56 protein-coding genes and 2 tRNA genes (2 of these 58 running past the window's edge) are annotated in these 57,671 nt (G+C 42.1%); 24 read left to right on the plus strand and 34 right to left on the minus strand.

Features of this window, described 5'->3' with window-relative positions:
- A tRNA-Ala gene (locus C8D97_RS10490) sits at positions 1-59 on the minus strand (it extends 17 nt beyond the left edge of the window).
- 370 nt (positions 60-429) lie between these two features.
- Here C8D97_RS10490 and pyk point away from each other — a divergent pair.
- Positions 430-1,875 (plus strand): pyruvate kinase, encoded by a 1,446-nt coding sequence (gene pyk, locus C8D97_RS10495; RefSeq protein ID WP_109763729.1) that lies wholly within the window; start codon positions 430-432, stop codon positions 1,873-1,875.
- Positions 1,876-1,990: 115 nt separating this feature from the next.
- Here pyk and C8D97_RS10500 read toward each other — a convergent pair whose 3' ends face one another.
- From C8D97_RS10500 to C8D97_RS10515, 4 genes are all read right to left on the minus strand, one after another.
- A complete protein-coding gene (locus C8D97_RS10500; protein WP_109763730.1) occupies positions 1,991-3,436 on the minus strand; it encodes a bifunctional 2-methylcitrate dehydratase/aconitate hydratase in 1,446 nt (481 codons plus the stop codon).
- A 157-nt stretch (positions 3,437-3,593) separates the two neighbouring features.
- Positions 3,594-4,739 carry a bifunctional 2-methylcitrate synthase/citrate synthase gene (gene prpC / locus C8D97_RS10505; protein WP_109763731.1) on the minus strand — a complete coding sequence of 382 codons (1,146 nt, stop codon included), beginning with the start codon at positions 4,737-4,739 and terminating at the stop codon, positions 3,594-3,596.
- Position 4,740: 1 nt separating this feature from the next.
- A complete protein-coding gene (gene prpB / locus C8D97_RS10510) occupies positions 4,741-5,631 on the minus strand; it encodes a methylisocitrate lyase (protein WP_109763732.1) in 891 nt (296 codons plus the stop codon).
- Between the two features lie 102 nt (positions 5,632-5,733).
- Entirely contained in the window at positions 5,734-7,251 is a 1,518-nt protein-coding gene (locus C8D97_RS10515; protein ID WP_109763733.1) for a fumarate hydratase, read from the minus strand.
- Positions 7,252-7,434: 183 nt separating this feature from the next.
- Between C8D97_RS10515 and pabB the strand changes: the two genes are divergently transcribed.
- The 3 genes from pabB (at position 7,435) to C8D97_RS10530 (ending at position 11,019) form a co-directional block, all read left to right on the plus strand.
- A complete protein-coding gene (gene pabB, locus C8D97_RS10520; RefSeq protein WP_109763734.1) occupies positions 7,435-8,868 on the plus strand; it encodes an aminodeoxychorismate synthase component I in 1,434 nt (477 codons plus the stop codon).
- Complete coding sequence (locus C8D97_RS10525) at positions 8,865-9,491, plus strand: NUDIX hydrolase (protein WP_109763735.1); 627 nt, start codon at positions 8,865-8,867, stop codon at positions 9,489-9,491. Before pabB ends, C8D97_RS10525 begins: the two co-directional genes overlap by 4 nt.
- Positions 9,492-9,639: 148 nt before the next feature.
- A complete protein-coding gene (locus C8D97_RS10530; protein WP_109763894.1) occupies positions 9,640-11,019 on the plus strand; it encodes an L-serine ammonia-lyase in 1,380 nt (459 codons plus the stop codon).
- Positions 11,020-11,127: 108 nt separating this feature from the next.
- Here the strand turns inward: C8D97_RS10530 and C8D97_RS10535 are convergent, their stop codons facing one another.
- Both C8D97_RS10535 and C8D97_RS10540 read right to left on the minus strand, forming a co-directional pair.
- Positions 11,128-12,102 carry a LysR substrate-binding domain-containing protein gene (locus C8D97_RS10535; RefSeq protein ID WP_109763736.1) on the minus strand — a complete coding sequence of 325 codons (975 nt, stop codon included), beginning with the start codon at positions 12,100-12,102 and terminating at the stop codon, positions 11,128-11,130.
- A 250-nt stretch (positions 12,103-12,352) separates the two neighbouring features.
- Positions 12,353-13,270 carry a 5'-nucleotidase gene (locus tag C8D97_RS10540; protein WP_109763737.1) on the minus strand — a complete coding sequence of 306 codons (918 nt, stop codon included), beginning with the start codon at positions 13,268-13,270 and terminating at the stop codon, positions 12,353-12,355.
- Between the two features lie 129 nt (positions 13,271-13,399).
- Here C8D97_RS10540 and C8D97_RS10545 point away from each other — a divergent pair, with 129 nt between their 5' ends.
- The 3 genes from C8D97_RS10545 (at position 13,400) to C8D97_RS10555 (ending at position 16,557) form a co-directional block, all read left to right on the plus strand.
- Positions 13,400-15,028 carry a tetratricopeptide repeat-containing response regulator gene (locus C8D97_RS10545; protein ID WP_109763738.1) on the plus strand — a complete coding sequence of 543 codons (1,629 nt, stop codon included), beginning with the start codon at positions 13,400-13,402 and terminating at the stop codon, positions 15,026-15,028.
- A 2-nt stretch (positions 15,029-15,030) separates the two neighbouring features.
- Positions 15,031-15,720 carry a sensor histidine kinase gene (locus C8D97_RS10550; RefSeq protein WP_109763739.1) on the plus strand — a complete coding sequence of 230 codons (690 nt, stop codon included), beginning with the start codon at positions 15,031-15,033 and terminating at the stop codon, positions 15,718-15,720.
- A gap of 63 nt (positions 15,721-15,783) precedes the next feature.
- On the plus strand, positions 15,784-16,557 hold the full coding sequence (locus tag C8D97_RS10555) for a hypothetical protein (RefSeq protein ID WP_109763740.1): 774 nt from the start codon (positions 15,784-15,786) through the stop codon (positions 16,555-16,557).
- 39 nt (positions 16,558-16,596) lie between these two features.
- Here C8D97_RS10555 and C8D97_RS10560 read toward each other — a convergent pair whose 3' ends face one another.
- A complete protein-coding gene (locus tag C8D97_RS10560; protein ID WP_109763741.1) occupies positions 16,597-17,820 on the minus strand; it encodes a response regulator in 1,224 nt (407 codons plus the stop codon).
- 205 nt (positions 17,821-18,025) lie between these two features.
- On the opposite strand from C8D97_RS10560, the gene C8D97_RS10565 reads away from it, so the two are divergent.
- Positions 18,026-18,328, plus strand: coding sequence for a PilZ domain-containing protein (locus tag C8D97_RS10565; protein ID WP_109763742.1), 303 nt, complete (start codon positions 18,026-18,028; stop codon positions 18,326-18,328).
- Between the two features lie 227 nt (positions 18,329-18,555).
- Here C8D97_RS10565 and C8D97_RS10570 read toward each other — a convergent pair whose 3' ends face one another.
- The 13 genes from C8D97_RS10570 to ccmA all read right to left on the minus strand — a co-directional run bounded on the left by C8D97_RS10570 (position 18,556) and on the right by ccmA (position 28,746).
- Positions 18,556-19,266 carry an MlaA family lipoprotein gene (locus C8D97_RS10570; RefSeq protein ID WP_170115212.1) on the minus strand — a complete coding sequence of 237 codons (711 nt, stop codon included), beginning with the start codon at positions 19,264-19,266 and terminating at the stop codon, positions 18,556-18,558.
- Positions 19,267-19,344: 78 nt separating this feature from the next.
- Complete coding sequence (locus C8D97_RS10575; protein WP_109763744.1) at positions 19,345-20,112, minus strand: HvfC family RiPP maturation protein; 768 nt, start codon at positions 20,110-20,112, stop codon at positions 19,345-19,347.
- Positions 20,105-20,950 (minus strand): HvfB family MNIO-type RiPP peptide maturase, encoded by an 846-nt coding sequence (locus tag C8D97_RS10580; RefSeq protein ID WP_109763745.1) that lies wholly within the window; start codon positions 20,948-20,950, stop codon positions 20,105-20,107. Before C8D97_RS10580 ends, C8D97_RS10575 begins: the two co-directional genes overlap by 8 nt.
- A gap of 9 nt (positions 20,951-20,959) precedes the next feature.
- Positions 20,960-21,337, minus strand: coding sequence for an HvfA family oxazolone/thioamide-modified RiPP metallophore (locus C8D97_RS10585; RefSeq protein WP_109763746.1), 378 nt, complete (start codon positions 21,335-21,337; stop codon positions 20,960-20,962).
- Between the two features lie 272 nt (positions 21,338-21,609).
- Positions 21,610-22,932 (minus strand): c-type cytochrome biogenesis protein CcmI, encoded by a 1,323-nt coding sequence (gene ccmI, locus C8D97_RS10590; protein WP_109763747.1) that lies wholly within the window; start codon positions 22,930-22,932, stop codon positions 21,610-21,612.
- Positions 22,929-23,435, minus strand: coding sequence for a cytochrome c-type biogenesis protein (locus C8D97_RS10595; protein WP_109763748.1), 507 nt, complete (start codon positions 23,433-23,435; stop codon positions 22,929-22,931). Before C8D97_RS10595 ends, ccmI begins: the two co-directional genes overlap by 4 nt.
- Complete coding sequence (locus C8D97_RS10600; RefSeq protein WP_109763749.1) at positions 23,435-23,968, minus strand: DsbE family thiol:disulfide interchange protein; 534 nt, start codon at positions 23,966-23,968, stop codon at positions 23,435-23,437. Before C8D97_RS10600 ends, C8D97_RS10595 begins: the two co-directional genes overlap by 1 nt.
- Positions 23,958-25,913 carry a heme lyase CcmF/NrfE family subunit gene (locus C8D97_RS10605; RefSeq protein WP_109763750.1) on the minus strand — a complete coding sequence of 652 codons (1,956 nt, stop codon included), beginning with the start codon at positions 25,911-25,913 and terminating at the stop codon, positions 23,958-23,960. Before C8D97_RS10605 ends, C8D97_RS10600 begins: the two co-directional genes overlap by 11 nt.
- A 31-nt stretch (positions 25,914-25,944) precedes the next feature.
- Entirely contained in the window at positions 25,945-26,391 is a 447-nt protein-coding gene (gene ccmE, locus C8D97_RS10610) for a cytochrome c maturation protein CcmE (protein ID WP_109763751.1), read from the minus strand.
- A gap of 96 nt (positions 26,392-26,487) precedes the next feature.
- On the minus strand, positions 26,488-26,685 hold the full coding sequence (ccmD, locus tag C8D97_RS10615) for a heme exporter protein CcmD (protein ID WP_109763752.1): 198 nt from the start codon (positions 26,683-26,685) through the stop codon (positions 26,488-26,490).
- On the minus strand, positions 26,682-27,419 hold the full coding sequence (locus C8D97_RS10620) for a heme ABC transporter permease (protein WP_109763753.1): 738 nt from the start codon (positions 27,417-27,419) through the stop codon (positions 26,682-26,684). Before C8D97_RS10620 ends, ccmD begins: the two co-directional genes overlap by 4 nt.
- A gap of 9 nt (positions 27,420-27,428) precedes the next feature.
- Positions 27,429-28,091, minus strand: coding sequence for a heme exporter protein CcmB (ccmB, locus tag C8D97_RS10625; RefSeq protein ID WP_109763754.1), 663 nt, complete (start codon positions 28,089-28,091; stop codon positions 27,429-27,431).
- Positions 28,084-28,746, minus strand: coding sequence for a cytochrome c biogenesis heme-transporting ATPase CcmA (ccmA, locus tag C8D97_RS10630; RefSeq protein ID WP_109763755.1), 663 nt, complete (start codon positions 28,744-28,746; stop codon positions 28,084-28,086). The genes ccmB and ccmA overlap by 8 nt, the downstream gene beginning before the upstream one ends.
- 88 nt (positions 28,747-28,834) lie before the next feature.
- On the opposite strand from ccmA, the gene fliK reads away from it, so the two are divergent.
- From fliK to bfr (C8D97_RS10650), 4 genes are all read left to right on the plus strand, one after another.
- On the plus strand, positions 28,835-30,691 hold the full coding sequence (gene fliK / locus C8D97_RS10635; RefSeq protein WP_109763756.1) for a flagellar hook-length control protein FliK: 1,857 nt from the start codon (positions 28,835-28,837) through the stop codon (positions 30,689-30,691).
- 1 nt (position 30,692) lies between these two features.
- The gene (locus C8D97_RS10640) at positions 30,693-31,055 is read left to right on the plus strand and encodes an EscU/YscU/HrcU family type III secretion system export apparatus switch protein (protein WP_245411435.1); all 363 of its coding nucleotides are present in this window, start codon (positions 30,693-30,695) and stop codon (positions 31,053-31,055) included.
- Positions 31,056-31,293: 238 nt separating this feature from the next.
- Entirely contained in the window at positions 31,294-31,758 is a 465-nt protein-coding gene (bfr, locus tag C8D97_RS10645; RefSeq protein WP_109763757.1) for a bacterioferritin, read from the plus strand.
- A gap of 12 nt (positions 31,759-31,770) precedes the next feature.
- On the plus strand, positions 31,771-32,238 hold the full coding sequence (bfr, locus tag C8D97_RS10650) for a bacterioferritin (RefSeq protein ID WP_109763758.1): 468 nt from the start codon (positions 31,771-31,773) through the stop codon (positions 32,236-32,238).
- Between the two features lie 103 nt (positions 32,239-32,341).
- Here bfr (C8D97_RS10650) and C8D97_RS10655 read toward each other — a convergent pair whose 3' ends face one another.
- The 6 genes from C8D97_RS10655 to C8D97_RS10680 form a co-directional block, all read right to left on the minus strand.
- Complete coding sequence (locus C8D97_RS10655) at positions 32,342-32,959, minus strand: Slp family lipoprotein (RefSeq protein ID WP_109763759.1); 618 nt, start codon at positions 32,957-32,959, stop codon at positions 32,342-32,344.
- 320 nt (positions 32,960-33,279) lie between these two features.
- A complete protein-coding gene (locus C8D97_RS10660; RefSeq protein ID WP_109763760.1) occupies positions 33,280-33,618 on the minus strand; it encodes a hypothetical protein in 339 nt (112 codons plus the stop codon).
- A gap of 165 nt (positions 33,619-33,783) precedes the next feature.
- The gene (gene tsaB, locus C8D97_RS10665) at positions 33,784-34,575 is read right to left on the minus strand and encodes a tRNA (adenosine(37)-N6)-threonylcarbamoyltransferase complex dimerization subunit type 1 TsaB (RefSeq protein ID WP_109763761.1); all 792 of its coding nucleotides are present in this window, start codon (positions 34,573-34,575) and stop codon (positions 33,784-33,786) included.
- Positions 34,572-36,488 (minus strand): DNA repair helicase YoaA, encoded by a 1,917-nt coding sequence (gene yoaA, locus C8D97_RS10670; protein WP_109763762.1) that lies wholly within the window; start codon positions 36,486-36,488, stop codon positions 34,572-34,574. Before yoaA ends, tsaB begins: the two co-directional genes overlap by 4 nt.
- Positions 36,489-36,490: 2 nt before the next feature.
- On the minus strand, positions 36,491-36,961 hold the full coding sequence (locus C8D97_RS10675; RefSeq protein WP_109763763.1) for a hypothetical protein: 471 nt from the start codon (positions 36,959-36,961) through the stop codon (positions 36,491-36,493).
- A 53-nt stretch (positions 36,962-37,014) separates the two neighbouring features.
- Positions 37,015-37,335 (minus strand): hypothetical protein, encoded by a 321-nt coding sequence (locus C8D97_RS10680; RefSeq protein ID WP_109763764.1) that lies wholly within the window; start codon positions 37,333-37,335, stop codon positions 37,015-37,017.
- A 129-nt stretch (positions 37,336-37,464) separates the two neighbouring features.
- Here C8D97_RS10680 and C8D97_RS10685 point away from each other — a divergent pair, with 129 nt between their 5' ends.
- The 6 genes from C8D97_RS10685 to ltaE all read left to right on the plus strand — a co-directional run bounded on the left by C8D97_RS10685 (position 37,465) and on the right by ltaE (position 43,515).
- Positions 37,465-38,151: an RNA polymerase sigma factor gene (locus C8D97_RS10685; protein WP_210204918.1), complete on the plus strand. Its 687-nt coding sequence runs from the start codon at positions 37,465-37,467 to the stop codon at positions 38,149-38,151.
- Positions 38,151-38,519 (plus strand): hypothetical protein, encoded by a 369-nt coding sequence (locus C8D97_RS10690; RefSeq protein WP_109763765.1) that lies wholly within the window; start codon positions 38,151-38,153, stop codon positions 38,517-38,519. The genes C8D97_RS10685 and C8D97_RS10690 overlap by 1 nt, the downstream gene beginning before the upstream one ends.
- Positions 38,509-39,213 carry a hypothetical protein gene (locus C8D97_RS10695; protein WP_146196133.1) on the plus strand — a complete coding sequence of 235 codons (705 nt, stop codon included), beginning with the start codon at positions 38,509-38,511 and terminating at the stop codon, positions 39,211-39,213. The genes C8D97_RS10690 and C8D97_RS10695 overlap by 11 nt, the downstream gene beginning before the upstream one ends.
- 34 nt (positions 39,214-39,247) lie before the next feature.
- Positions 39,248-39,700 carry a DUF3106 domain-containing protein gene (locus C8D97_RS10700; protein ID WP_210204919.1) on the plus strand — a complete coding sequence of 151 codons (453 nt, stop codon included), beginning with the start codon at positions 39,248-39,250 and terminating at the stop codon, positions 39,698-39,700.
- Between the two features lie 283 nt (positions 39,701-39,983).
- Entirely contained in the window at positions 39,984-42,383 is a 2,400-nt protein-coding gene (gene lon, locus C8D97_RS10705; RefSeq protein ID WP_109763768.1) for an endopeptidase La, read from the plus strand.
- 118 nt (positions 42,384-42,501) lie between these two features.
- Positions 42,502-43,515, plus strand: coding sequence for a low-specificity L-threonine aldolase (gene ltaE / locus C8D97_RS10710; RefSeq protein WP_109763769.1), 1,014 nt, complete (start codon positions 42,502-42,504; stop codon positions 43,513-43,515).
- Positions 43,516-43,704: 189 nt separating this feature from the next.
- On the opposite strand, the gene C8D97_RS10715 is transcribed toward ltaE, so the two are convergent.
- From C8D97_RS10715 to C8D97_RS10730, 4 genes are all read right to left on the minus strand, one after another.
- Positions 43,705-44,076, minus strand: a complete 372-nt coding sequence (locus C8D97_RS10715; protein WP_109763770.1) for a VOC family protein — start codon at positions 44,074-44,076, stop codon at positions 43,705-43,707.
- 206 nt (positions 44,077-44,282) lie between these two features.
- Complete coding sequence (locus C8D97_RS10720) at positions 44,283-45,017, minus strand: phosphoadenylyl-sulfate reductase (RefSeq protein WP_109763771.1); 735 nt, start codon at positions 45,015-45,017, stop codon at positions 44,283-44,285.
- An 84-nt stretch (positions 45,018-45,101) separates the two neighbouring features.
- A complete protein-coding gene (gene cysI / locus C8D97_RS10725) occupies positions 45,102-46,952 on the minus strand; it encodes an assimilatory sulfite reductase (NADPH) hemoprotein subunit (protein WP_109763772.1) in 1,851 nt (616 codons plus the stop codon).
- On the minus strand, positions 46,952-48,970 hold the full coding sequence (locus C8D97_RS10730) for a diflavin oxidoreductase (RefSeq protein ID WP_170115214.1): 2,019 nt from the start codon (positions 48,968-48,970) through the stop codon (positions 46,952-46,954). The genes cysI and C8D97_RS10730 overlap by 1 nt, the downstream gene beginning before the upstream one ends.
- Positions 48,971-49,266: 296 nt before the next feature.
- On the opposite strand from C8D97_RS10730, the gene C8D97_RS10735 reads away from it, so the two are divergent.
- Entirely contained in the window at positions 49,267-50,373 is a 1,107-nt protein-coding gene (locus C8D97_RS10735; RefSeq protein ID WP_109763774.1) for a ketoacyl-ACP synthase III, read from the plus strand.
- A 40-nt stretch (positions 50,374-50,413) separates the two neighbouring features.
- Here the strand turns inward: C8D97_RS10735 and C8D97_RS10740 are convergent, their stop codons facing one another.
- Positions 50,414-51,202, minus strand: a complete 789-nt coding sequence (locus C8D97_RS10740) for a M48 family metallopeptidase (RefSeq protein WP_109763775.1) — start codon at positions 51,200-51,202, stop codon at positions 50,414-50,416.
- A 506-nt stretch (positions 51,203-51,708) separates the two neighbouring features.
- Here C8D97_RS10740 and C8D97_RS10745 point away from each other — a divergent pair.
- The 5 genes from C8D97_RS10745 (at position 51,709) to C8D97_RS10765 (ending at position 56,273) form a co-directional block, all read left to right on the plus strand.
- Positions 51,709-52,479, plus strand: a complete 771-nt coding sequence (locus tag C8D97_RS10745) for a hypothetical protein (RefSeq protein ID WP_210204920.1) — start codon at positions 51,709-51,711, stop codon at positions 52,477-52,479.
- Positions 52,480-52,556: 77 nt separating this feature from the next.
- Positions 52,557-53,312, plus strand: a complete 756-nt coding sequence (locus C8D97_RS10750; protein ID WP_109763777.1) for an SDR family oxidoreductase — start codon at positions 52,557-52,559, stop codon at positions 53,310-53,312.
- A gap of 175 nt (positions 53,313-53,487) precedes the next feature.
- Positions 53,488-54,342: a DUF2306 domain-containing protein gene (locus tag C8D97_RS10755; protein WP_109763778.1), complete on the plus strand. Its 855-nt coding sequence runs from the start codon at positions 53,488-53,490 to the stop codon at positions 54,340-54,342.
- A gap of 90 nt (positions 54,343-54,432) precedes the next feature.
- Positions 54,433-55,494, plus strand: a complete 1,062-nt coding sequence (locus C8D97_RS10760; protein ID WP_210204921.1) for a sensor histidine kinase — start codon at positions 54,433-54,435, stop codon at positions 55,492-55,494.
- A complete protein-coding gene (locus tag C8D97_RS10765; protein ID WP_109763780.1) occupies positions 55,491-56,273 on the plus strand; it encodes a LytR/AlgR family response regulator transcription factor in 783 nt (260 codons plus the stop codon). The genes C8D97_RS10760 and C8D97_RS10765 overlap by 4 nt, the downstream gene beginning before the upstream one ends.
- 163 nt (positions 56,274-56,436) lie before the next feature.
- On the opposite strand, the gene C8D97_RS10770 is transcribed toward C8D97_RS10765, so the two are convergent.
- Together C8D97_RS10770 and C8D97_RS10775 are read right to left on the minus strand one after the other, a co-directional pair.
- Positions 56,437-56,512: transfer RNA gene (locus tag C8D97_RS10770), tRNA-Lys, on the minus strand.
- Between the two features lie 193 nt (positions 56,513-56,705).
- Positions 56,706-57,671: the 3' portion of an IscS subfamily cysteine desulfurase gene (locus C8D97_RS10775; protein WP_109763781.1), read on the minus strand. It continues 186 nt past the right edge of the window; 966 of the gene's 1,152 nt are visible here — the last part of the coding sequence; the start codon falls outside the window, past its right edge — the gene reads right to left on this strand; the stop codon is at positions 56,706-56,708.

The following is a 57,671-nucleotide window of genomic DNA, read 5'->3' on the forward strand; positions in this document are numbered from 1 at the left end:
ATCGAACCGCTGACCTCAACACTGCCAGTGTTGCGCTCTCCCAGCTGAGCTATAGCCCCAAATTGGAGGCGCATTTTAATTAGGCTAGCTGATCCTGTCAATATAAAATACAAATTAAATTTTGTTTAAGCCCTTGATTGCGTAGAAAATATCAACAGTGAATCATCATTGAGCAATTAACCATCACCAAGTATCACCGTTATTTCGCATATGATAAATCAGAATACTATTCAGAATAGCTTCATTGAAGCGCGGCATAATTTAACGTTCACAGAATTTTAAAACAATGTTATCTTAACTACATAATAAGCCTAAATAATAATGTCAGGTATCAAACCTGTTACACAAAGCTCTGCCCTCCAACTCAAGACCTAAAACTTTAAAAGCCTATGCTTTACGTAAGAATTAACTTTAAAGGAAACTAGCTACGTGTTTAAACGAACTAAAATAGTGACAACTTTAGGTCCTGCAACCGATAACAAAGAAGCGCTAAAAAAACTGTTTTTGGCAGGTGCCAATGTGGTGCGCATGAACTTTTCTCATGGCTCTCCGGACGATCATATAAGACGAACCCAGTTGGTTCGCGATGTATCGAAAGAAATGGGGATAGAAATCGCGATCCTGGGTGATCTTCAAGGACCTAAAATTCGAATCGCTCGTTTTAAAGAGCAAAAAATCCAACTTCAACAGGGTCAAACCTTCACTCTTGACGCAACGCTGGATACAAACGCAGGGGATGAGAGTCAGGTAGGTATTGATTACAAAGAATTGCCTAACGACTGCAAACCCGGCGATGAGCTACTGCTAGATGATGGCCGGGTACAATTAAAAGTCACCAGCATCGATGGCAACAAAGTTAAAACCGAAGTAACACTGGCTGGCCCACTGAGTAACAATAAGGGGATCAACTTAAAAGGCGGAGGATTATCTGCGCCCGCATTAACCGATAAAGATCGTGAAGATATCTTACTCGCAGCGAAAATGAATGTGGATTATTTAGCCGTCTCTTTTCCACGCAGTGCTGATGATATGCGACAAGCTGAAACGCTGATTCGAAAAGCAGAATGCCAGGCCGGTCTGGTAGCTAAAATTGAACGTGCCGAAGTAGTCCACTCGGATCAAATTCTGGATGAAATTATCAAAGCCTCTGACGCCGTTATGGTGGCACGCGGTGATCTGGGTGTTGAAATTGGTGATGCTGAATTAATCGGTGTTCAAAAGAAAATCATTGCCCGAGCTCGTACATTGGATCGCGTTGTTATTACCGCGACACAAATGATGGAATCCATGATCACCAATGCAATCCCTACTCGTGCAGAAGTTTTTGATGTTGCCAATGCCGTGCTCGATGGTACCGATGCCGTTATGCTTTCAGCGGAAACAGCCACCGGTGATCACCCTATCCTTGTGGTCGAAGCCATGGCTCGTGCTTGCCGCGGGGCTGAAAAACAAAAAGTTTCGCAAATTTCAAAACACCGCATGGAAGATCAATTTGAACGCATTGATGAAGCCATTGCCATGGCTACCATGTACACCGCCAATCATCTTAAAGGTGTTAAAGCCATTTGCTGCCTGACCGAATCTGGCGCTACTGCCCTATGGATGTCACGAATACGCTCCGGCATGCCTATTTACGCACTCACCAAACGGGTAGACACCATGCGACGATTAGCGCTTTATCGTGGTGTAGAATCCATTGCGTTTGATCCCACCAAGCTCGCCCGTCACGATGTTAATCGACTTGCCGTCGACGAACTTAAAAAGCGCGACATAGTTCAAGTTGATGATCTGGTGTTATTAACAAAAGGCGACCATATGGGTTTACTTGGCGGTACTAATGCAATGAAGATTGTTCGCGTTGGAGATGTTATTTAATCGTTGGTTTTTTGAGTGATTCGATTAACTTGCCAATAGGTTTACCCCATTGTTGCAAGTTAATCGAATTAAAGAACTTATTTTACGTTTAAGCCACAATTAATGGTTAGGATCGCTAAATAACCATTAAATCCATAAACTCATTAACCGGCGTGTTCCCGAGTTCTTCTTCATCCAGACAAAGATCAATAATCTGTTGACCGTGCTTTTTAGGAAATCGTGTGGCTACATTATTTTTAAACTTTTCAATTAATAATGGGATACCTTCTTCACGACGTTGCCGATGGCCTATCGGGAATTCAACTTCAACTTTTTCACTGGACTCACCATCATTAAAGAAAACCTGCAATGCATTAGCAATACTGCGTTTATCTTGTTGATGATAATCCTTTGAATATTGTTCATTTTCTTGCACATTCATTTTATTGCGTAACTCATCGATACGAGGATCATCAGCGACATTATCTTCGTAATGATCAGCATTTAACTCACCAAACAATAATCCTATAGCGACCATATATTGCAAGCAATGATCGCGATCAGCAGGGTTGTTTAACTCGCCTGTTTTGCTGATTATTCTAATGGCAGATTCATGAGTGGTAATTTCAATTTTTTCGATATCGTCCAAGCGGTGCTTTATTGTTTCATGCAGTTTAATAGCGCACTCTACAGCGGTTTGCGCATGGAACTCGGCCGGGTAGGAAATTTTAAATAGAATATTTTCCATTGTGTAACTGCCGTATGATCTTTGGAACGAAAACTCTTTGCCATTGAACAGAACGTCATAAAACCCCCACTGCTTTGCTGTTAACGCACTTGGGTAGCCCATTTCTCCCGTCATGGTAATTAAAGCCAGTCTAACGGCACGGCTTGTTGCATCACCGGCAGCCCAGGATTTACGAGAGCCAGTATTTGGCGCATGACGGTAGGTCCGTAACGACTGCCCATCAACAAAAGCTTGTGAAACAGCATCAATAATATCTTCTTTGGTGCCGCCTAACATTTGAGTAATCACTGCCGTTGAGGCTACTTTAACCAGAATCACATGATCCAGACCAACACGGTTAAAACTGTTTTCCAGTGCCAACACACCTTGTATTTCATGGGCTTTAATCATCGCAATTAATACATCTTGCATGGTTAACGCAGAGTAACCACTGGCGATGTTCTGTCGTGAAATAAAATCAGCAACAGCCAGAATTGCGCCAAGGTTATCCGATGGATGCCCCCATTCGGCAGCCAGCCAGGTGTCGTTGTAGTCTAACCAGCGTACCGTGCAACCAATATCGAAAGCCGCTTTTATCGGATCCATTTCAAATTGTGTACCGGGTACCCGGGCACCATTGGGCACTATTGTGCCAGGAACCACAGGGCCAAGGTGTTTGGTACATTCAGGATAACGCAAAGCTAAAAGTCCGCAGCCTAAAGTATCCATTAAACAATAACGCGCGGTTTCAATGGCCTCTTCACTGTCAATGACATAATCGGCAACGTATTCGGCCATATCAACCAGTACGCGATCGGGTTGAGGACGGTTACTTACATCTGCATTTGCGCTCATAGTTTCTCCTGGAAATTAGGACAGTGAAATGATGTGAATCAAGGCTTCATTTAAAATATGAAGCCTTGTATAGCATAGACGACAAGTCGGTATTTTGGCGAACTCGAATGAGTTTAAGACGTGCCGCAATACCTACGTTTGTTATGGAAGAGTTTATTTATCGCTTATCAATATCAACCCATTTTAAATCTTCTGGGCCGGTATAATTGGCTGACGGACGAATGATTTTTCCATCCACACGTTGCTCCATAATATGGGCAGCCCAACCGGTAATGCGGGACATGACAAATATTGGGGTGAACATGGATGTTGGAATACCCATTTGATGATAAGAAACGGCAGAGAACCAATCCAGATTAGGGAACATTTTTTTCTCATCCCACATTACTTTTTCAAGTCGCTCGGCAACATTGTATAAGTTGGTATCGCCCTGTTCTTCAGAAAGTTTTTTCGCCACTTTTTTGATCACTTCATTACGTGGATCAGAAACGGTATACACCGGATGACCAAAACCGATGACAATTTCTTTGCGCGCCATTCGCTCTTTAATGTCTGTTTCCGCTTCATCGGGCGAACTGTATCGCTTTTGGATCTCTAAAGCGACTTCGTTTGCACCGCCGTGTTTTGGACCACGTAAAGCGCCTATGGCACCACAAACCGATGAGTACATATCCGAGTTTGTACCAGCAATTACACGGCTGGTAAACGTTGAAGCATTAAACTCATGCTCGGCATAAAGTATCAAAGAAATGTGCATGGCTTTTTCCCAGGACTCGCTGGGCTTTTCACCGTGTAGCATATGCAGAAAGTGCGCACCGATAGAATCATCGTCTGTTTCTACATCAATACGACGACCATTGTGACTAAAGTGATACCAGTACAGCAGCATGGAACCAAATGACGCCATTAATCGATCGGCAATATCTTTTGCATCGGATTCATTGTGATCGTCTTTCTCTGGCAATACGGTTCCCAATACAGAACAACCGGTTCGCAATACATCCATTGGATGTGCAGCAGCAGGAATGCACTCAAGTGCTTCTTGTACTGCTAATGGTAAACCGCGTAATGCTTTCAATTTACTTTTGTAGTTTTTTAATTCAGCTTTGGTGGGCAATTTACCGTGAATTAATAAGTAGGCGATTTCTTCAAACTCTGCTTTTTCTGCAAAGTCTAAAATATCAAACCCCCGATAGGCCAAATCGTTGCCTGTACGACCTACGGTACACAAAGCTGTATTACCGGCAGTAACACCTGACAGAGCGACCGATTTTTTCTTTTTTGGTAATGTTTGTTCTGTCATATTATTTCTCCTTATTTTCTGCAAACAGTGAATCAAGTTTTTGTTCATAACTGTGATAGTTCAAATAATCGTAAAGTTCTTCACGCGTTTGCATAATGTCAATTACATTGCGTTGATGCCCTTCATTTTTAAGTGCTTCATAAACCGATAAAGCACCTTTATTCATCGCTCGATAAGCACCACAGCAATAGAGAACTATATCGACACCGACCTCACCCAACTCTGGTGTTGAGAATAAGGGTGTTTTACCAAACTCAGTGATATTTGCCAGAATAGGAACCTTAACGGCTTGTTTAAATTGCTTATACTGCTCAAGAGTGTTCATGGCTTCTGGAAAGATCATATCGGCGCCTGCTTCAACGCATGCTAAAGCACGTTCGATGGCAGAGTCCATCCCTTCAACAACAAGCGAGTCAGTACGGGCCATAATCACAAACTGATCGTCGGTTTTAGCATCCACAGCGGCTTTAACACGATCAACCATTTCCTGTTTTGATACTATCTCTTTACCGGGTCGATGGCCGCAGCGTTTTTGAGCCACCTGATCTTCAATGTGACAACCTGCAGCGCCCGCTTTCGTTAAAGACTTTACAGTGCGAGCAATATTAAAGGCTCCACCCCAACCGGTATCGGCATCCACTAACAAGGGTAAATCGCACACATCAGTAATACGGCGAACATCAATTAAAACATCTTCTAATGAGCTGATCCCAAGATCGGGCATTCCCAGTGAGTTTGCAGCAACACCTCCACCAGATAAGTAAATGGCTTGGTGACCTACTCGTTTGGCCATATGTGCAGTATAGGCATTGATTGTGCCCACCACTTGAAGCGGTTTTTGATCAGCAACCGCTGCGCGAAATTTTGCGCCAGGACTTTGTGCTTGTGTCATATCACTCTCTTATTTTGGTTTTCAATAATTGATTGAAGGCATCGGTTACGTTAAATCTTGCAGTAACTTGCCGTAATAAATTAATGGTAAAAAAATGGCAACTTATTGCGTTGCCATTTCTTCCATTTTAACTTTCCAGATTGCAGGGCCCGTTTTATGCACTGACTCGCCTTGCGAGTCAACGGCAACAGTTACCGGCATATCTTCTACTTCAAATTCATAGATGGCTTCCATCCCAAGCTCTTCAAAGGCCACCACACGTGACTTTTTAATCGCTTTAGAAACCAGATAAGCAGCTCCACCAACCGCCATAAGATAAACAGCTTTGTGTTTTTTGATGGAGTCGATGGCGGTATCACCGCGTTCTGCTTTTCCGATCATTCCCATTAGGCCTGTTTTATCCAGCATCATTTCAACGTATTTATCCATACGCGTTGATGTTGTAGGGCCAGCAGGGCCAACCACTTCATCTCTGACGGCGTCCACCGGACCCACGTAATAGATAAACCGACCATTAAAATCGACACCCTCGGGTAGCGACTCACCCTTTTCAAAAATTTCCTGGATGCGTTTGTGTGCGGCGTCTCGGCCAGTCAGTATTTTGCCCGATAACAACAGGGTTTCACCTGGCTGCCAGCTGGCTACATCCTCTTTGGTGACAGTATTTAAATCAACTTTGCGCACCGATTCGCCAACTTCCCAGGTCACTTCAGGCCAGTCAGCCAGTGAGGGCTGTTGCAATTCGGCGGCGCCCGAACCATCAAGAGTAAAGTGAGCATGGCGTGTTGCCGCACAGTTAGGGATCATAGCTACCGGCAAAGATGCCGCGTGCGTTGGGCAGTCTTTAATTTTAATGTCCAAAACGGTGGTTAATCCGCCAAGGCCTTGCGCACCAATACCCAACTTGTTTACTTTTTCAAAAATCTCCAAGCGCAATTTATCGACTGGCGATTTGTCTTGTTTTGCTTTTAGTTCATGAATATCGATGGGATCCATCAGGGATTCTTTCGCCATTACCATGGCTTTCTCAGCGGTGCCACCAATACCAATGCCCAACATACCAGGTGGGCACCAGCCAGCGCCCATTTTTGGCACGGTTTCTAAAATCCAGTCCACAATAGAGTCATTTGGATTTAGCATTACAAACTTAGATTTATTTTCAGAGCCACCGCCTTTAGCAGCGACATCGACGTGAACTTTGTCGCCCGGGATCATATCGATATGAACCACTGCAGGTGTGTTATCTTTGGTATTTTTTCGAGGGCCTATAGGATTTTCTACCACTGATGCGCGAAGTGGATTGTCTGGATTCGCATAAGCGCGACGAACGCCCTCATCAACCATTTGCTGAACGGTTAAATCAGAGTCCCATTGTACCTGCATTCCTATTTTGACAAAGACGGTAACAATGCCAGTATCCTGACAAACAGGACGTTTGCCTTCTGCAGACATTCTGGAGTTGATCAATATTTGGGCAATGGCATCTTTTGCGCCCGAATTTTGTTCTTTTTCGTAGGCTTCGTGCATCGCATCCACAAAATCTTTGGGATGATAATAAGAAATAAACTGTAAGGCACTTTCTACGCTTTCGATAAAGTCGGCTTTTTTAATGACCGCCATGAATTTCCTCCGGAAATAAAGGGACAATGCGGCTTATATTGCACCGCACAACCATACAATAAAAGTATAATGGGTTCAACGATTTGACTCAAAACTTTGGTATTATAACCGATTCGTCTGATAAGTATCAGCCACTGTCAGACAACATTTAATCATTAAACTTGAGTATTAGAGATAGCATTGATGAGGTTTTGTTCGTTTGATTATTTTGGCGCAAACTCAGCTGAAGTTTATTTTTCTCCTTTTGCAGAGTCTCCTTTTGCACTGTTACTGGATAGTGCAGGTTCATCGCAAGCTAATCCAAACAAACTAAATGACAACAGTCGTTACGATATTATTCTTATTTCTCCGGTAAAAGTTTTAATCAGTGAAGATGACAAGCACTGGGTAAAAGATTTTCAATCAAATGAAACCATATCGGTGGATGACTGTTTTGCGCAATTGACAGCCTGGCTCGATGAATATCGAACAGAATCAGATTCGACAACCGAAGATGACATTAAAGCATTACCCTTCACAGGCGGAATAGCCGGTGCATTTGCCTATGACCTGGGCAGGCAAATAGAAAACATACCCGATAAAGCCAAAAATGAACTCCATGTGCCGGATCTGGTTGCTGGTATTTATTTGTCCCCGTTAATCATCGATCACTTAAATAAAACCGTCACACTGTATAACTATGACAACACAGAAACCATCGCAAATTCATTAAAGCAAACCATTACTAATTCCATACAAAAAAGACGGCAAGAAGAATCTGATTCTTCTGTGTGTCATTCCAAATTTAAAATTACACAACAATGGCAATCTAACCTTTCCGAAAAACACTACTATGAAAAATTTAATCAGGTTAAAAACTACATAAAATCTGGTGACTGTTATCAAATAAACTTGGCGCAGCGATTTTCCGCGCCCTATGAAGGCAGCGAGTGGTCGGCCTATGTGGCATTAAGACGATTAAATAGCGCGCCCTTTTCCGGATTTATGAACTTTAAATCCGGTTGCCTTATGTCGCTTTCACCTGAACGTTTTATCGCCATTCATCAAAGTGATGTGATCACCCAACCGATTAAAGGAACGCGGCCAAGAAGCCAAGACAAAACAACCGATAAACAGTTGCAAGATGAACTCATTAACAGCGACAAAGATCGTGCCGAAAACTTGATGATTGTCGATTTATTAAGAAATGATCTGGGCCGGACAGCGGTTGCTGGAAGTGTAGAAGTCTCTGAACTGTTTGGTCTTTATAGCTTTCCCTCAGTGCACCATTTAATTTCCACCGTCACGTCCAAAATTTCTGATAACACCAGCCATATTAATGTGATCCAACAAGCATTTCCCGGCGGCTCCATTACCGGTGCGCCTAAAATAAGAGCAATGGAAATTATCGAAGAACTTGAACCTCATCGACGTCATTTTTATTGCGGCTCATTGGCTTACTTTAGTTTTAATGGCAACAGTGACAGCAACATTTTAATCCGATCGCTAACCACCACCAATCAAAACATATACGCCTGGGCTGGTGGTGGATTAGTGTATGATTCTGAAAGTGAGCTTGAGTATCAGGAAACCTTTGCTAAATTAAGTAAAATTTTATCTCCATTAAGTGACTTATGAATTTTTCACCTCAACAAATAGCGCACATTTTAGCGGAATCATCCATTCATGATGACACTACCGCGGATAATAATAACTTAACCGATGTGAAACTACTGACACCGGCAGCGGTACTCGTTCCATTAATCGTCAGAGAAGTGGGACAATCTTACGGTTATCATGTACTGCTAACGCGTCGTGCCAAACACTTAAAGCATCACGCAGGACAAATCAGCTTTCCGGGTGGTCGTCAGGAAAACCGGGATATCGATTTAAAAGACACCGCGCTTCGCGAAACCTACGAAGAAATTGGTATTACCCCCAATAACGTCAAGGTTATTGGCGAGCTACCACAACATCAGACCATTACTCGCTATTTAATGACGCCCTACGTTGGCATCATCAATGACTCATACCAGCTGACCATCGATCCATCAGAAGTGGATGAAGCCTTTGAAGTGCCCTTAAGCTTTATATGCAATCCTGATAATCAAAAACTGCAAAGCGCTATTTTTCAAGGTGAAAAGCGTTATTACTATTCCATTCAATACCACAATTACAACATCTGGGGAGCAACCGCCCGTGTACTGGTGGAGTTTTCCAAACAGCTGAACCGATTTTCAAACACATTCGACCACTCATAATTCAAGTTGTAACAACTAGAGTGTTATAACTGAAAACTTTACACTTAACATTCGTCAAACACCGACCTTCTCCCGTACAATAGAGATATAAAAGCCATTTAATTTGAGCCAGCATTGAAGCTGGCAATAAACAGTTTAGGTGAACGCATTGTCTATTAGCACATTTGAATTATTTACCATTGGTATTGGCCCATCGAGCTCGCATACTGTTGGCCCTATGCGTGCCGCAAGAAGATTTATTGGCGAACTGAAAAAAAAGGAATCACTGTCAAAAGTCACCCGAATAAAAAGTGAACTTTACGGGTCTTTAGGTCAAACAGGAAAAGGACACGGCAGTGATGTTGCTGTTCTGATGGGTCTTGCAGGTCACCGTGCGGATACCATCGACCCTGATACTGTGCCCGACAGGATGAATAAAATTCGTACTGATAAATCAATTCGTCTGCTGGATGAACATGACGTTCCGTTTAATGAAAAGAAAGATCTGGTTTTTCACCGACGAGATGTATTACCAAAACACGCCAACGGCATGAAGTTTACCGCCTACGATAAAGACAACAATGAGTTACGATCTGGCATATATTACTCGGTGGGTGGCGGTTTTGTGGTAAACGATGATGTCTCTGCCGACGATCCATTTGTAGAAGATCCAACCCCTATTGCCTACCCTTTTAAATCGGCCGAAGAATTACTCAGCTTGTGTAAAGAGCACGGATTAAGTATTTCAAGTTTAATGCTTAAAAATGAATTGTCCTGGAATACAGAGCAAGAGGTTCGCGATAAATTACTGACCATTTGGCAGGCGATGAGTGACTGTGTCAAAAAAGGTTGTGAGCGAGAAGGTATATTGCCGGGCGGGTTAAAAGTAAAACGTCGTGCTCCTTCTCTGTGCCGAAAACTTAAAGCCAGTAAAAATCAAACTGACGAATTATCGGTTATGGACTGGGTAAATTTATACGCCTTGGCGGTTAATGAAGAAAACGCTGCAGGTGGTCGTGTGGTTACTGCACCAACCAATGGTGCCGCTGGTATTATTCCTGCGGTTTTATTTTACTTTGTTCAACATCACTGCAAAGGCGAACCGGATAATGATGCCATAGTACGCTTTCTGCTGACAGCCGCCGCCATTGGCATTCTATACAAAGAAAATGCTTCTATTTCTGGTGCCGAAGTAGGCTGTCAGGGTGAAGTTGGTGTCGCCTGCTCTATGGCTGCCGCAGCATTAACTGAAGCGCTGGGGGGAACCATTGAGCAAGTGGAAAATGCAGCAGAGATCGGCATGGAACATAATTTAGGCTTAACCTGCGACCCTGTTGGTGGCTTGGTGCAAGTGCCCTGTATCGAACGTAATGCGATGGGCTCCATCAAAGCAATTAATGCAGCCCGGCTAGCTCTAAGAGGCGACGGCAGCCATAAAGTATCGCTCGATAAAGTGATTAAAACCATGCGCGAAACCGGTGCCGATATGAAAACAAAATACAAAGAAACGGCACGTGGTGGCCTGGCAGTCAATATTATTGAGTGCTAAAACCACAAAAAGACTTTTCTCATTGTGAATGAGTTACCCTGTAAGATTAATTCTGTAAAGGTAACTCATTTTAGTTTTACTGTTCTTTAACCTCTAGCACATCACCATTTAGCGCTCAGGCAAAGTATTGTCACTCACAAGATTATTTAACTCATTGGATGAACGACAGCGCACAACTTTTTTCAGCATTTCTTCATTTATATGTGGCGCCAGCATGGATACAAAATCGGTGACATACTTTCGGAAGAAAAAGTTTTTATGAAACACAATTTTTGCTTTAAACGGTGAAAATAGATGATCCGCATTAATTAATTTTAAGTCAGAATCTTTTTCGGGGTTGTAGGCCATTCTGGCAATAAGCCCAACTCCCATCCCCATTCTCACATAAGACTTTAAAATTTCGGAATCGGTCGCGGTGATCACAAAGTCAGGCTCGTGCCCGGCATCTTTAAAAACTTTTTCCACCTCACCAACTTTACCGTCAGGGTTAAGCTTGGCTAATAAAGGGTAATTCGCGAGCTTTTCCAACGAAATACTCATGTCATGACAGAGTGGATGCTCACGAGGCACCACGATGCACTGATGCCATAAAAAGCATGGCACTTGTATTTTATCGGCAAACCACTCGTCTCGCTCACCAAAAATCACCAAATCGATGTCGCCATGATCCAGCATATGATCCACATGAGCGTTTATGCCCTGATGCAAATGCAAACGCACTTCTGGGTATTTTTTGGTGAAAGACTCTATGATGCCCGGCAATAGATAACGCGAGAAGGTATGAGTGGTGGCAATACGAAAAATGCCTTTGTCTTCACAGACAAAATCAGCTGCAATATCTTGTATTTTCTTGGTTAGTTGTAAAATTTCGGTGGTGACTTCCAAAATCCTAACGCCAGCCGGAGTGATATTGGTAAGGTGTTTACCACTTCGTGTAAACACCTGAACACCTAGCTCATCTTCCAACAACCTTATTTGCTTACTTATCCCCGGTTGGGATGTGTATAAACTTTCAGCGGTTGCCGAAACGTTAAGATCATGACGCGCAACTTCATAGATATACTTCAATTGCTGGAGCTTCATGCCTTTTAACTCCTTATTAACGGTCAAGCATTGTTCTTATTCCTGATATTTATTAAGAATAGACTGAATCTCAAATTTCACCAATGTGGATATCTCTGTGGAAATTCTGTGATTAGTAGGTGTGCAAGCTGTAAACTACTAGATATGCTGTTTTGATTATAAATCAATCAGATTATATTTTTTTTATTTCCATTTAGAATAAGTTTCACGAGGAACATATTTTTAGCTATTAAAACAGTTTAACAATTGATCATTCCGGATTGGCTATTCCGTGTGGAACGTGCCCTGTTGCAACCAAGTCTTTGGCTGAAAAACAATGATCCTGCTGATCATCAAAAAATACATCGGCATCATAAGCTTTTAAAAATTCAGCCTTGCTAAGACCGCCTAAAAATAGAGCTTCATCAATACGGATATTCCAGGTTCTCAATGTTCGTACGACACGCTCATGGGCAGGTGCTGATCGGGCCGTTACCAGAGCCGTTCTGATTGGGCATTCCTCAAGAGTAAATTCCTTCTGTATTTTGTGCAGCGCAGCAAGAAAGTTTTTAAAAGGCCCACCTTTCAGTGGATTTTTGGCCGCTTCACGCTCACTTTGTGTAAAAGCATTTAACCCCTGCTTTTTAAAGATTTGTTCCGCTTCATCGGAAAAAATGACGGCATCTCCGTCGAATGCAAACTTAAGTTCAAAGCTCTCGGGCTGGGCACCTGCGGTTAATCCTGTTTTTGAAACGATGGTAGCGGCTGCATACCCGCTATTAAGTGCTTTACGAACGTCATCGGGATTGGTTGAAAGGAATAGATGCGCATTAAAGGCCGAAACATACTGATAAGGCGTGCGTCCCCCGGTAAAGGCAGCACGCGTGATATTGAGTTGATGCGCTTCGACCGAATTAAAGATACGTAAACCTGTATCGGCACTATTACGAGAAATGAGCACAACTTCTACCTTGGGGTGTGATTTAGAACCTGTGTCATTAAGCGCCAATAATTTTTTTACCAATCCAAATGCAGCACCCGGCTCTAACGGCTGATCTTCATGTTCTATTTGATATTCAGAATAGGCCTTTACCCCCTGCTCCATAAAAATTTTATGGCTTTCCTGTAAATCAAATAATGCCGTTGACGAAATGGCCACAACCAGCTTATCACCCAGAGACACCGCCATTGCTTAATCCTTCACTTAATTCATTGAAAATTATTACAAAATTCAAATTAGCATCTATACTTTTGTCATTGCAACTATGTTCTTAATATATACCTTAATTCAGCCATAAAGGAGCTTTTTAAGCGCTCTATGATCCATTATGAAAATAAATCTGCCCTGATTATTGAAGACTTTGCCGAGTTTGCCCGTTCATTAAAAGCCATGCTGGGTGACATAGGCATTGAGAATGTCGATATGGTAAATACCGGTGAATCCGCCATACGCGCCTGTAATGAAAAGTATTACGATATTATTTTGTCCGATTATAATTTAGGCCATGGTAAAAATGGTATGCAAATACTTGAAGAGCTCAATTTCAATAAACGCATACGTTCTGATGCCGTATTTATAATGACCACCGCAGAAAATACGACAGCCATGGTAATGGGGGCTATTGAAAACCAGCCCGACTCTTATTTAACCAAGCCGTTTAATAATGCCCAATTAAAATCTCGATTAAGTAAACTGTTAGCCAAAAAAGAAGCGCTTAAACCCATTTTTAATGCAATGGACAAAGGCCAGATAAAACTGGCTCTAGAACAGTGTGATGAAATACTCGACGCTTTTCCCAAATACAAAGCATCCATTGAAAAGTTAAAAGCAGAATGCCTGATGAAAAAACGTCAATACAGTGACGCCATGGCAGTCTATGAAGAAGTTTTAAGCAAACGACCCATCCCCTGGGCAATGGTTGGTCTGGCTCAGGCTCAAATTGCACAGCGCCAGTACGAAAATGCAGCAACGGTGTTAAGAGAAACCATCAGCAAATTCCCCATGGTGTTGGAAGCTTACGATTTACTGGCAGACTGTCAGATGCAACAACAGGAACTTGATGATGCGCAACAAACTCTGCAAGATGCGATTAAAAAATCACCTCGGGTGATTAAACGACAGTCAAAACTTGGTGAGGTTGCCGTTGAAAATGGCGACTACGACACCAGCATCAATGCGTTTAAGCAAACCATACGACTGGGTGAAAATTCCATTTTCAAATCACCAGACAGTTATATTCATTACACCAATAGTGTCTCTAAAAAAGTTACTGCTGATGAAGGAAAAGTTGCTAAAAATCTGGCGACAGAAGCCGAAAATTACCTAAAAGATTTTTACAAAGAATACAAACACGACAAAGTATGCAAATTACGAGGCTCAGTTGCCGAAGGAAACTTCTTTATGAGCCAGGGCAAACAAGACGAAGCAAAAAAATGCACCGAACAGGCCAAAGAATTGTATTCAACCATTGATACCATGTTACCTGCCGATGCTGGTCTGGAACTTGCTCAGGGTTTACAAAATTTAGGCGAAGAAGACATCGCAGAAGAAATAATAAAAGATGCTGTGCAACACAACTTTGAAAATTCCAAGTTTTTAGAAAAGGCTTTGCCTCATTTAAAAGACAAAAGCATTCTCGAAAAAGGTAAAGAAGCGCACAAACTCAACTCGCAAGGGATTAGGCTGTTTGAGCAAAAACAATATGACGAAGCCGTCAATCACTTTATAAAAGCGGTTGAAGCCTCACCTAAAAACATATCCATAATTTTAAATACCGTGCAGGTTTTACTCAAAGTGCATCAGTCGGGAAATGCCGATGACTCTATCATTGAACGATGTGAAAACTATTTAAATTCGATCAATACTATTTCACCCGATGATCATCGATTCCAACGCTTCAGTGAATTACTAAGACTTACTCGAGTCATTCAACAGGAGCAATTTTAATTATGAATGACAAACATGAACATCTGGACTTTTCCATGGTACTGGCATCTGCCGTTCATGATATGAAAAATTCATTAAGTATTTTAATCAGTGCTATATCTGCCCTTGAGCGCAAATATCCAGCGATTGATGATGAAGATAAAAAACAGCACTCCGTACTTCAATACGAATCGAGCCGGTTAAATTCTGACTTGGTACAGCTTCTAGGCTTGTATAAATTAGAAAATAAACAACTGCCACTAAACGTCAATTACCATGATGTTGAAGACTTTTTGTCCGATCAGGTCGCGCAGTACGAGCCCCTGCTAAAATCGCGTGATATTGAGTTAGAACTGGATATAGAAGAAGAACTTGATGGCTGTTTCGACGTCGATCTTATCGCTAGTATTTTAAATAATGTACTGGGTAATGCCATTCGCTACACTAAAAATACCATAAGAATTTCCGCCTATTACGATAATGGCTTAGTGATTGATATTGCCGACGATGGTATCGGTTACCCTGAATTTATGTTAAAAGAACAAGAGAACTTTATAAAGTCTATTGATCACAGTACAGGCAGTACCGGATTGGGTTTATATTTTGCGGGTCAAATAGCCCGGCTACACAAACAAGGTGAGAATAAAGGTACCATTAAGCTACTAAATGGAGGTGAGCTTAAAGGCGGAATTTTCAGGCTGACTCTTCCTTAAAAGGGCTTTAGCCAATCATAATAATAACCAATAAATAGTTAAGTAAAACAAGTAGAGCACTGAATGAGTACAACAGCAATAATAATTCTAATCATCATTTTACTGGTACTTGCTGTCGGTGCCAGCGGTTACCTGCAATACAAAGAACAGGTCAAAGCTCAAAAAAGACAAAAAATAGCCAAGTTTCAATACCGGGCTCGTTATGGACAGGAATTATATGATCGTTTTTCAGACTTACCTGTCTCTGGCCACACAAGAACCGTTATTCTTCAATATATTGTAGAAAACTTACGTAAAGTGCTTCTGGTTGATCCTAATAATCTGTCTGCAAATCGTAATTTAGAAGAATACAGTCAAAAACTAACTAATCCAGAACTGCCAGCTGATAAACAAGCGCTTCAGACGCCCAGTGATCCACAGGAAATGGTTGTTCTAATGGGACGGGTTAAAAACCTGATGCGCTTTATTCACAAAATTGGTCGGTTACCCGGTATCGACATTAACTCAGCCAGGCAGTCGCTGGCAAAATTAAAAGAACTCTACCAGAATCTGCAAACACACACTTATATTGCCGTTGCAAAAAAGCGGTTGTCAGAAAAAAGCTATGCTCAAGCACTGCATTATCTTGACAGCGCCAAACGTTTGTTACTGCTTAAAAATATTGCCGATCCTAAAACACAGGCGATGCTGGAAAAGCTGGATGCCCTGACTCAAGAAGTCCAGGCGCAGCAACAAGCCCCAGAAGAAGACGATGAAGTAGAGACTAATGAACAGGAACAAGAATCATCGGATCTGGGCGACAGTGATGACCTGTTTCAACCTAAAAAGAAATGGTAAAGAATTATTATTTTGCCGAAGTTAATCGTTTTAATTGCTTCACGTTTGTCTTGTTAAATGGCGAACAATAAACACACTGACGTCATCACTGGGTTTACTGTTTTGTCGCAAATTGATTTGTTTAACTAAATCGCTTACCTGAGTGTGCTCATCCATTTTCAACGTCAATATTTGGCTTTCATCAGCAGTGTCATCTGGTGTAATGCAAGATAATATACCATCAGAAAACATCGCTAATGTGTGAGATGGCTTAAACTCAACAGTAAAGCTTTCAAATGTCGCCCAGTCGAACATTCCCAGAGGAAATCCTCTCTCTGGTAACACCCGTTTCACCGAAGGGGTTATCAGCACTGGTCGAGGAAACTGTCCTGCAATTGCATAACTCAATGATTGCTTTTCGGCATCAATCACCCCATAGAACAGTGTGATCTGTTTGCCCAGATTAGCGGCTAAAATCTCTTTATTAAGATAGCTCATAATGGTTGCTGGGTTAAGAATATCAGGCTGTTGACTCACACGATAATTGCGAATAGGTTGATTAAATAGACTTTTAATCATCATGGTAACAAATGCTGATGAAGTACCATGATCAGATACATCAGCGATATAAAAGCCTGTAAATCGATCATCTATTTCAAAATAATCGAGAAAGTCACCGCTGATATCAGAAGACGGGATAACCGTATGCAAAAATTGATAGCCATTAATTTCACTTTCAGGGGGTGGAAGTAATTGCACCTGAGCTCTGCGCCCTGCATGTTTATCTTCTTTTAAATCATTGAGATTACTTTGCAGTTCTTTATTGGCTTTATCCAGCTCGCTGTTTAACAGTTGATTCTCTTGCTCCAGTTGCTGTTTTGTTAAGGCTTGTTTAACCGCGTGCCCTAACACTTCAAGATCAGAAATTGGTTTTACCAGATAATCGAGTGCGCCAAGCCTAAGCGATTCAACCACATCATTTATCATACCAGCGCCAGAAATCATAATCACTGGAGTATCAGGTGACTCCTTAGTCACAATCTCCAGAAGTTCCATGCCATTGATTTCAGGCATCCGCAAATCACAGAGTATAAGATTGGGCTTTTGATCCCGATAAACTGCCAGCCCTTCCCTGCCATTTTCAGCTTCCAGAACCTGATAACCACAGTCTTCCAGATACATTAAAATGCTCTGTCTGACCAAAGGGTCATCATCAATGGTTAAAATAGTCGGTGTTTCACTGAAAAAGTTGTTTTGATCGATTTGCAACGGCAAAGTATCCAATTTTATTGTCTCTGAAGTAAGCCTCACTATGAATATAGTGGTAATCCTTGAAAAATAACAATTTACAATAAAGGTTTGTATTGCAAATGACAATAATCATTCAAGCCAGCCTTCTACCGGCACTATCCAGATTGACCTAAGGTGATTTATTTTCTACTATGGATTACAGATCATAATAACTAAATCAAACAGTCCGAGGCTCTGTATGTCAACTGATAGAGAATATGAAGAAAAGCGTGATTTTATTCGTATGTTTGTCGACGCTAAAGTCGAAATCACTGACCCGGAGTCTGGAAAACGTTACGAAGGTGATAGCATTAACTTAAGCGCTGGCGGTGTTGCATTTGTCAGCAGCCAACCTTTCGATATCGATAAAACCCTCGATGTAAAAGTCAGCTCCGTACAATCAAAGTTACCTCCACTTTCTGCTGAGTTGGTTGTTATACGCTGTGAAAAGCAAAGTGATGACCATTATGAGATCGCTGGTTCTATTCAAAATGTGAGCTAGGTATCAGTTTATAGCCCTGTTTTGAGACGCTCCTCGCAAATCATTATGTCAATAAAGACTAATATTAACTCCTGTAGTCAGGAGTTAATTGATGTTAAAACCGTCCCAATCCCCAAATATTGCCAAGTTTAAGCTGGATCCAATGATGGCACTTCCACTGTTATTAACTCTGGGTGTTGTTTTCAGTAGCTTATAACTTGTACCTTATTTGCCATTAAAACTTTTTATTAACACTCTTCATATTCAGGATCGCATCCAAAGTCATCTTCAAATGGCAGGTCGCCGTCATAGACTTTGTATTTTCTATTTTGTAAGTAAGCATCTCTAATGAATGAATATTCATCCAGTGCGTTTTCAATTTGCTGTTCAAGTTCTAATAACTCAGCGCGCTTTACCAGCAAACGAATGCCTTTCAGACTATATTGAGCAGAATCGTCTTCTAAATAGCTTACCGGATCAAAATAATTATCGGCCGGCATAGAGGCTGTATCTCTTAAAGTAGAAGGTCCTAAAAATGGCAGCATTAAATAAGGACCCGGTTCTACGCCCCAGGTTGCCAGAGTTTGACCAAAATCTTCATCGTGTTTTTCCAGCCCCATAGCCGAAGCAGGATCGAACAGTCCACCTAATCCCAATGTGGAGTTGATTAAAAATCGACCTAAATCACTGGTGGCACCGGTTACTTTGAATTGAAGCAAATTGTTTACGAAGTTACCTATATCGCCCAGATTCGAGAAAAAATTATCAACTCCAGCTTCCACCGGATCCGGAGTAACCGCTTTATAGCCTTCGGCCACTGGCTTTATAACGGCTTTATCAATGGCTCTGTTAAAACTGTACACTTTACGATTAAATGATTCATAAGGATCAACCGTATTACCTTTAGAAGCACAAGCCGTTAATAAAGTGCCGATCAACATCACAAATATTAGACGCATGTTATAAATATCCTGAATGTGTTGGGTTCTATGCGAAAGTGGGCCGTATTATAATTAGGAATGCTGGCGGGATCTAACTTATCTATCAATTACTCCGAGAATAATATCTCTTTTCATCAGCTTCATTAATATATCCAGTCCATTTGCTTTAATCGTTTCTGCTGGAAACTGAGGCAGTTGCTCGGCCAATAAGTTCAATACCTCACCACCGGTTTTATCGGAATTCTGTTTAATCAGTTCCAGTAAAGCAAAGGTCACCGCATTAATTTCGGTAAACTCAACATCATCAGCACGATTTCGATAAACCACAATAAACGTGGGCTTTGCTGGCTTTTCATCAGGTAAATAATCCGATGATATATGTTGAACATCGTATTCATAGGCCAGTGGCCAGGCAACTGGTGAAATTAACAGCGGTTCATTTAAAAGATCAACGGAATCTTTTGTTATTACATCGCTCGCTTCAAAAGGGTCAATCATTAATGCCAGCTCTACCCACTCATAGTGAGCAAGCTCAATGATAAAAGGATATTTTTGAATGATGTCAGGCTGCTTTTGCTCCAGAAAGAGCAAAAATTCTTTAGCGACTTCTGAAAAGTAGGGGGACGTCGCTTTATGCTCATCAATAAATTGGCGAATTAAACTGTGCCATTCCTGCTCATTAAGCAAGCTATAAATGACCGGAAAACCAGACTCAATAAAGCCGTTGATATTATTGTAGATAAGCTCCCGATAGACAGCCATTCGCCTGTCTTCAATTTCAGAAGGAGCATTATGTTTGTCAGGATTTCTAAGGTGTGCTGCGAACGCTTGCTGCACTCGCTGAAACTTTTGTTGCTCAGGCATTCGCTAAATGTTCACTGTGCTGATAGGACGATTGAACCTGTCTAATTTGAGCCACTTCACCAAGCAATTCATCCAGAGGTGGAAAATTAAAATCTCTCTCAAGTAGCGTAGGGAATACGCCAAATCGTTGATAAGCCTGCTCCAGCAAATGCCAGACATCCGGTTTAACATCGGCGCCATGAGTATCAACTTTTAAGTCATCCGCTTCATCATAGTGGCCGGCAATATGGCCATAGGCAATTCTATCGCCCGGCAGTGCGTGTAAAAACTCCACAGGATCATACTGATGATTAATCGAATTGACGTAAATATTATTCACATCCAACAAGAGCTTACAGTCAGACTCTTCTAATACAGCATTAATAAATTCAATTTCGCTCATTTCTTGTGCAGGAGCAGCGTAATAAGAAGCGTTTTCCATCGCGATGGGCTGCTCTAAAATATCTTGAACTTGCCGAATACGTTGCGAAACGTACTTAACGGCCTCTTCTGTAAACGGGATGGGCATTAAGTCATAGAGGTGACCATCGTCACTGCAATAAGTCAGATGTTCGCTATATATAGAAACCTGATGCTGTTGCATTAGGGTTTTAATATTTTTCACCAGAGAAACATCTATTGGACTCGGACTGCCGATGGACAGTGACAAGCCATGAAAGACAAATGGATAACGCTCAGTAAAAGATCGAAATTGTTTACCTAGCGAACCACCAATATTGATCCAGTTCTCAGGCGCAACCTCCATAAAATCTATGAGGGGTTGGCGGCTCTGGGCCAGGGCCGGCATTAAATCACGCCGTAACCCTAAACCAGAACCTTGTACTTCAGGCATTAACATGATAATTAACTATGCGCCGCATTTTCCTTCGCCGCATTTGCCTTCTTTACCTTTCTTACCTTTTTTGCCTTCGCCGCATTTACCTTCGCCGCACTTGCCTTCTTTACCTTTTTTGCCTTCGCCGCATTTACCTTCGCCGCACTTGCCTTCTTTACCTTTTTTGCCTTCGCCGCATTTACCTTCGCCGCACTTGCCTTCTTTACCTTTTTTACCTTCGCCACACTTACCTTCTTTGCCTTTATCGCCTAAGAAGCTAACCACTTGGTAACCTTCAGACATATCGTTCAACTCGAAAGGATTTTCATTGGCATTAGCGGTCGTTACTGAAACCGATGCTGCAAGAGAGGCACCTACTAATGTTGCTAACTTTTTCATATCTTTATTCATATCAATAGTCTCCTAAATTTACATTAAACAACCCAACAGTTTTTTTATTGTGGATTACCTGTTCAGACTGGCTTAATCGAGCATTGTTACAACTTAAATTACTAAATTTTTCAACCAATTAGCCAACAAGCGCTCTTTCTTGTTTAAGAAGAATACAGCAGCCATTTAAATGTGCCGCATAAAGACTAGGTTAGCAAGTCAAAAGTGTCGAAATGATCACAAAAACGCCAAGCGGTTAACAAAAACTGGCTTATTGTAAAACTTTGCAACACTTATTTAACTTGTTGATCTATTTGGATTTCCAATGGAGATGCCTGTTCCAGTTCACTCACTGCTAAAACAATGGCCGAGGATGTCCAATCCCCTGCACTGGCAGATGGTTTACCCGACAATGAAACTCGAGCAACAATCTCAACCTTATCCATACTGCTAATGGTTCTGCCGGGAAGCATCGCATCGGTATCAGAAAGAGAGAGATTAACGGGCAACTGAGCGACACTGAGACGCTTTACCGCCACAGGCGCCGGGTTTCCATCGTCACCTCTTACCACAATAAAGACCACTGCATTATTGGGTAGATTGCTATTAGCCTGATCGCTTAAAGACAGCGTAAGTTGTAATGCCGCCTGGTTAGAAGCCTTAATATCCGTAGCTTTATCTTTGCCTGAATTGCTCTGGTTATTATTGGCAAGCGATTTATTTGAAGCCGAACTGGTAGCTGACGACAAACGTGCTTTCGCTGCAGATACCTGCTTTCTTAGCATGTCTATGCCCTTTCCTTCCCCTTGCCCCCGAGCTTCACGGCTAGAAATCAAACCTTCCCATATTTTTATGGCCGATGCGTATTGCTTGTTATGGAAATGCATAAACCCGGAAATCGCTAAGGCGCCTTCATGTTGTGGTTGCACGTTAAGCACCCAGCTAATTTGTTCAGCAGCCAACTCCATGGCTTGCTGATTACCCGTACCAATCAGTAACTGAGCAGCACTAAGCCGAGTTTTAATATTTTCCGAGTCAGTAGCAATGGCTTTTTCAACACTTTCTATCGCTGGAACAACCGCACCAAACCGAGCCAGTGTTTGGGCTAATACCATCCAGCCGCCGGTATTTTGAGGGTCATTATGTAATCGTGTTCTTAATAATAAAATCAACTCTTCATTGGTTAATTGCTCCAGCCAGTCACTATTCTTTTCATCAGCAAGTTCTGACTCGGCCATTTTGTCGCTTAACGTTTGCCAACGCTCAACCGACTGCCAATCAGCCATCATGTAATACATAACACCAGAAAGGATAGGAATAAGTACAAGGGACAATAAATAGAGGCGTCGATGAGAAGGAATTTCATCGTTGTGGACACTCTGTATATGAACGTCCTCTAGCAAAGACTGCTTTAACTCAACTTCAAGCTGCTCAAACTCATCGTTTGTAATAAGGCCACGATCGCACTCAGAAGCAAGTTCATTAATTCGGTCACGGTAAACGCCTTTATTTAGGGTCAAACGATCGTGATCGGGTTTTCGACTTCGACGGATTAAAGGCAATGCCATCAAAACAGCAACAAAGATTGCAATAATCGTGAATATTAGCCACATCATAACGGGCTTCCTTTATCTTCGTTTTTATCAGTTGTTACGGAAGGATGACGACCTGACTGTTTTAGCAATTGCTCAACCTGCTTTTGTTGCTCATCGGTTAACTCTCCTTTACCGGCGCCAGATGCTTTTTTACGCAAACGCATCACTACCACTGTAGCCACGATTAACATAACAATCACTGGACCGAACCAAAGGATCAAGTTTGCCCCACCGACTTCTGGCTGATATAAAATAAAATCACCATAACGCTGTTTTAAAAACTGTTTAATCGCCTCGTTGGAGTGCCCCTGATTAATTTTTTCATAAACAATGTTTCGCAAGTCTTCTGAAATACCTGCGTTTGAGTCGGCGATAGACTGGTTTAAACACTTCGGGCAACGCAGTTGTTCGATTAACTGGTAGTATCTCGCTTCATCCTTAGAACTTTTAAACGTTAAAACATCTTTTGAAGCAATACTAAGTGCACTGAACAATAATAGTGAAGTATAGATAATCGCTCGCATCAGTTACTCCCGTTGATTAACGGTAAGATGGCAGAGTTATAAACTCTTTCATTCATCTCACCGATGCGGTGAAAGATAACTTTACCCTCAGGCGAAATAAGAAAGGTTTCCGGTGCAGCGGTTATGCCCATATCAATGGCAATGTAACCTTTAGGGTCAAAAAATGAAAACTTGTAAGGGTTGCCTTGAGTTTCTAAAAAACGTTTAGCGTCTTGTTCTGTGTCTTTATAATTAACGCCAATAATAGTAACACCCTGCTGCTTAAGCTTCATTAGAAACGGATGTTCTACATAACAGGTAGGACACCAGGAGCCCCAAAAATTCAGTAGCCAATAATCGCCTCTAATATCCTTAGAGTTAACTTGTTTTGTACCCAGTAAAACTTTAGCTGAAAACTCGGGGAGCGGCTTATCGCTTCGCATTGAAGGCACCAGCTGTTTTTCTTTATTAAGCGCTGAATAAAAAAGACCACCTAACAGCGCCACAACAATCAATAACGGCAATATAAGCTTTTTAGAAGCATTAGACTGCATTGTTAACCTCTTTACTCTTCAGTTTAAGGCGGTAGCGCTTATCTGTAACGGATAACAACCCACCTATGGCCATTAAAATTGCGCCCAGCCAAATCCAGCGTACAAAGGATTTTATATAAATCCTCACCGACCAGGAACGATCATTCAGTGGTTCACCAAGTGATATATAGACATCTCGAGTAAAGCCAGCATCGATTCCCGCTTCAGTCATTATTTGCCCAGATGCTGTGTACTTTCTTTTTTCAGAGAGTAAGGTAAATGCGTTATCGTTTTCCAACACCAAAAAGACACCACGAGTGGCTGTGTAGTTAGGGCCTTCAACTTGCTTTAAACCGTTAAACTTTATGCTGTACTCATCAAACTGATAGGTTTCGCCAGGGGCAAATTGAATTAACTTTTCTGAACTGTTTGAAGAAACTAACAGAATACCCACCAACATAACCGCGATGCCGGAGTGCGCAAACTGCATTCCCCAAAAAGACGCTTTGAGTTTTTTTAATGCGGCAATTCTTGATGTGCCGTGTTTGGTTTTTTCTGCAATATCGTAAAGTAATGACGAGATAATCCAGGCGGATATAAACATACCAATCCAGGTGATGGTATCGGCAAATGAATACAACCAGTAAGAAACAATAATCAATACCGATAATGCGATGAGTAATATATTTCGGGCGGTCTTTAACAGTTTGTCGACAGGATGTTTTTTCCAGTGCAACCAATGGCCAATACCCAGAAGTAGCAGCAATGGAAACACAAATATTGGGAATACTTTATTGAAGTAAGGAGAACCCACACTGATAGAACGATCAAAAGCCTCCATTATCAATGGATACAGTGTGCCAAATAAGACAACCAGTAACGCAAAAACCAACAACAAATTATTAAACAATAAAAATGTTTCTTTTGATATTAACTGATAACGACCTGTTGACTTTACCGCGCTGCCACGAAACACAAATAATGTTAATGCTGAAACTACGACGATGCCTAAAAAGATTAAAATATACAATCCACGAACTGGATCCTGTGCAAATGAATGCACAGAAGTTATAACGCCAGAACGAACAATAAATGTACCGAGCAAACTTAAACTAAAAGTTAATAAGGCTAAAAATACCGTCCAAGATTTAAACACACCGCGCTTTTCACTGGCCGCCAAAGTATGAATTAAAGCCGTACCTGTAAGCCAGGGCATAAAGGATGCGTTTTCAACAGGATCCCAAAACCACCAGCCGCCCCAGCCAAGCTCGTAATAAGCCCACCAACTTCCAAGTGCGATTCCAATGGTTAAGAAAACCCAGGCTGCCAACGTCCAGGGACGTGACCAACGGGCCCATGCGGAGTCAAGCTCACCGCCTATCAGGGCAGCAATCGCAAACGCAAATGCAACGGAGAATCCAACATAGCCCATGTATAAAAATGGCGGGTGAATAATGAATCCAAAGTCCTGGAGCAATGGATTTAAATCGCGACCATCTACCGGAAAATACGGCAATAACCGCTCAAATGGATTTGAAGTAAATAACGAAAAGGATAAGAAGCCAACGGAAATAATGGCCATTACAGCCAGTACACGGGCAACGGCTTTTTCGGGTAATTGTCGACTGAATAATGCAACCGCTGCGGACCAACCGGTTAAAATGACAATCCATAGCAACATGGATCCTTCGTGTGCTCCCCAAACCGCTGACATTTTAAAGCCAAGTGGTAATTTCGAATAAGAATGATTAGCCACATAAGCAACAGTAAAATCGTCAACAACGAAAGCATGAACCAAACCAATAAATGAAATAAACACCAGACCAAACTGGATCAGAGCCGCTGGTCTTGCCATACGGATCAAAGCGTTATTTTTATAAAAACTGCCCCAAAGTGGTAAAACTGAAGCAAATACAGCAACAAAAAAAGCGAGTATCAGGCAAAAGTGCGCTATTTCAATAATCATAATTTCTCAGTCAACAATCGATAATCGTTTTTTAGTTGATATCTTTAACCGGGTGCCCGGATTCTTTTAATGCTCGTGCTACTTCTGGAGGCATATAATTTTCATCGTGCTTCGCCAACACAGAAGAGGCTTGAAAATGCCCTTGTTCAGTTAGCTTTCCAGTCGCAACAATACCCTGACCTTCCTTAAATAGATCTGGCAAAACATCATCAAATCTGACTTCAAGATCACTTTGGTTATCACGAATGGTGAAACTGACCTGAAGCAGGTTTTCTCCACGCTTTACCGTGCCGGGTACAACTAAACCACCCACTTTTATAGTTTTATTCTGTGGAGCTTTGCCCGCTTCTACATCGGATGGTTTATAAAATAAATTAATATTTTCTGACAAGGCAACCAGTACCAATGCAACAGCAATAGATACGCCAGCCAAGGTTGCCAATATGGCGAATAAACGTTTCTTTCTTTGTGGTTTCATTTAACTTTTAAATTCTCTTATGTGCCAATAAATAACTTTGTTTGTGAATATATTATTTATGAAAATAATAATTTTTTGACGATAAAAACTCTACAATTAATCAAGTTGATTTTCGTTACCTGTATTTTTTAATAAGGCTTTACGCTTGTAATAATGTTTAAGTCGTTGTTTTACACTTTTTTGTCCGGCAATAGCCAGAACAATCAGCATTATAAATACCAACAAAAAAACACCGTAGGAGCCCCAGATAAATGTCCAGCGATCCGGCGAAATAGTTGCGGTCAGTAAAATCATTGCTCAATAATCTCCTTAACCCACTTGGCATCTTTTTCACGCCACAATATATGATTTCTTACCCAGGGAAATAAAACAGAGACAAAAAATAATTTAAACGACACTATCATGACCAGTAGAGGCCATAACATGGCTTCATCAATTTTCGGTTTCTGTAACTTGCTGAGTGATGCATCCTGATGCAGGCTGTTCCACCATTCTACTGAAAAATGAATGATGGGTATGTTAACTACGCCAACAATGGCCAAGATAGCCGCGGCTTTGTCAGCCTTTTTAACATCATCAATGGCGTAAAATAATGCCATATGTCCGAAATATAAAAACAATAAGATAAGCTCAGAAGTCAGGCGAGCATCAAATACCCAGTAGGTTCCCCAGGTAGGTTTGCCCCAAAGAGAGCCTGTGACCAAGGCTAAAAATGTAAAAGCAGCACCAATGGGCGAGCAACTGATGGAGACCATGTACGCCATCTTCATGCGCCAAATCAATCCAATAGCCCCAGCAACAGCCATGATTACGTACACCATCATGGATAGATACGCGGCAGGCACATGTATATACATAATGCGTTGCAAATCACCCTGATAATAATCGGGTGGTGCAATAAACAGCCCCCAATAACAACCCGAGACAATACCAATAAAAGTAATCAACCAAATCCAGGGCTGCCACCGCCCCGCCATTTGATAAAACCACTTGGGCGAACCTAATCGAAAAAACCAGTTCCACGTCATAACTTATGCTTACTCACTGATGGAAATTTTTAGCGCCGCACCGGCTGCCCAGGGCGCTAATGATACCGTTAAAACAAGACCCGACGCTAAATATAAAAGCTGTCCGGTGTAGTCATGCCCCATGGCTGCAGCATTAACCGCCATGGCACCAAATATCAAAATGGGTATGTACAGAGGTAAAACGATCAATGACAGCAACACACCACCGCGTCTCAAGCCAACCGTCAAACTCATACCTATTGCCGCAATAAAACACATGGTTGGTGTGCCCAATAATAAAGACAACATCATTGCTGGTATGGCGTCATTATCCAGATTAAGCAGTATACCAATAAGCGGCGACATCACTATTAAGGGTAATGCGGTAAACAACCAGTTGGTTATCGCCTTTGCCATAACAATCGAAACCGGCGAGGCCCCAGACACTATCATTTGCACCAGACTGCCATCATCAAAGTCTTCGCGATAGAGCACATCCAGAGACAACATAACGGCCAGTAAAGCGCAAACCCAGATGACACCTGGCGCTATTTGAGCGAGCAGTTCGGGCTCGGGTGAAACCCCAAATGGAAATAAACTGGTTACCAGCAAAAAGAAAAACAGCGGATTCATCAATTCCGACTTTTTTCGATTAATCAATTTGGCTTCACGAACCAGCAAAGCTTTAATCATGCTCAACCGCCTCGATTTGAAGGGTTTTCACAGGTGTTGTCAAAGCCACTGGTTGATGTGAAGTAAAAATAACGGCTCCACCGTTTTCAGTATGTTGCTCAATTAAACGGCTAAGCCAGGCCTGACCTTGAGTGTCCAGAGCCACAAAAGGTTCATCAAGAATCCAGATTGATGCTTTTTCGGTCATTAATCGAGCCAGACTGACGCGCCGCTTTTGTCCCTGTGACAAGTGCGCAGCAAGTTCATCTTCATACCCGCTGAGCCCTACCCGTTGAATCGCTTGTTGAAACAGACTATTCGATTGCTGCTTAGGGGTGTTGTTGTCAGATGCGTCACGCAAGGCGTAATAAAAGGCAATATTTTCACTGACGGTCAATTGAGGTTTGATACCCAGTTGATGGCCTAGATAGATAAGTTTTTGATAAAACGATGCAAAGTCAGCGATTTTCTTTTCCAATGACCACACCAACTCACCAGAATCGCTTTCCAATAACCCGCAAATAACCCTTAACAAGCTGGTTTTGCCAGCGCCATTGGGTCCCTGAATTTGCAATACCTGGCCATTTGAGACAGAAAAGCAACAGCCTTTAAACAGCAGTCTTTCTCCACGTATCAATGCCAAATTTTTACCGTCTAGAGAAAACTCAGAAAACATTCAATGCCTGGGCCGATCTGCCGATACCAATAGAGCGCGCTATACTAATACAAACCCTTATAGATATCTATTGATTTGACTGACCAGAATGACCGATAAGCTCACCGAAATACTTGTAAAAACACCGGTTCAAAGGATACCCCTGAGTGAGCTAAAAGCCTTGCTGCAACAAATTAATGGTGAAAAGCTAAACGCCTTGTTGCAACGCTTTGAAGCAAAGCCAGAATTACAACTGCCTGTGCGTCACCCTTCAGGTTCAAACGACTCAATCAAGTTTCCGGTTGATGCTCCCTCCATTGCAAAAACACTGAGTAAGCTTCCCAGCCCTTTACCTTTAACGCTTACCCCAACATTAAACAACAATAGGCTTTCGTTTGACGTGTCCATGGATGCGGCAACCAGCAAAACAATGAGTTCAAGCCAGCAAGTTCAGTTAACAAAACTCATAAATCTATTGCAACACTGGGGTTCAACGCCAAGGCCAATCATTGAGTTCCTAAATATAAACCGGCAATTGCTAACAAAAATGCCACTTGATCAGCTCACCAGGCAATTAACCCAGCAAATTAATCCACAAACATCGGGGCAGAATAATTCCCAGATAACCACACAGCTCAACTTACCGGTACAATCTCAAAAAACGGATCAAACTTCCCAACAGCCAGCCACACCGGTTACATCCACGTTAACCAGGCTTGTCAGCTCATTACAAACCACCGCTTTGCTTGGCAGCCCCCACAACCAGTCATCATCGGGCAATAAAGCCAGTGCAGAAACCCTCAGCTTAAGTATGCGACAAATCAACTCGGTCACCCGACAACTTCAAACTGAACTGGCAAGTTTGAGTACAAAAAACGACAGTACAGCGGTTAAACAGACGGCATTGGGTCAACGCCCGACTCTTAGCCTGGATAAATTAACCTACTTTGAACAAAGCATCAGCAAAGATCTGCTCAAACAGCAACCACTGTCACAGGTTATTAGCAGTCTACGTGGCCAATTGTCAGATCTGACACAATTACTGGGCCGAGAATCACCGTTAATCAATAGGTTACAAGTCATACTTAACATTTTACCTGAAGGCAGAGATTTAACCGCTAAGCAGTTGCAACAGCAGTTGATGGGCTCAGGCGTGTTTAAAGAAAATCATTTAATGCGCCTATTGAATGCACAACAAAGCACCAGCCTCTCGGCCCAACATAACTCCCGGTCAGGCACATCTTTTCAAAGCACGCTACTTGGGACTCTATCGCAAGCAGCTACTGCTCAAACAGCATCACAGAGTACTGCACCACAAAGTAACGCATCACAAGCGCAAAACACTTTACCGACTGATCTCAAAGCACTGTTCACTGGGCTGCGCTTTTTACTCAATGCCGGATTAACAGATTTAACCCAGTCTTCGACAACAGCAAATAGCCGTTCCGGTTTTTTAAAATCGTTATTGCCGCAAAATATGCTTTCACAATCGGCTACTGCGCAACAAACCGATTCTCTCCAGCGCTTACTTCAGGACGTTGAAAGTGGACTTGCAAGAACGAGAGTCTCTCAGTTTCAAAATACTCTGCCAAATGACAGTCAACAGCTTGTCTTTGATCTACCCATGATGAATCAGAAACAGTTGTCCGGTATTCAACTTAAGTTTGAGGATGACAACAAGGCCAGTGGTGATAAACATAAAACATGGCGTGTGACGATTCGGTTTGAATTTGAAAACCTGGGCGCCTTTCATGCCATTGCAGAGTTAAAAAACAAACAGTTCAATGTCCGGTTTATAGCCGAAAAGCCTGAGACACAACAACTGTTAATGTCTGAAATGCCGTCACTTGAAAAAACACTGACCGATGCCGGAATTTTGGTGAAACAGGCCGATGCCACAACAGGCAATTCACCTGAATTAATTTTAAGCCAGCTACCCAAGTCACTAATCAGCTATAAGGTTTAATATGTCTGAGCAAAAGGACGATCACAACAACGATAATGATGATCAAATTAACATTGACGATCAAACTAATATGGACGATAAGATTAACAGTAGCGATCAATTAAATAGTAAAGCAGCGGCGTTAAAGTACGACGGTAAACAGGCTCCTACCCTTGTTGCAAAAGGTCACGGCGCTTTAGCCGATGAAATTATAAAAATAGCAGAACAGCATGATGTATTTATTCATGAAGATCCGATACTAATTGATGTATTGGCCCAGCTTGAGCTTGGTGATGAAATTCCAGAACAGCTTTATCTTGCAGTGGCTAAAATCATTGCTTTTGCTTATATGCTGCAAGAAAAAACACCTGAAGCCTCCAATTGAAACAAATAATCATGTCATTTGTAAAAGTAACTCACGTCTCTTTTAAAGTTCATAATGTTCCATACTTACTGCCTTAAGCACTGCTCAAATACAGTCTGAATTACAACTGAAAATACAAATAAGAATCACACTCATTTTGTTTTGTAACTGGTTGAAATTATTAATCTTCTTTGACTTCTTAAACTCAATACCTTACCCTTGTTAGAAGACTTAACTCACGCTCGAATTGAGGCATTTTATGAAAGGTGATAAACAAGTTATCGCTTATTTAAATAAGGTTTTAACGGTCGAACTGACATCGATAAACCAATACTTTCTTCATGCGCGAATGTTTCGCAATTGGGGGTTAGAGCAATTAAATGAAAAAGCCTATAAAAAATCCATTAAGGATATGAAACAGGCTGATAATTTAATTGAGCGAATTCTTTTTTTAGAAGGTCTGCCAAATTTACAAAAGCTCGACAAAATTCGCATTGGCGAACATACCAAAGAAATGTTGACCTGCGATATGACTTTACAGCTCGAGCAATTAGAGTTACTGCGTGAAGCCATTGCTCTTTGCGAAACCAAAAATGACTTTGTCAGTCGCGATCTACTTGAAGACATACTTGAGTATGAAGAAGAACATGTCGACTGGCTCGAAACTCAAGAGTATCTAATTGATAATACAGGGCTGGAAAACTATCTCCAGTCTAACGTATAAAACGAGGTTATTATGAAAGGCAACACTAAAGTTATCGAAGCCCTTAACGAACTGTTATCCCTTGAGTTAACCGCAATGGATCAATATTTCATTCACTCAAGAATGTACGATGACTGGGGTTTATCTAAGTTGTTTGAGCGTATCGATCATGAATTTGATGATGAAAAGGCTCATGCTGCAGCACTTATTGAACGCATCTTATTTTTAGAAGGCACGCCTAATATGGTGAAGCGTGAGCCTCTATTAATTGGCGAAACTGTTCCTGAAATGCTCAAAAATGATTTAAAAGTTGAGTATCAGGTGGATAAAGATCTTAAAGATGCAATTGTTCTGTGCGAAAAAGAAAAAGATTTTCAAAGCAGAGCAGTACTGCAACAATTGTTAGAAGATACAGAAATGGATCACGCTTATTGGTTAGAAAAACAGCTTGGACTGATCGATAAGCTAGGATTACCTAATTATTTACAGTCTCAAATGTAATTATCGTTTGAGTGAGTAATCTTTAAACTTTGTACCATTAATTAAAAAAGGCACCTCGGTGCCTTTTTTTAATTTTACTCTTCTATTATTTTTCAATGTCCTATTATTTTTCCTTATTACCGCCACTGCTTTTACGTTTCGGTACAGTCACTTTTGATTTCATGACAGGCTTGCCCGACGATGAACTGCCCTTCCCATCTTTGCGTGGGTAATAACGCCAGTGAGGGTGATAGTAATAACGATGTGGGAATATTGGCCAGAAAGATGTTCCCCAGTGATGCACTTGCTTAACTTCGGAACGTTTTTTCCACAAATGATGGCTGGTAGTGCGAACAACTGGAAACCAGTATTTCATTTCACCAATCTTTCCTTCAACCATATCCGATAGCTCACCGACCACCGTTACTTCACGACCTTTTTCATAAACCACCGGATCAACAAAATCGGGAACAATGGCAAGGAATCGTCCGCCGCTGGTGTCCACGTCTCTGGGCCGACTTGACGACATCAATGGTTTTGCCACTATCTCTATGACCGACTGACGTTCCTGATTGTCTACGCGGGCAATCACGCCTCCCCAGCGAACCTTAACCGACGACCCTTCGGTTTTGCGCGCTTCTGCCAGTGTGACGGGCTTATAGTCACCCTGTAATGACTTGGGTACCGTGTTACAACCAGCTAACACAACAGCCGTCATAAAAACGAATACTAACTGTTTCATAATTCAAACCTCAAAATTGACGTTAAGTCACTCTATTCTATTAATATATCATAGATAACAAAGCCTAAAGCGTTAACCGTCAGGCAACTTTAATACCGAACCTTATGCTTTTTATAAACGCTAAAACAGCCTAAATGTTGACAAATTGTAGGTAACGTCGATAAGCAATCAACATAGGGCAACTGCAATTTTGACTTTTCGATTAATCAACTGCATGAGTAATAAAGCCGTAGCCGATAATTTAAGGAAGAATGAATGTTGTACTAGAATGGATTAACTTGAAAAAATTATTTAGATAAACAATGTGCCCGGCGAGTCATTCAGGCAAATAAATCTATGCCTAAAATCTCAGCAGCGCTTTGCTGATTACCCTGTTGATTGATTTGGCTGAATGTATCGACCGCTCGTCGTGCCTGAAAATTTAAATCAGAACCATCATCTCGCCGAACCGGACTGTTTTGCTGGTTTAGCTCCAGGATTTCATTTGCTCGTCTTACCTGACTCTGTTGCTCTTCAACACTGCTTTCGACAGACTCTCTGGCAGATAACTCAATCTCACGACGATTTTCCGAAGATGCACGCTGTTGCTGTGACAATCGATTATCGATCGCAGCATTTTGGTTAAGCAGAGGATTATTTGAAGCAATATCTAGCGGCATTTAAATTCCTGCAATGTATCAGTTGTGACTGAAACAAAACATACTGAAGCAAAATCTTCCGAATCAAAATAATAACAAAACTAACCAGCTAGTATAGTCATTGATGCTTAAATTTCCAGCAAAAATAGTCCAGTTAATAACATAAATCTATCCGACGCTTGTTAACTAACGCTTTAAAATAGAAGGTTTGGAGGATTTGGCAGCAACATTATTTCTTAAATATACTGGAACAGCCTGTTCTGCACTGTGCTGTGTCGCTTGTAATGTAACAAGCCTTGCCAGTATCCCACTGTAATAAGCATCAGGAAACTTGTCCGCTAATGTAACATCAGGTTTAACACCCAGTTGCTGACACAGAATGTCAGGGTAAACCGACCAGCCAGTGCCTATTGCAGTAATTTTACTGGGTTGAGCCTCTTTTGGAGAAGGCTTTTTAGAGTCAAATGCTTTTATCTGGCTCTCAAGACTTAATAGCGTATCGGGCTTTAGCACCTGCTCTTCACCGATCAGCTCAGGGCAATTGCCCGCTAATAATTCAGTATTTCGACGATATATCGCGTAGTAGATTTCCCCCATTCTGGCATCCATGGCAACCACGGCATAATCAGCACTGGTTTGATCAAACGCCTGTAACGCTAAATTTTGCAAACTTGAAATACCGACTAACGGGCAATCAATGCCATACGCCAATCCCTGAGCGGCGGAAATTGCAATGCGGATCCCGGTAAATGCACCTGGTCCACGGCCATAAATAACCTGATCGATATCGGAGATAGTTAAATTGGCCTGCTGCAATAACCGATCGACGGTTGGAAGCAACAGCTCACCGTGTTTTCGTGGAGCTATTTCAAAATGACGCTGGCACTCTGCTTCGGTATTATCGTCAGACTTATCGCTCTCTGATATAACCGCAACGGAAAATGCTTCGGTGGAAGTATCTATCACTAAACGGTTCATAAGTTTGCTAAAAACTCCTCGACCAGTTCCTGATTTCTTGTGGGTAACATAGGCGGTAAATCCTGTAAAAAGTTTTTACCATAGCCTCGTGCAATTAAACGCGGATCGCCAATCATCATTACTCCTTTATCATTAATGTCCCGAATTAATCGGCCAACGCCCTGCTTTAATGCGATGATCGCATCCGGTAGCTGAAAGCTGAAAAAGGCATCCTGGCCCTGCTGTTTTATAGCATTAATTCGAGCCTGATTGACCGGATCGCCCGGGGATGAAAATGGCAGTTTATCAATCGCCACAAAAGACAAGGCATCGCCCGAAACATCCACCCCTTCCCAAAAGCTGAAGGTACCCAGTAAAACACTGTTCTCGGTTACTCGAAACTTATCCAGCAGGTAAGACTTACTCGCCTGCCCCTGCACAAACAAATTAAACTCGCGATGCTGTTCGAGTATGGTAGCGGCTTCATTTAACGCCCTGTGGCTGGTAAACAACAAAAATGCACGGCCTTTAGATGCCACCAGCAAAGGTAAACAGCTGGCAATGAACTGCCGCGTATATTCTGGCGATGCGGGATTCAACATATCTCGGGGCGCATAAAACAGTGCCTGTTCGCGATATTCAAAGGGTGATGGAAATACTGCTGTTTCAGCGTTATAAAGGCCTAGCTTTTGTTGAAAATGTTTAAACTGTTGGTTTACAGCCAGCGTTGCCGACGTCATAACCCAACTGGCTTTATGGTATGGCGCAATAGCTTTATTAAAGTTATCGGCAATATTAAGAGGCGTAGTATTTAAGGTAAAACTTTTTCGGTAGATCTCTATCCACTGCACATCTTTTTGTTCATCACAGGATAAAAAGCAAGCCGCCCGGGAAGACAAAGCTTCGGCTCGTTCGGCTAGATTTTCAAGCTCACGGCTTCGTATCGCTTGGCCCTGTAACACTTCGGTCAAAAGGGACAAGCTCTGCTCTAACTGTTCAAAATGTTCCGCAATATCATTTTTTTCAAGATAATTACGCCAAAACTGTCGCGGAACTTCATCACCCATCAGCAGCCGCAGGTCGGCGGTTTGTTTTTCAATCGTATCGGCATAGAGCTTTATGTCACTGCAATCTTTAGCTTCAGCGTGATAAGCCAACAAACAATCGCGGCTTAGCTCCATCAACTGCCGAGAGGATAAGTTTTGACCAAAAAATACCGACGCCACATCCGGTAGTTGATGCGCTTCGTCAATAATGTAGGCATCTGCTTTTGGCAGTAACTCGCCAAAGCCATCTTCTTTTAATACCAGATCAGCCATTAGCAAATGATGGTTTATCACAATAATGTCACTGTCCATTGCATGGCGACGGGCTTTAGCCACAAAGCAATCAGAAAACGATGGGCAATCATTACCGAGACAGTTATCGGCGGTTGAAGTCACAAACGGCAGCGCACTGGCATCATCTTTTAAAAAGTTAACTTGCGATAGATCACCGTCTTTTGTGGTTTCGCTCCACTGGCGAATCTTTACAATCTGCTCAAGGGTATCCTTGGTAGTAAAACGAGCCGTTTGCAGATTAAAATCCATCCGGTGCAGACATAAATAGTTTTGCCGACCTTTCAGTAAAGCCACTTTACGAGTCTTACCTATTACTTTAAATACAGTTGGTAAATCTTTGTAAAATAACTGATCTTGTAGATTTTTTGTTCCGGTGGATATAATGCTTTTACCATCCAGCTCAATGGCGGGTATTAAATACGCAAAGGTTTTACCGGTTCCGGTACCTGCTTCAACCAGCAGTTGCTTATCGCTTGCAAGCGCCTGCTCAACGGCTTCGGTCATTGCCAGCTGCGACTGACGCTCCTGATAATTATTAAACGCTTGAGCAAAAGGCCCTTGCTGTGAAAGAAGGTAACTGGCGTGAGATGTCATTATTAGAGACTTTCGGATTGCTTGGCTTCTGGACGCTCCCAGACGGACTCGCCAATGGCTTTAAACTTTGCGACTGTCATTGCCCCGCGCTTGTTGGTGGTTTGAGAGGCCATTTCCTGCTCGGCGATTTCTCGTGCCAGACGATAAATTGCCGAAGGTTGATAATCGGCGTCATATATCACCAACAGGGTGTAATCCCACTCTGACTGTAAATTAAGCTGACCAACCCGTTGCCGGGACTTGCCACCAGGAAAGATCACCCGCCCTTTTATTTGTACCCGCTTTTCCTGATCATTTTCTATGAGTAATGCTTCGGTTTCCGTATCGCTTAATTCGGTGAGTCCTAACAGCGTAATAGCATCGAACCTGGCAAGCTCCACGGTCACCGGCAAAGACTGCCCAGTTGCCTCACGGTACTGAGAAGCCAGCTGCCGCGTTTGGCTCATTAACTGCTCAAAATCATAAATACTCATTCAGAAAACTCGTGTCGACTGTTCAAATTCCAGTTTTTTAATTCAAAAAATGATTAAACTTTCACATCCACTTTGTGGGGCGGCTCTTCTAGCTGTTCTTCTTTAAGATGATGATCGCTGGTTTGCTGGTTGGTGTAAATGCCAAAATCATCGTATAGATGATCCTGTTTTTTTGACTTCGCGCGTTTTTTACGCCGATTCGGTTTAGAAGCCTTTTGTTCCAGTGCTTCAACTTCTTCAAACTCGTCTCTTGCATCACGTTCACCGGATAGCGGCGGAATGCTTTTGGTCTGTTTTACGCCGGTCTTTGTCTGTGTCGCTTTAGTTTCCGACATGGGTCGATTGCCATCAAAAGGCACTAAATTAATCACCATAAGACCTCCAAACACAGCCGTTGCTGTTTTACTGAATCGAACTGTTAAGCTATTTTACGGACAGTTGACCCTAATAGCATGAATATTATCACATTTCGGTGATATTCCCGAGCCAGGATGGATTAACAATTGGGTGTTCATTCAGGTCAACCATCACTCTACTTTGCCGTTAATTCATTTATGGAAACTGCAATGGTCGACACTATGACTCATTTAACATTGACACTGGCATTTGAAGCCGATTATAAAAAAAGCCATAAACTCTCACGGAGACTTACTCTGGAAAGTCGCGAGCCACTTAATCAGTTTTTGGCAACAATAGAGCGCAAGGCCTTTCGAATGGCACATATTGCTACCAGTAACCCTGACGATGCGTTAGAACTGGTGCAGGAAGCCATGATGAAACTGGTTGAAAAATACCATGATAAAACAGCCGAAGAGTGGACACCGCTGTTTTATCGCATACTCAGCAGTAAAATAAATGACTGGTATCGTAAACAAGGGGTGAGAAACCGCTGGATGGCCTGGTTACCTAAAACCAACCATTCTGAGTATGTCTCTGATCCCATTGAAAATGCACCCGATACACACCAAAGTCCGCTGGAAAAAACCCAACAGGATCAAGCCACCGATAAACTGTTAACATTGCTGTCAGATTTATCGCCGAGGCAACAACAAGCCTTTCTGCTTAGAGCCTGGGAAGGCATGAGTGTCGAGGAAACTGCGTTTGCCATGGGTTGCAGTAGCGGTTCTGTTAAAACACACTACTCCAGAGCCATACATGCATTAAAAGATCAACTCGAGGACGTTTACTAATGTCACAGCCAAACGAAGAAAAGTGGCTTAAGCAGATTAATGCCCAGCTCGATAACAGCACCGAACAACTTGACTACCCTACCCAGCTGAAATTAAAGCAGGCTCGACATCGTGCCATCAACCAAAATATTCGTTCCAATAAGTTATTTCGCTGGCTTAAATGGGGACTGCCCACTATGGCAACCGCCACGGTGGCTGCTATATTAACAATTAATGCTTTAATGGCTCCAAACGAAAATCAAGTACCGGAGCCTAATTTGTTTCAGGACCTTGAAATACTTGCGATGGAAGAAGATATGGAGTTGATAAAACAACTGGAGTTTTACGAATGGCTCGAAAACAATGCCGAGAGTGAACTTGAAAGTTAAATCAACAAACCTCTTAATCGTTTGCGGTGTTTTGCTCTGTGGCTCAGTGTCGTTTGCCAACGACAAAGCTACCAATAAATCAAATAAAAATATCGAATTAACCGCTGATAAAGCAGTGCAGGATAAGACGGTGCTGGATAAAACGGTTCGGAATAAAGCAGTTCATAATAAGCCAGCCCCTGCCCAAACAAACCGCTCAGAAATAGACCGTTCAGAAACAAGCCGAGCTGAAGATCTATCTAAGGGCACATCTCAGTCACAATCTCAGGAACTTTCACTGGAATTGTTAACCTTTCTGGCAGAATTTAGCGATGACGACGGTGACGTCATAGACCCGGAAACACTTGATCCCATCACATCCGACAATAACGACCATAAAAACAGCTCTGACCAAACACCCCAACAAAAAGCCAGCAGACAGTCGACAAAACACTCAACGCAAATAACCTGCAACCAGCACCCTTCCGAGGCCGAAACAAACGCCTCAGAAAGTACCCAACATAATCCTCAAATAAAGGGTAAACAGCTGGCTAAAAGTCAACCAGACACACAGGAAAACGTTAATACTAGTGATACAGGCAGGCGTATCAACACAAACATTAATACGGACAACAATGAAAACAGCATTAACTGCATATCAGACACGGTTAAACAAACTGCTCGCAGCAAAAAAGAGACGATTAACGATGTATAAACTTTCCATACAATGCATTAAACACAGACTTATTATGCTGACTATGGCTACTATTCTGGTGTTATCTGCGCCACTTAATGCATCAAATGACAAGCCCAATTCCAAAGCCTTACCATTTGAGCAGTTGACACCTTCGCAACAACAACAACTGGCTCCGTTTAAAAACAAGTGGTCTGCACTGGATCAGCAACAACGACAAAAAGTCATTAAAGGACTCAGCCGTTGGAATACCATGAACACGCAACAAAAACAGCTGGTCAAAAAACGATTTAAGCAATGGCGTACACTTCCTCATACCGAGAAGCGGCAATTAAGACGTACTTTCCACCGCTATAAAAGTCTATCACCTGCAAAGCGGAAACAATTAAAGCATACGTTTCAAAAGTTTCGAGCGTTACCCGCTGATCGTCGACATGAGATAAAACAGCGCTTTTTAAAAGTGACCCCTAAAAAAAATCTGCCTAAAAGAAACCCTTCAATTAAATAAACGAAGGGTTTCCGCTGTTAATTCCACTCCCATAAGCTTAGTCAAATTCTTACTTACAGCTTATGCCCATAGAGATTAATTCTTAATGCCCTCAATTATAATTCTTCTATACAAAATACTATCCTCCTTATTTCAAACAGAGACTGCTATAATTAGACCCATTAATTCAATTAACTAAGGGCTGTTATCCTGTGTGGCTTATTTTTGCTGCAACCACTTTTGCAGCAACCACATGGATTTAGTGAAAACAGACTCTGGCAACCTGATTAAGGAATAATCATTTATGGCTTCTGAGCATGATTACGGTGAACCCGATATCGAGTTTTCCATTGATTCTGGCTCCAAACGCAGTGATCTTTCTCCGAAAGAAGAAGTACTACCAACGGAAATATGTCTGCTGCCTCTTTCCGAACGCCCCTTCTTTCCGCCGCAAACGCTGCCAATATTAATGAACGAAGAAGTCTGGCGAGAAACCATTGAGTACATAGCCGACACAGAAACAAAAATTGCAGGATTGGTGTTAGTACGAAATCCACATCCGGAAGATTCATCGCCAGATGAGTTTAATGCTATTGGTACACTGGTCCGCATTCATCACCCGGTTTTATCATCCGGCAAAATTCAATTTATTGCCGAAGGCATTCAACGATTTCGCATTAAACGGTGGAAAACGAAAGAACCACCATTTCTGGTAGAAGTCGAATACCCACAGGAGCCCAATTACTCCGATATTGATGAATTAAAAGCCTACGCGGTTGCTATCATCAATACACTTAAAGAACTGGTTCCACTTAACCCACTTTACAGTGAAGAGTTAAAGTTTTTCTTAAACCGGTTTAATCCAAATGAGCCCTCGCCACTAACAGACTTTGCAGCAAGTTTAACCACCGCCACGCGAGAAGATCTGCAAGAAGTGCTTGAGCAGGTACATTTGCGAAAGCGAATGGAAAAAGTTCTTGTTATGATCAAAAAAGAACTTGAAGTGGCGCAATTACAAAGCAATATTCAACGACAAGTAGAAGACAAACTGACCGAGCATCAACGTAAGTTTTTCCTGCGTGAGCAATTAAAAGCGATACAAAAAGAGCTCGGTATTGCCAAAGACGATAAAACTGCGGATATCGAACGTTTTAATAAGCGTATTGAAAAGCTTACAATTCCTGAAGATGCCAGAAAAAAAATTAATGAGGAAATAGAAAAGCTTTCAATTCTTGAACAAGGATCACCCGAATATTCTGTTACCCGTAATTATCTTGATGTTGCGTCCAGCCTTCCCTGGGGTATCAATACCAAAGATAAAATCGACCTGCGACGAGCACGTCGTGAACTAAACAAAGAACACGCTGGTCTCGGTGATGTAAAAGATCGCATTGTTGAGTTTTTAGCCGTTGGCGCGTTAACCGGCCATGTGGCAGGCTCCATATTATTGCTTGTCGGCCCACCGGGTGTTGGTAAAACATCAATAGGACGCTCGATTGCATCAGCACTTGGAAGAAAGTTTTTCCGCTTCAGTCTTGGGGGTATGCGAGATGAAGCTGAAATTAAAGGCCATCGTCGTACCTATATCGGCGCCATGCCGGGTAAATTGATTCAGGCCATTAAAGAAACCCAATCTTCTAATCCTGTGATTATGCTGGATGAAGTTGATAAAGTTGGTAGCTCCTATCAGGGCGATCCGGCCAGTGCTCTGTTAGAGGTATTGGATCCGGAGCAAAATGAAAACTTTCTTGATCACTATCTGGATGTCCGATTTGATTTATCAAAAGTTTTGTTTATCTGTACTGCTAATCAACTCGATACCATACCGAGACCACTGCTTGATCGAATGGAAACCATTCGACTGTCCGGCTATATCACACAGGAAAAAATAGAAATTGCAAAACAATACCTGTGGCCAAGACGATTGGAGAAATGCGGACTTAAACCTTCACAAGTAAAAATCACCGATACCGGCTTCCGTAAAATCATTGAGGATTACGCGCGTGAAGCAGGTGTACGTAATCTTGATAAACAACTCGGTCGAATTGCCCGTAAATGTGTGGTTAAAATTGTCTCCGGCAAAGAGAAAAAAATAAGTGTTTCGCAAAATTCAATTGAAGATTACCTGGGCACGCCCTGGTTCCAAAAAGAAAAGCCCGGTAACAGCCTTGGTGTGGTAACCGGACTGGCCTGGACAGCACTCGGTGGCTCAACACTAAATATTGAAGCAGCGGTAGTCCACAGTAAAAACCGTGGCTTTAAACTCACCGGAAAACTGGGTGACGTTATGAAAGAGTCTGCAGAAATTGCTTACGCTTACGTTGCCGCTCATCTGGAACAATTTGGTGTCACAAAAGACGCGTTTGATAATGAAATGATCCACATTCATGTGCCCGAAGGCGCGACACCAAAAGACGGTCCTTCAGCGGGCGTAACTATGGCAACAGCATTGTTATCACTGGCTAAAAACAAATCTCCTAAGAAAGGCATTGCCATGACCGGAGAGTTAACCTTAACCGGTAAAGTGCTTGCAGTAGGCGGTATTCGTGAAAAAATCATCGCCGCTCGTCGTGCGAAAATAAAAACCATTTTACTGCCTGATTCATGCAAAGGCGATTACAAAGAGTTACCTAAACACATTAAAGAAGGCATGAAAGTACATTTTGTTTCAAGCTACGAGGAAGTAGCTGAACTGATGTTTTAAACACCTATTAACTATTTTAATGATTGAGTAATTGCCGGATAATTTCCGGCAATATTTTTATATCACTCGATATTCAACTAAACTATTCGCCCTTTAAATCAACAAAAAAAGAATAATTATGACACCGATTGACTTACGCAGCGACACAGTAACGCTACCAACAGAAGCAATGAAACAGGCCATGATAGAAGCGCCGCTGGGTGACGATGTTTATGGTGAGGATCCAACAGTCAATGCGCTTGAAGAAAAATGCGCATCACTTTTAAATAAAGAGTCAGCAGTATTTGCACCCACCGGAACACAATCAAACCTCATCGCGTTAATGGCACATTGTGAACGCGGTGACGAATACATTGTTGGCCAACAGGCTCATACTTATAAATACGAAGGCGGTGGTGCAGCAATACTTGGCAGCATACAACCTCAGCCGCTAGAATTTTCAACGGCCGGGGTTATTCCATTAGAAAAAATATCTGCAGCTATAAAACCTGCCGATAGTCACTTTGCTAACACCAAACTGATTTGTTTGGAAAATACCCACCATGGCCAGTGTTTACCACTCAATTACCCTGGACAGGTTAAAGCTTTATGTTATGAGCAGGGATTATCATTACACCTTGACGGTGCACGGTTGTTTAATGCCGTCGTAAAACAACAAAAGTCATTAGCAGAGCTGACTCAGTCATTTGATTCGGTTTCACTGTGTCTATCTAAAGGACTTGGCGCTCCTGCCGGCTCTGTACTGGTTGGTTCAAAAGAAATTATTACAAGAGCTCGGCGCTGGAGAAAAGTACTTGGTGGTGGTATGCGTCAATCGGGAATGCTTGCTGCTGCAGGTATCTATGCACTGGATAATAATGTTGAACGACTGGAAACGGATCATCAACATGCATTGCAACTTAAACAGGCTTTGTTAGACCTGCCAAAACTTGAGGTTGCCGAGTATAGTGCCGAAACCAATATGGTGTTTGTAACGGTTCCAGAGTCGTCCATCGAACAGCTTAATAGTGAAGCGAAAAAACGTAATATTATTTTGCCCGAAGGCCATCAACTGAGACTGGTGATGCATTTAAATATCACACAGAATGACCTAACAAAAGTCATTGATCTTTTTACAAAGCTGTATGGATAAAACTGCCTAATAGAATCCAGTTTACTTGGCAGTCTATTCAATATTTATTCAACGAAGCATTCGTTTGATTAGTCTTTGGATTAGATAAACAGCCAGCCAATGCCGTAAACCACAATGCCAGTTTCAATATAACTACACAGATTCAATATAACTACGCAGATTCAATAACGAATTACAGCGATTTTAATTTTAACGGTGTTGATCAATAAGAATTGGATTGCCATCGGGATCTTCAATGGTAATGCTTCCGGGGCCATCATTACCATCAACAGATTCACTCTTAATATTAATACCGCGTTTGGTCAGTTCATCACGTATGTTTCGCACATCAGTGAAGTTTTCAAGGTTTTGTGCAGACTGATCCCATCCGGGATTAAAGGTCAGGATGTTTTTATCGAACATGCCCTGAAACAACCCGATAATATGATCACCATTTTTTAAAATAGTCCTGCCCTGACCACAGTCCCCACCGATTGATTCAAAACCAAGCTTTTCATAAAATGCCTTTGAAACATTGATATCCTTAACGGCCAAACTGACTGAAAAAGCACCTAAATCCATGTCCATCCCCTTATCCAATGTTTAATCATATACACTAAACAAAAACTTAAATGGTTATCTACGTAAAGCCTATGATTTCAGATAAGTTTTCTGCTTTTATTTAAAAAAGACAGGTTAATGTTTCTTGATTTCAAAGTATTATCAAATCGAATATTGATGCAAGTTGGGGGTGTAACAATTTTTTGTATAATTTAAATAAACAACTGCTAGAGCTCATGAATACCACACTCCCGCTTTAATCCAAAGAAGCGTGTGTCTTCTTCATTTAAAGCTTCAGTTATTGGCCGAGTGGTATGAACATCACCAATTGACACATAGCCCTTATCCCACAAAGGATGGTACGGCAAGCTATGCTTTTTTAAGTAATCATGGAGATCACGGTTACTCCAGTCAGCTATGGGATGCATTTTAAAACGATCACTCTGTGCTTTAAGTACAGCAATATTTGTTCGTGTTTTTGCTTGCTCACGCCGGATCCCTGCATACCAGGTGCCGGTATTTAAATCGTTTAAAGCCTGTTGCAACGGCTCAACTTTATTTATTTGATTATAGCGATCAATCCCTTCAACACCTTGCTGCCATAGTTGCCCAAAACGTGACTCCTGCCACGCAGCACTAAGTGAAGAACGATACACCTTTAAATTTAGATTAAGCCTCTGAGACAACTGATCAATAAACTGATAAGTCTCCTTGAATAGATAACCGGTATCAATCAAAACAACCGGAATATTCGGCGCTACTTGCTGAAACATATGCAAACTTACAGCAGACTGAGCACCAAAACTCGATGTTAATACATGCTGACCGGGTAAATTTTTTAGAGACCATTCAAGACGCTTTTCTGCAATCATCGCCTCAAGATCTTGGTTCGCTTGCTTAAAATCAAAGTCATCGGTAGTGACCGAGTCGGGTATTGTTTGATTGACGCAACATAAACTCATAACGATAATTCACTTATTTATTGATATCTAACGGGAACATCAAGTTACTCCAAGCATTAAACACACTTTGGTAACCTATTAATTTCAACTCGCCTTTTGAGCTTGCAGTTCCATATGAAAATCCTGGGCCTGATAACTTGGTGTAACCACACCGGTTCGTACCACGAAATCACCAAAACTTTCGCGTTCTAATGCATTGTTTTTGTACTGTTCAAACAATTCATCAAGAATACTCAGAATCTCAGACTCACCTATGTTATCGCGGTAAATAACACCAAGACGCTCACCGTGGTGCCCGGCTCCCAGAAACAAGTTATATTTACCAGGGCCCTTACCCACTAAACCAATCTCAGCAATATAAGGACGCGCACAACCATTAGGACAGCCGGTCATCCGCATAGTGATAGGCTGCTCCGATAAACCGTGATCCGACAATAACTGCTCCACTTTATCCAGCAAACTTGGCATATATCGTTCGGCTTCAGCCATCCCAAGACTACAGGTAGGCAAGCTGACACATGCCATAGCGTGCCGCCGTAATATTGAAACCTCATCACCAGTTTTAATATTATGCTGCGTGATCAAGTCTTCGATCACAGCTTTATTTGATTCATCGATTGCAGCAATGATCAGATTTTGATTAGCCGTTAATCGAAAATCACCCTGATGTATTTTGGCAATTTCTCGAAGCCCGGTTCGAAGTCGATAATCACCTTCGTCTTTAATTCGTCCATTTTCAATGTACAAATTTAAATTCCAGCGTCCATCAAATCCTTTAATCCAACCATAGCGATCACTGTTGCTGGTAAACTCAAACGGTTGCGCGTTTAATAAACGCCAACCAAGACGATCATTCAGTTGCTGTTTAAACCACTCGACTCCATGTTTGGCGATAGTGTATTTAAACCGTGCAAGTTTTCGTTGTTCTCGATTACCGAAATCACGCTGTATTTTCACCACTTGTTCAGCAACCGCCAGTACCTGCTGCGGAAAACAAAACCCTACAACGTCGGCAACTCTTGGATGCGTTTCTGGATCACCATGAGACATTCCCATACCACCGCCAACAGTGACATTAAACCCAAGTAATTTACCCTGTTTAATAATCGCAATAAATCCTAAGTCATGAGCAAACACATCCACATCGTTATACGGCGGAATAGCTACCACCGTTTTAAACTTTCGTGGCAAATAATGCTTGCCATAAATCGGCTCCTTTGTATTCTCGGGCGAAGCATCAGCTTGATACTTCTCACCATTAAGCCAAATTTCATGGTAAGCCTTTGTTTTAGGCAACAAATGCTCACTGATTCTGGCAGCCCACTGGTACACCTCTTTGTGCGCTTTACTTTCTACCGGGTTAGGGTTACACATCACGTTACGATTCACATCACCACAAGCGGCAATCGAGTCGAGTAAAACCTTATCCATTGCCTGCATGGTGGGCCGTAAATTCTTTTTAATAATGCCATGCAGCTGAAAAGCCTGCCGGGTGGTTAATCGAATCGTGTCGTTCCCGTAATCTGAAGCAATACGATCCATGGTTAACCATTGCTGTGGTGTGGCTATTCCTGCAGGAACACGAGCCCGAAGCATAAAACTGTACAATGGCTCAAGCTTTTGTTTTTTTCGTTCATTACGTAAGTCACGATCGTCCTGTTGATAAATGCCGTGAAATTTAATTAACTGCTGATCATTTTCAGCGACTTCACCGGTCACAAAATTGGCCAGACTTTGTTTTATAGTGCCACGTAAATATTGGCTTTGATCTTTAATGTATTCATTTTTCGCCAGTCCCTTAGGTAATGACGATTCATTTGATACTGCTTTTTCAGTGACAACTGTTTTATCATCAACCGCTGACTTCTCACCAACGACAGATTTCTCATTAACTGTATTAACAGAGTCGGATGAATGATTGTTTGTACGAGACATTAGTAAACGTCCTTCTGATATCGACCTTCGCGTTTTAGATCAGTTAAAATTTGTTTTGCCTGTTCATCGGAGCATTGTTGTTCCGATGCAATAATTTGCAGTATGGTTTGCTCAACTGACTTGCCAATGCGATCTTTATCGCCGCACAGATATATATGGGCACCCTGCTGTAACCATTGATTAAACTGTTTTGCGTGTTCTAATAATTTGTGTTGCACATAAACTTTTTCTTCCTGATCACGTGAAAATGCCAGGTCGATTTGAGACAACTGTTGTTTCTTTAAATATTGTTGCCATTCAATCTGATATAAAAAGTCAGTGGCAAAATTAGGATTTCCAAAAATTAGCCAGCTTTGCCCTTTTGCTGACTGAGCCGCACGCTGTTGAATAAAACCACGATAAGGTGCGATACCGGTACCTGCACCAATCATGATGATTTTTTGGTTGCTATCGTCAGGTAATTTAAAATGCTTATTCGATTCAACAAAAACTCTTGCCATATCACCCGTAGAAAACTCCGACAACAATTGGCTGGCGGCTCCGTTTCGAGAAGTGTTATTGCGCTGCTCACTCACTAAGCCTACGGTTAGATGCACCTCTTCTTCTACTTCTTGCTGACTACTGGCAATGGAATACAGCCTCGGAGTAATACGGCGTAACTGCGCAACAAACTCTTCTGCCGTTACCGATATATTGAATGACTGCAACAGTTCAGGAACCTGACTGTTTGCCAGCAATCCATTAAGCATAGATTTATCGGTCGCAGCCTGAATCAGTTGGTCATCTTTCGTTTGCTCGGCTAACCACTTGATAAAACCAGGAGAGACTTGTGTTAACTCAAAATCCTGGGTCAATGCGTCTTTTAATGATTTAGTTTGCTGCTCAACAGTGACCAGCTCTTCGCCAGTAAAGCTCAGCAACGATAAGGTTTCATTCACCAAAGTCGATTGATTCACCGGCCATACACCTAAAGCATCACCCGGCTGATACTGTATGCCGGAATCCTCAAGATCTATCTCAACATGAAACGTTGGCTTACTGCTGCCTCTTGCCGTGATTGAAATAACATCCAAAATTTCAGCCGTATAGGGATTAAACTTGTTGAATGAGGTAACTGCCGAAGCATGTGCCCTTGAACCAGCAACATCCGGTGTCACCACACTAAGATGAGGTCGATTGCTCTCATCATCCTGATTTGGCGTTATACCTTTCTGACTAATTTCTGCTTGCTTAGCTTCTGTTTGCGTAACTTCTGTATGAGTAACTTCTGTGTGAGTATCTCTGGCTGCTGATTCAGACGACTGCTTAACCAAGGCCAATACAGATTCTGCCCACTCTGTGGACGCCTGTTGATAATCCACATCGCAATCCACCCGTTCAAACAATCGTGTTGCGCCAAGCGACGCCAATGTCTGGTCGAAATCTTGCCCTGTCTTGCAGAAATACTCATAACTTGAGTCACCAAGCGACAGTACCGCAAATTCCTTTCCATTCAGATCAGGCGCTTTTTTACTGTGAATAAACTCATGCAGCTCCAATGCATCATCCGGTGGCTCGCCCTCGCCATGTGTACTTACTACAATAAATACACGTTGTTCCTTTTTTAACTGCTTTGGATTGTATTCGGCCATATCAACCAGTCGCGCTTCAATATTGGCAGATTGGAGCTGTTGGTATAAAGATTCCGCTACACCGCGGGCATTACCGGTTTGAGAACCGTACAAAATAGTCGACAATTTATTTGTCGCTGCTTTTGGGTTAACGGATGGCTGAGATGCCTCTGCGGCACCTAAAGCCTGTGCAGCATTAGATTGAGCGTTCGTCAGTGTCTGAGCCTGACCAACCACTTCACTAACATCTTTTAAACCGACAGCAGCACCTGTTGCAGCCAGTCCAGCCAGATAGCCACTTAGCCAGTTCACCTGCTCAAGTGAAAGATCACCCAGTGCATCTTTCACTTTATTAACCTGCTCTGATGATAAAGGAGCGGCAAACTCCTGTAGTAAGTTGGCAATCATGCCGTAAACCCTGTCATTACCTGATAATGACCACAGCATAAAAAAACGCAGTGTGCCTGAGAACGAATGCGCTGCTATGGATCCCTAACTTTTCGATATATCGGTTAAAAAGCAATCCATGGAAAGTCTGCTGTACCAGAGCGTGCTTATCTTTCGCTCTAGGGTTACGGAAGAATTTCTTATTCGACCGTTAACCTGTATTATCCAGCCTGTTAATATAAACGCATTGGTCGGAACACCTGTCTGGCTCAGGTCGGATAAAATGCGCCATCGAGCAAACAATACAAGATCCGTAAATGACACAAAATGCTGTAATCACAGGCTGGGGAAAGTGTTTACCTCCCGCCATACTAACCAATGAACATCTGGCGAGTTTTCTGGATACTTCCGGTGACTGGATCACCAGCCGAACCGGTATCGAAGAGCGGCGGATCACCCATAAAAATATCTCCGATCTATCCGCGGTGGCTGGTAAGCATGCTCTGGCTGCAGCAGGCCTGGAAGCCAGTGAACTGGATGCCATTTATGTGGCGACATCGAGCGGTGATACTTTAATTCCCAATACCGCTGCGCGAGTGCAAAACAAACTCGGGATACGAGGCTGTGCAGCGGTGGACGTCAATGCCGCCTGCAGTGGCTTTATCTATGCATTAACCCAGGTAGCCGCCCAGATAAAAGCCGGCATGATGGAAAAGGCACTGGTAATTGGCGCAGACAGGCTCACCTACTATGTAGACTGGACCAAACGTAATGTTGCCATTTTATTTGGTGATGGTGCAGGTGCCGTAGTAGTAGAAGCAACCGATGATAACGCTGGCTTTCAGTTTTCCCATCTTGGCTGCGACAGTGATGGTCTGGGTATCTTAGGCGTTGATAAAATGGGCACCAATGTACCCCGTTATCATGATCATCCGGGCGCCTTCGAAGTACCTTTTGAAGGCCAGGAAATCTATATGAACGCCATAGCCGAAATGAAACGGTCATCATTAGAAGTTATGAAAAAATCCGGCTGGCATAAAGACGATATTGACCTGTTTATCGCTCATCAGGCAAATATAAGAATTGTAGACGCACTCACCAAACACCTAAAGCTGCCCGCTGATAAGGTATTCATCAATATTGAAAAGTACGGCAATATGTCGGCCGCTACTGTCCCTGTTGCCTTGTGTGAAGCCCTCGAAGCCGGTCGCGTTAACGCTGGCGATAATATAATCCTTACCGCCTTTGGTGCAGGATTGACCTACGGTGCCTGCAGTCTGAAATGGGGATCCCGGACAACACCGGTTGCCATCTCTAGCGCCGAATTAGCGCCCGGACCAACCGATGCGCTGTCGCTATTAAAAGAAGACATTAAACGCAGCTATCAGGAAAGACACCAGCCCATTCCTGACGCACTAAAATAAGTATTACTCATTAAAACGTGTTTAAAAAAGAGTAAATAGCTTATCGACGACACACAGGTGCTCGACCTTCATTTCGCACTTGTTGGTAAAAAGGTATTACGGCTGGTAATTGTGCGCTTAGCTTATTAATTCGTGTTTGTTCGGACGGATGGGTAGACATAAACTCGGGTACATTGGTGCCTCCTTTTGCAGCCATAGAGCGCCACAGCTCAACTGCTTCAGCCGGATCAAATCCCGCTTTTGCCATCATTTCCAATCCAAGTGCGTCCGCTTCTTTTTCGTGTTTCCGGCTATACTTCAAAACCACACCCTGAGTCGCAATACCCAGCGCACCTAACGCCAATTGCTTTTCCGCACTCGGCTCACCGGATAATATAGCAGCCACTTGCAGCCCTGTTTGCGCCAAAGAACTCTGACTCATACGTTCATTGCCGTGATTCGCCCAAACATGCCCGATTTCATGTCCAATAACGGCGGCTAACTTTCCGGAAGTATCGGCAATTTCAAGCATACCTGTATGTACGCCAATTTTACCACCGGGAAGTGCAAAGGCATTAGGCGTGTCATCTTTAAATACGGTGACTTCCCAAGTCTTTTGTTGCATATCTTGTGGAATATGTTGCAGCAAACGATTAGTAATGCAAGACACATATTGACTGGTAGAAGCGTCTTCAACCGCTGGCTGCTGCTGTTTCATACTTTGATAAGCAGTCACACCCATATCGGCCATTTGATCACCGGAAAACAGCAATACCTGTTTACGACCGGTGGGCGATACAGCACAGGCGATCAACGAAAAAACGCTTATCATTGTTACCAAAAACTTCATCCTACACTCCTTTTTTACATTGCCTTGCTCAGTAAATATCAAGTTGGTTAAGGTTAAAACATAAAGTCCATAACTTATTTTTTAAACAAAGACTTTCAGGTATATACTCGAATAGTAAGACTAAAACACATTGTACAAATGATACAGTCCATATTAACATTTACTGAGGTAAACGGAATACCAACGGATAATACTAAAAGGCATCTCTTCAACTCAAACAACATCTCTGAAACACAAACAGCATCTCTTTAGCTAGCAGACATCAGTGACTACCAATTCACTAATCTCTTTTTATATACAGTTGCGTTATAAATTCGTGTATAATATCGACCGATTTTGGCCATACCGCTTATTTTAATCTTATTTCAATATATAATCTGTTTTGTCGTTACCCTGCTCTAGTAGCTGGAACATACTTAGTAGATAGAACAAATTATTAGTAGTTGAAACAAATTAATTCAGGTGTAAATTATTTCGCAGCAAGTGACTCACAGGAGTAAAAAGTATTGAGTGATTATTTCACCATGAACACTTACCACTGGCTCGGCAGCCTTAACGCTATTTTTATTCTCATCAGTCTGTACGGTATTTATTCGCAAGTTAACACCGTTTGGATCAGACGAAGTGAAATCATCACTAACAACGTCTCTAAATCGACCACCCAACTTACCAACAACTCGGCGACCTATTTACTGTCATTAAATCAATTTACCGTCAGTTTTATGGCGTACTTTTCTTTCTTCGTTTATGGCTTCTCAATCATTCCCTTTAATCACTTTATTGTGTGGCCAAGACTGTTAGCCTCAATATTGGTAGCGATTATTTTATTTGAAATATGGCGCGACCGTCGTAATAAATCCGCCTTGTTTTCATTATCCATCAGCAGTCTGTTTTTAATAGCAGGCATTACCTTACTAAGTATTATTTTAAAAGCAGATAATTTAATACCCATCAATGAATTCAGTAAGCAGTTTTCCAGTCTGTTTATTGTTGTCATTACAGTTATGATTGCCCAGGGCTACTTCCATCAAATAAAGCTCATTTGGCAAACCGGTGATACCGGTGCTGTCGATATAAAAATGAGCCAGTTTATATTGATGATGGATCTAACGACACTGGCCTTTGCCTTGTCCATGGGAATATCAAACGGCTGGCCATTAATGTTACTGGCGACGGTTAGTGGGTTAACGAAAATCATCATTATGATTTTATTCCGATGGTGCAGAGTCAGTAAAACAGCCATGCTGCGACGAAAAATCGCAGAACAACAAATTTAATCGCCAATCTCATGTAACGAAAACTCTGTTATATTTATACCCTTTACATCTTGGTTTTAAGTTTTACGGATAATCATATGAACGCTACCAACAACATAGCCCTTATTACAGGATCAAGTCAGGGAATAGGCGCCGCAACGGCAATAGCCCTTGCACAACAAGGGTATGATATTTGTGTTCATTACCATTCAAGTAAATCAGCCGCTGATCGAGTTAAACAAACTATTGAAGCGCTGGGCCAAAAAGCGATTTGTTTACAGGCGGATCTTAGAGTCGAGTCCGACATTACAGCCTTATTTAATAGCATTGATAACAAACTCGGAAAATTATCGTTATTAGTCAACAATGCAGGCATAGTAAAGCCACAATCGTGTTTAATCGACATGAATGCAGAACGTATCAATGATCTTCTGCAAACCAATGTTACCAGCTACTTTATTTGTTGCCGTGAAGCGATAAAAAGAATGTCCACTCAACACAAAGGCAACGGCGGCAATATTATTAATGTTTCTTCCGTTGCGTCGAAATACGGAGCCGCCTTCGAATACATCGATTATGCTGCGTCAAAAGGCGCAATAGACGCGCTTACAAAAGGTCTATCCATAGAACTGGCGGATCAAAATATTCGAGTAAACGGCGTTCGACCAGGCTTTATAGCCACTAAAATTCATGCTGACGGTGGAGAGCCCAATCGATTACAACGGCTGGCACCAGTTATTCCTTTAAAACGAGGCGGCAAGCCCGAAGAAGTCGCCAACGTAATTGCCTGGCTTGCCAGTGGACAATCCTCTTTTATGACAGGATCTCTCATAGATGTTGCTGGAGGAAAATAAGGTCAACTCACTCATATAAAGAATACTCTCTAGAGCGTGTTTATCATTCCAATTAAATCCTCTCATCACCTTATTTGCTCCCATAGTCACTCTATACCGTTATTCGTCGCAAACGCCTCGATTTAAGCGATTTCATTTGTCATCCTCACTCATAAGCTACGGAACGGATTACAATATGAACACTTTAAATAGCAGCCAAAAAGTATTTGAATTTAACCAATCACCGCCCAGTTTTCGTACGACCTACGCAAAAAAGCTTCTAAATGTTGCCGCTTATACTTGGGTTGTTACGGCTGTTATTGGTCAACTGTTTTTCGCGCTTTATGTCACCGTTGAGTTTTTATTCAGTGGGATAAAAGGAAATTTTTCTGAATGGAACAATCAATTACCCACAGGCTTCGTGCCCGGTGACACCTTAATTAACCTGGCCTTAATTCTACATATGTATCTTGCGGTTGGTATATTAATCGCAGGTGGTCTACAACTCTGGCCTCGTTTAAGAAATAATCACCCTATGTGGCATCGTTGGATAGGCCGGTTTTATATTACTGCGGTGATATTAACAGCATGTGGTGGCCTAATATTAACTTGGGGAGATGACGGTGGCGTTGGTGATCCAACACAACACATAGGAATTACCGGTAATGCTATTTTAATATTAGTTTTCGCAACACTTGCTGGCTTTACCGCTTATAAAAAACAATTTCATCAACATCGTTGGTGGGCGCTTCGATTATATTTAGTAGTAAATGGTGTATGGTTTTTTCGAATCGGACTGTCACTTTGGTTAATGATACACCAGGAACCAGTAGGGTTTGATCCAGAAACATTTACGGGACCAACATTAAGTGTCATTTCCTTCGCCAGTTATTTATTTCCATTGTTTATACTTGAGCTCTACCGACTTGTGCAACTTTACGGGCAAACAACAATGCAATACCTGGCTACCACTACAATGGTGTTACTAACCTTAGCCACTTTGGCCGGCTCTATTTCTGCAGCCATGATAATCTGGCTGCCAGAAATGTAGCTTTTAACTTCAGCTCTTTTATGTTGTTTATAATTGATTTACTCTTAACCCATGAACTCAACCTCACCACCCATAAAAAGAAATATAACAATGGTAGCCAAGCAGCTTTTAATCAGCTTGTTGATTGCAAATGCTATCGGTTTTTTATTGAGTTTTGGTTGGACAACTAGTACTTTTGGGTTGTTGCTTCGAGTATCGCTTATTGCCCTTATTGCACTTATCACTTTTACATTACTGGACTACTGGCCATCTAAATTACCTAAATGGCTTGCTCGTTGGGTTACACAGGTTGTAGGGGTTGCGATATCGGTTCCTGTTACCGTCTTTGTTATTTACTGGGTATCAACGGACTCCAGTGCACCTCCATTTTGGCAAGATGCCGATCGGTTACTGGGTTTTAACACCCTGACTTTTGTAGGATTACTGGTTGCTCCCTGGATTGCATTAACCGCATTAGTACGCCAAAAAGATGCCCTTGCCCGGCATCAGGCGCTGGCGTTTCAACTGGAGCGAAGTAAATTACAACAACAGTTTACCGAAGCGCGACATCGGCTGTTACAAGCACAGGTAGCACCACATTTCTTATTCAATACGTTGGCAAACATACAAGCCTTGGTAAATTCCGGCTCCTCACGTGCAGGTGAAGTCTTAAACAGTTTAACCGCTTATTTACGAGCTGCCGTTCCTCAACTCGACGAAAGCACTAACAGCTTCAATCAGGAACTAAAACTCACAAGCGCCTATCTTGAATTAATGCAATTACGTATGCCCGATCGGCTCACTTATGACCTGAGTATCGACAAATCGGTTTATAGCCTCACCTGCCCTGCTATGACACTCATGACGTTGGTGGAAAATGCCATTCGTCATGGAATTGATCCAAGTGAAAAAGGTGGGCATGTCCAGATCAATATTAATCTTAACAATGATCAGGTTGTTATTCAGGTTATAGATACAGGCGTTGGACTCCAGTATAAACGAAATGAAAACTCATCTACGCATTCAACAAATGATGGAACTGGACTCTCTTCACTGAGAGAACGCTTAAAGCTGAGCTTTAATAACAACGCACATTTACAGGTCTTTGAGCAACAACCACACGGTGTTCACGCTGAAGTGATTATTCCGGCCCAAGAGGCGCAAGTCTTATGAATATACCGCCGACAGCTTTAATTGCTGACGATGAACCGTTACTCAGAGAGGCCCTATCGCAATTATTGCTTAAAGTTTGGCCAGAACTCAACGTTGTCGCTATGGCACGAAACGGTCGTGAAGCAGTATCGATGTTTGAAACTCATCAACCCGATATTTGTTTTCTTGATATTCATATGCCAGGCACATCCGGTATAGAAGTCGCACAACACATTGGTACTCGCGCCCATCTTGTTTTTGTCACGGCGTATGATAAATACGCATTAGAAGCATTTGAGCATGGTGTGCTGGATTATCTGGTAAAACCGGTAGAACCCGATCGTTTAGCCGATACCGTAGAACGGTTAAAAGCACGAATAAAGGCTTCTCAACCAGCAATAAACAATGACGGCTTAATACAAGAGTTAATCGCTCAGCTTGAACCAAAAACATCAGCAAAACCATTACGTTGGATCCGAGCACAGTCAGGAAAGATCATGCGGTTAATTGCTGTTGAAGATATCGAGTTTTTACAGTCGGATCATAAATACACGCTCATTGCCTGGCGTGATGAACAACAACAGCCCGCTGAAGCCATCGTTCGCCAATCACTTAAACAATTAACACAGCAATTAGATGAAACCGTTTTTCGTCAAATACATCGTTCTGTAATCGTAAATTTAAACGCAGTTGCTCACATAAAATTTGAAGATAACGAAACAGCTCAAGTTCATTTAAAGCGTCGAAATAAAACATTACCCATCAGTCGAAAATATCTGCATTTATTCCGTCAGATGTAGGGCTATCATCATTTCCTTAATGAGAACTTATTTCGGGCAGTTCGCTTTTGAATGTTTAAAGCATATTTAGTTTATAGCGACTGCCACAGCAATAAAAATTCAACGCATAAATATAAATAATTCAGACACAAAAAAGCCGCTATAAAAGCGGCTTTTTAAAATTTGGTGGGTCGTGCAGGATTCGAACCTGCGACCAATTGATTAAAAGTCAACTGCTCTACCGACTGAGCTAACGACCCAAATTTGACTACCGAGAAACGTAATGAAACACGACAACAGGTGAAAACCTTGTTTTGTCTGCCCTGCTCGGTGAGGTGCGTATTATGCTGATTTTAAAAATTAAATCAAGGCTTTTTTCAAAAAAACTGAGCTTCTTTTGTGAGTTGTTGAAATTGTATGCAAAGCCGTAAAAAATCGTTGAAAAATCAACCGTTACAGTGCGCGCAGTTGCTCAACAACCTGTTTTATTTCGGCAATGGCTTCATCGATTTCTGACTCACTTGTAAAGCGGCCAACGCTAATCCGAATGGCGTTATGAGCCAGCTCATCGGCAACTCCCATGGCTTTTAAGACATATGAGGGCTCTACACTGGCAGAATTGCAGGCTGAGCCGGACGATACCGCCAGTTTATGCAGTGACATTAACAGCGTTTCACCATCAACCCCTTCAATACTGACATTTAATATGCCAGGCGCCGAGTTGTCCAAATCGCCATTTAGATAAATGCCATCCATTTCAGACAATGACTGCCAAATCTTCAACTTTAATTGCTTCAGTTTTACGGCTTCTTCCTGCAATAATTGACCGGCTTTATTGAACGCCAGCCCCATGCCAACAATTTGATGGGTCGGCAATGTACCCGAACGCATACCACGTTCGTGGCCACCACCATGAATAAGCGCATCCAGGCTGGTATCAGGACTTCTGCGTACATACAGAGCGCCTATGCCTTTGGGGCCATAAACCTTGTGGCTGGAGAAGGATGCAAAATCAATGTTTAACGCTTTTACGTCAAATGCGATTTTGCCTGCCACTTGTGCAGCATCCACATGAAATAAAACCTTATGCTTTTGGCACTTTTCAGCAATCGTGGCAATATCCTGAATAACCCCGGTCTCATTATTAACCGCCATAATGCTAACAAGAATGGTTTGATCGGTAATGGCCTGTTCTACTTGTGAGGGTGTAATTAAACCTTTCGCATCGGGTTTGAGATAAGTCACCTCAAATCCCTGCTGTTGTAGATAAATACAGGTGTCGATCACTGCCTTATGTTCAGTTGCTGCAGTAATAATATGATTGCCGCGACTTCGATTACGCAGGGCAACACCTTTTATCGCCAGGTTATTCGACTCAGTAGCGCCGGACGTCCAGACGATCTCTCGCGGATCAGCATT

It is taken from the genome of Pleionea mediterranea, assembly GCF_003148745.1.
In the GTDB taxonomy this organism is placed as follows: domain Bacteria; phylum Pseudomonadota; class Gammaproteobacteria; order Enterobacterales; family Kangiellaceae; genus Pleionea; species Pleionea mediterranea.

What these genes read in the sequence shown, in the direction of transcription:
- ltaE (WP_109763769.1), top strand. Translation starts at nt 42,502, where the DNA reads ATGACACCGATTGACTTACGCAGCGACACAGTAACGCTACCAACAGAA.
- C8D97_RS10525 (WP_109763735.1), top strand. Translation starts at nt 8,865, where the DNA reads ATGAATTTTTCACCTCAACAAATAGCGCACATTTTAGCGGAATCATCC.
- C8D97_RS10550 (WP_109763739.1), top strand. Translation starts at nt 15,031, where the DNA reads ATGAATGACAAACATGAACATCTGGACTTTTCCATGGTACTGGCATCT.
- C8D97_RS10545 (WP_109763738.1), top strand. Translation starts at nt 13,400, where the DNA reads ATGATCCATTATGAAAATAAATCTGCCCTGATTATTGAAGACTTTGCC.
- pabB (WP_109763734.1), top strand. Translation starts at nt 7,435, where the DNA reads ATGAGGTTTTGTTCGTTTGATTATTTTGGCGCAAACTCAGCTGAAGTT.
- ccmE (WP_109763751.1), bottom strand. Translation starts at nt 26,391, where the DNA reads ATGAAACCACAAAGAAAGAAACGTTTATTCGCCATATTGGCAACCTTG.
- C8D97_RS10730 (WP_170115214.1), bottom strand. Translation starts at nt 48,970, where the DNA reads ATGATTGCCAACTTACTACAGGAGTTTGCCGCTCCTTTATCATCAGAG.
- C8D97_RS10585 (WP_109763746.1), bottom strand. Translation starts at nt 21,337, where the DNA reads ATGAATAAAGATATGAAAAAGTTAGCAACATTAGTAGGTGCCTCTCTT.
- C8D97_RS10600 (WP_109763749.1), bottom strand. Translation starts at nt 23,968, where the DNA reads ATGCAGTCTAATGCTTCTAAAAAGCTTATATTGCCGTTATTGATTGTT.
- C8D97_RS10660 (WP_109763760.1), bottom strand. Translation starts at nt 33,618, where the DNA reads ATGCCGCTAGATATTGCTTCAAATAATCCTCTGCTTAACCAAAATGCT.
- lon (WP_109763768.1), top strand. Translation starts at nt 39,984, where the DNA reads ATGGCTTCTGAGCATGATTACGGTGAACCCGATATCGAGTTTTCCATT.
- C8D97_RS10760 (WP_210204921.1), top strand. Translation starts at nt 54,433, where the DNA reads ATGGTAGCCAAGCAGCTTTTAATCAGCTTGTTGATTGCAAATGCTATC.
- C8D97_RS10715 (WP_109763770.1), bottom strand. Translation starts at nt 44,076, where the DNA reads ATGGATTTAGGTGCTTTTTCAGTCAGTTTGGCCGTTAAGGATATCAAT.
- C8D97_RS10575 (WP_109763744.1), bottom strand. Translation starts at nt 20,112, where the DNA reads ATGCCTGAGCAACAAAAGTTTCAGCGAGTGCAGCAAGCGTTCGCAGCA.
- C8D97_RS10640 (WP_245411435.1), top strand. Translation starts at nt 30,693, where the DNA reads ATGTCTGAGCAAAAGGACGATCACAACAACGATAATGATGATCAAATT.
- C8D97_RS10620 (WP_109763753.1), bottom strand. Translation starts at nt 27,419, where the DNA reads ATGACGTGGAACTGGTTTTTTCGATTAGGTTCGCCCAAGTGGTTTTAT.
- C8D97_RS10680 (WP_109763764.1), bottom strand. Translation starts at nt 37,335, where the DNA reads ATGGTGATTAATTTAGTGCCTTTTGATGGCAATCGACCCATGTCGGAA.
- C8D97_RS10565 (WP_109763742.1), top strand. Translation starts at nt 18,026, where the DNA reads ATGTCAACTGATAGAGAATATGAAGAAAAGCGTGATTTTATTCGTATG.
- yoaA (WP_109763762.1), bottom strand. Translation starts at nt 36,488, where the DNA reads ATGACATCTCACGCCAGTTACCTTCTTTCACAGCAAGGGCCTTTTGCT.
- C8D97_RS10700 (WP_210204919.1), top strand. Translation starts at nt 39,248, where the DNA reads ATGCTGACTATGGCTACTATTCTGGTGTTATCTGCGCCACTTAATGCA.
- tsaB (WP_109763761.1), bottom strand. Translation starts at nt 34,575, where the DNA reads ATGAACCGTTTAGTGATAGATACTTCCACCGAAGCATTTTCCGTTGCG.
- C8D97_RS10540 (WP_109763737.1), bottom strand. Translation starts at nt 13,270, where the DNA reads ATGGCGGTGTCTCTGGGTGATAAGCTGGTTGTGGCCATTTCGTCAACG.
- C8D97_RS10690 (WP_109763765.1), top strand. Translation starts at nt 38,151, where the DNA reads ATGTCACAGCCAAACGAAGAAAAGTGGCTTAAGCAGATTAATGCCCAG.
- ccmB (WP_109763754.1), bottom strand. Translation starts at nt 28,091, where the DNA reads ATGATTAAAGCTTTGCTGGTTCGTGAAGCCAAATTGATTAATCGAAAA.
- prpC (WP_109763731.1), bottom strand. Translation starts at nt 4,739, where the DNA reads ATGACAGAACAAACATTACCAAAAAAGAAAAAATCGGTCGCTCTGTCA.
- fliK (WP_109763756.1), top strand. Translation starts at nt 28,835, where the DNA reads ATGACCGATAAGCTCACCGAAATACTTGTAAAAACACCGGTTCAAAGG.
- C8D97_RS10755 (WP_109763778.1), top strand. Translation starts at nt 53,488, where the DNA reads ATGAACACTTTAAATAGCAGCCAAAAAGTATTTGAATTTAACCAATCA.
- C8D97_RS10720 (WP_109763771.1), bottom strand. Translation starts at nt 45,017, where the DNA reads ATGAGTTTATGTTGCGTCAATCAAACAATACCCGACTCGGTCACTACC.
- ccmD (WP_109763752.1), bottom strand. Translation starts at nt 26,685, where the DNA reads ATGATTTTACTGACCGCAACTATTTCGCCGGATCGCTGGACATTTATC.
- bfr (WP_109763757.1), top strand. Translation starts at nt 31,294, where the DNA reads ATGAAAGGTGATAAACAAGTTATCGCTTATTTAAATAAGGTTTTAACG.
- C8D97_RS10555 (WP_109763740.1), top strand. Translation starts at nt 15,784, where the DNA reads ATGAGTACAACAGCAATAATAATTCTAATCATCATTTTACTGGTACTT.
- C8D97_RS10535 (WP_109763736.1), bottom strand. Translation starts at nt 12,102, where the DNA reads ATGAAGCTCCAGCAATTGAAGTATATCTATGAAGTTGCGCGTCATGAT.
- prpB (WP_109763732.1), bottom strand. Translation starts at nt 5,631, where the DNA reads ATGACACAAGCACAAAGTCCTGGCGCAAAATTTCGCGCAGCGGTTGCT.
- C8D97_RS10655 (WP_109763759.1), bottom strand. Translation starts at nt 32,959, where the DNA reads ATGAAACAGTTAGTATTCGTTTTTATGACGGCTGTTGTGTTAGCTGGT.
- C8D97_RS10740 (WP_109763775.1), bottom strand. Translation starts at nt 51,202, where the DNA reads ATGAAGTTTTTGGTAACAATGATAAGCGTTTTTTCGTTGATCGCCTGT.
- C8D97_RS10580 (WP_109763745.1), bottom strand. Translation starts at nt 20,950, where the DNA reads ATGTTAATGCCTGAAGTACAAGGTTCTGGTTTAGGGTTACGGCGTGAT.
- C8D97_RS10735 (WP_109763774.1), top strand. Translation starts at nt 49,267, where the DNA reads ATGACACAAAATGCTGTAATCACAGGCTGGGGAAAGTGTTTACCTCCC.
- C8D97_RS10515 (WP_109763733.1), bottom strand. Translation starts at nt 7,251, where the DNA reads ATGGCGGTCATTAAAAAAGCCGACTTTATCGAAAGCGTAGAAAGTGCC.
- C8D97_RS10675 (WP_109763763.1), bottom strand. Translation starts at nt 36,961, where the DNA reads ATGAGTATTTATGATTTTGAGCAGTTAATGAGCCAAACGCGGCAGCTG.
- cysI (WP_109763772.1), bottom strand. Translation starts at nt 46,952, where the DNA reads ATGTCTCGTACAAACAATCATTCATCCGACTCTGTTAATACAGTTAAT.
- C8D97_RS10500 (WP_109763730.1), bottom strand. Translation starts at nt 3,436, where the DNA reads ATGAGCGCAAATGCAGATGTAAGTAACCGTCCTCAACCCGATCGCGTA.
- C8D97_RS10595 (WP_109763748.1), bottom strand. Translation starts at nt 23,435, where the DNA reads ATGCGAGCGATTATCTATACTTCACTATTATTGTTCAGTGCACTTAGT.
- bfr (WP_109763758.1), top strand. Translation starts at nt 31,771, where the DNA reads ATGAAAGGCAACACTAAAGTTATCGAAGCCCTTAACGAACTGTTATCC.
- C8D97_RS10570 (WP_170115212.1), bottom strand. Translation starts at nt 19,266, where the DNA reads ATGCGTCTAATATTTGTGATGTTGATCGGCACTTTATTAACGGCTTGT.
- C8D97_RS10750 (WP_109763777.1), top strand. Translation starts at nt 52,557, where the DNA reads ATGAACGCTACCAACAACATAGCCCTTATTACAGGATCAAGTCAGGGA.
- C8D97_RS10765 (WP_109763780.1), top strand. Translation starts at nt 55,491, where the DNA reads ATGAATATACCGCCGACAGCTTTAATTGCTGACGATGAACCGTTACTC.
- ccmI (WP_109763747.1), bottom strand. Translation starts at nt 22,932, where the DNA reads ATGATGTGGCTAATATTCACGATTATTGCAATCTTTGTTGCTGTTTTG.
- ccmA (WP_109763755.1), bottom strand. Translation starts at nt 28,746, where the DNA reads ATGTTTTCTGAGTTTTCTCTAGACGGTAAAAATTTGGCATTGATACGT.
- C8D97_RS10605 (WP_109763750.1), bottom strand. Translation starts at nt 25,913, where the DNA reads ATGATTATTGAAATAGCGCACTTTTGCCTGATACTCGCTTTTTTTGTT.